This is a genomic window from Chryseobacterium sp. MDT2-18 (assembly GCF_030815285.1).
Classification (GTDB): domain Bacteria; phylum Bacteroidota; class Bacteroidia; order Flavobacteriales; family Weeksellaceae; genus Kaistella; species Kaistella salivictor.
In genome coordinates this window covers 1-45,887 of the sequence record NZ_JAUSWQ010000016.1, presented here as the reverse complement: position 1 = coordinate 45,887, position 45,887 = coordinate 1, and the positions used below count along the sequence as shown (strand labels likewise).

The following is a 45,887-nucleotide window of genomic DNA, read 5'->3' as shown; positions in this document are numbered from 1 at the left end:
GCACTTAAAATTTACCCACATTTTAACAGCCACATTCAACAACGACCATGAAAATAATTATATAAAAACAAGTCAACACTATTCAGGGATTGGCATTTGATGCTAATACTCAATCATTAATTCATAAAAAGTTATTAACGCATTCACTGAATTCACCAATTCACCAAATTCACTCATTGCGTGATGTAGGATGCAAGATGCAGGATGTTTATAATGGGTGCAGGAAGCAAGGGTGCAAGGTGCATGGTGCAAAGGTGCAAGGATGAAGGAGTTTTGATGCTAATACTCAATCATTAATTCATAAAAAGTTATTAACGCATTCACCAATTCACTCATTCACCAAATTCACTCATTGCGTGATGTAGGATGCAAGATGTTTATGATGGGTGCAGGATGCAAGGGTGCAAGGTGCAAGGATGCAGGCTGTAATAGCGAATAGTTAATAGTTAATTTTGCGTCTAGCGTCTAGCGTCTATCGTCTATCGTACAAACATCCATCATCCATCGCCCAACATTTTACCGAAAATATACCACTACGGTGCCCGATTGATGGTGAAGTATTTCTTTGTTCTGAAACTCCAGATGGGTTTGGCTTTCCAGCACGTCGTGGACCATTTGCTGCAAAACGCCGTCGCCGATTCCGTGGATGATCTCCAGTTTTTTCAGGTTGTTTTTCCGGCAGTAATCGATGGTGGTCAGGAGTTTTTCTTTTTGAAGAAAAAGCCGGTCAAAGGAGTTGTAACCGGCGGGATTCTGTACCAGATGTTCGAAATGCAGATCCAGCACAAAAGGTTTCTTATCATGCTTTTTAGAAACGGGTTTTGACAGTTCTTTTTTATGAACGGTTTTTATCTGTTCATAAATTTCCGCCTGCTGCAGAATGAGTTCAGCAGCATTGTATTCATACCGGAATCCGTGCTCATCTTCAATCGTCACTTTTTTTCCTTTGATGCTCATGATTTTCCCTTTCAGGTTGTCATCGATTACCGAAACGGGGTCGCCTGTTTTCATGTTTTTCCTTATTTTGCAAAATTAAGGAAATTGAAATAGAGAATCCCCAGAGAGGTGAAAATTTAATTTTGCTGAGAGCCTGTTTAAATTTCATCAAAATTAATTTCCCAAACCCTTACTTCGGCTTCGCTCAGCATAAAAAAGGGCGTAATTTTGATGAAATTTTCAGAGAATTTTTCCACCTTTTAGGGTTGGGAAAAAGAAAAATTCTTTGAAAATTTGATTTTTGAATAATTTTTAAACAGGCTCTGAAGGTTTTTCAAAAGATCAAAGGGGGTAGTTCAATTTCGGATGCCAATGGTAAATGATTTCTATTCTTAAATCCCGTATCAAAATTTAAAAGATTTGACCATTTTCTTTTCGCCTCCGGCTACGGTAAGTTATCCGGTATTCCAAAAGTTGGGGTTGGTTTTTATCAAAATACAGTTTCCGTGTAAATTTTACTCTATTTAATTAAAACAGGAAACCCTGAGAATGGGTTTGTGCGCTGTGAGTTAAAGAAATTTCGCAGCCTGACTTGACTGTATTTTCTGGTCGGTGAGATAAGGTTTTTGATTGTTTGTTACAGAAGAAAGAAATAATTTATACTTATTCATGTTAAATTAATACATTATTCATAATTAATGTGATAATATTCACTAAGTTTGGCAACTAATTAAAAATTCAATATTTTATGAAAACAAATTTATTTTTGCGGCGACTGCTCTTATTGTGGGTATTCGCTTTTTCTGCCAGCCTTTGGGGGCAGACAGATATTATCACACCGCGCTCAGTGGTCCCAGGCTTTTCTAATTGGATCGATACTGATGTAGCAGGAGGAAGCAGCTACCCACAGCTCCTGAAAAGTACGTCTTCTATGATTACTCCAGCCATGAATTTTGATTCATATAATGGAGAGACACTAACTTTTAGGGCTAGAACTTTTGGTGGGAGTAACGCCGTTGAAAATATAATTACAGTATGGATTTCTGTTGATGATGGAGTAAGCTGGAAGAATTTGGGAACACGAACCCCTTTAACTAGCTCTATGGTCGCACAAACTGGCTTTGATTTAAGTGAATACAATGGAACAAAAGTGAAGGTGAAATTCACAGTTGCAGGCACCTCTAATACTGTAGGTTCGGGATTAGATTTTATTACCATAAAAGGAAATATGATCGTTTCAGGTCCTAATTTAGCCATTAGCGGAACACCGGTAAATCATGGAAATTCCTGTATTGGTGTTCCTACCAGCAAGGTACAGTACACAATTAAGAACAATGGTACAGTAGATGCGGAAAATGTATCTGTACTTTCTTCCGGAGCCAATGCCTCTGATTTTGTAGTCAGTGGTCTGTCTTCCACTACCATTGCAGCTGGTGCCTCTGCAACGTTTAATGTTACATTTACGCCTTCAGCGTCGGGTGCTAGAGCAGCAGTAGTGACTGTAAGCAGTACTACCACGGACAGTAACAGTCCAATGCTTAATCTGACGGGAACTGGGAATGCTACCGTTGCAGGTACTGTGACGACTTCCGCAGAAACTAATGTAGGAAATATTGCCGTTCAGTTGAATGGAAATGTAACCGCTTTAGGGGTTTGTCCCGATACTACCGAAAAAGGATTCGTTTGGGGAGTTAATGCTGATCCAACTGTTTCTGATAATTCAGCTGCAGTTTCTGGTGTAGCAACCGGCACTTTTAACTATCATTTAACTGGACTTGCTGCCAATACGGTTTATCATTACCGGGCTTATATTAAAGATGCTAATAATGTTTACACGTACGGTGCCGACAGACAATTTACCACTTTAGCTGTTGCTGATCATTTGGCTTTTGTCAATGTTCCGGCAACCGGAAGTGTGAACAGTAATTTGGTTGCTTTTAGTGTAGAAGCGCGCAGACCTGATAACAGTGTCGATACTTCTTATATGGGAAGTGTTGTTTTAAGCAAAGCTTCAGGAACTGGCATACTTTCCGGAACAACCACCAAGGCTTTTGTGAACGGAGTTGCTGCTTTTAGTGATATTCAATTTGATGCGGTGGGAACTTATAGTCTGCATGGAAATCATGATAGTTTTGCACAAATTACTTCGGGGGCTATTACCGTTGCAGTTGGACCTTGCTTTAGTGAAGACTTTTCATCAATTACTACTGGAAATAGCACAAGTACTTCGGGTTCTAATACGGCGTGGGTTGGGAATGTTAACTTTCCAACGGTAGAGGTAGTGTACCAAGCAGGTAGCTCAGTTAGATTAGGCTCAGGATCAAATAGTGGATCAATTACTTCTAAAGTTTTAACTCAAATTGGAGGTGATGTTACGGTGTCATTTGATGTGAAAGGATGGACAACTGTTGAGGGGGATATTATTTTAACATTCGGAGGTCAATCGAAAACCATTACATATTTGGCAAAAATTGCTGATGCATTTGAAAGTAAATCCATAACATTTACAAATATCCCTCTTGGTTCAACTTTAAAAATAGCAACTTCTGCAAAACGTGCATTTATTGATAACGTTAATGTTTCGTGTGGTACTGCAACAGTATGGAACGGCACCGCCTGGTCAAATGGAGTTCCAGATGCAACCAAGGATGTAATCATCGCGAATGACTATCACGAAGTTGAAACACCAATTGAAGCGAAGTCTGTAACTGTTAATGAAGGCGCTTCCTTAATTGTAAATAAATATGTAAACACAGGCGATGTAGTCAATAATGGCGAAATCACCGTTGCCAATAATGCAAACTTTGTACAAACCGGTACTTTTACTGCCGGAGCGGATTCTACTTTCAAAGTGGACAGAACGACTAAGAAAGTGAAACGTCTGGATTATAACTCGTGGAGCAGTCCAATGAAAACTTCAACCCAGACTTTGAAACAGTTCTCTCCGGCAACATTAGATGAAAGATTCTTAACCTATAATGACGGAAAATATGGGAAGGTTGACAATCCATCTGTGGAGAAATTTGAGCCGGGACAGGGTTATCTGATCCGTACTCCAAATAATTATACTTCCGAGGATCCGGGGGTAGAATTCCAGGGAGTATTTGAAGGAAAAGTACCAAACTCAGGTGATATTACTTATTCGGCGGCTGCTGTTACAGGATCATATGTTTTCCTGGGTAATCCTTATCCGAGTGCCATCAGTATGGAAGACTTTAAAACGGCGAATTCGCAAATCAGCGGCACTTTCTACATCTGGAACAGTGAAGCGAAAATGATTGATAATGTTTATTCAGGAAATATTTATATCACCCACACCTCAATGGGATCTAATCCGGTAGGTTCGCCATTTTATGTGCCGGTTGGTCAGGGCTTTTTCGTGGATCGTGGCGTAACAAATACCAATTCTTTCATTTTCAATGACGGAATGAGAAGAACTGCTGATACAGGGACTTTTGGCAAAGCAACCGGTTCAGACCGGTTCTGGTTACAGATGGCGGCTCCGTCGGGTACAAAACCGCAGTTGCTTATTGGTTTCACACCGGATGCCTCTGCAGGATATGATGCAGGGTATGATGCAAAAATGTTTGGCGGTAATGCCGATGTGATCTACTCAACTGTTGATGACAAGTCATTGGTTATTAATGCGCTGGGAGCTTTCAGTACTGGTGATGTCGTAAATGTTACGGCCAATTTCCTTGCTGCCGGTAACTACACGATGAGTATCGCTCAGAAAGAGGGAATCTTCGCCAATGGCCAAAAAATTTATCTGAAAGACCACGTGACCGGAACGGAGACCGAATTAACTGCCGGTGATTACACCTTCGCAGCTACCGCAGGACTGCAGGCCGACAGATTTACAGTAACTTTCAGCAAAGGCGTTTTGGCGGCTGCTGATATTGTAAAAGGAAAAGCGAAAATCTTCGCTGACCGGGCGGTGATTTACGCGAAAGCACCTTCTCCAATCGCAACCATAGAAGTATATGATATGAGTGGAAGATTAATGCAGACGGTTTCCGGGAAGCGGGCTACTGATCTTTCATTCTCTGTAAACCATAACGGAATGGTGGTCGTGAAAATGACTTTGGAAAATGGAGAAATTACAACCAATAGATTACTTTTAAAAAAATAAAAAACAATGAAAAAAATAAGCACCATATTATTAATTACAGCACTTTCAGGTTTTGTATTTGCACAGAAAGGAAATGCGTTTTCAAAAAGTTTCGACAGTAATAACCGGCCTGCAGATGAGGCGAATGCTGACCCGGGCAGTGGCGGCGCTGATGGCGCTGATCCTGCTCCCATAGACGACTACCTTCCCCTCCTCGCTATAGCGGGGGCCGGAATGGCCCTTTATTTTGGCAGAAAAAAATACATCCTGACCAAATAAATAATTAATTATTGATTCAGAAGACTTCTCCCCGTGAGAGGTCTTCTTTTTTTTGGTAAAGATGAGAAGTGAGGTCTTACTTAAACATGAGACCGAGGGACGGCCCTCAACAGTTCACTAATTTTCTTCCGCAAATGAATACAGTCTTGTCCCGACCGTTCGGGATTGTTACTTTTGCATCAGGGCAAAATAAAAGAAATAAGAAAAATCAATACTAACCCTCCACTTCATTTTCTAACCCATGAATGAAAAAAAATCATACACCTTTCTGGAAATCAAACAAAAGCTGGTCAACTACTGCGTTTATCAGGACCGCTGTCACCAGGAAGTGGAGCAGAAGATGTGGGATTATCTATTGATTCCGGAAGCCAAAGAGGAGATCCTTCTTTATCTGATGAAGGAAAATTATCTCAATGAAGAGCGCTTTACCCGCAGCTATATCCGCGGAAAATTCTACATGAAATCCTGGGGACGGAACAAAATCCGGAATCATCTTAAATTCAAAGGAGTACCGGAAAAACTCATCAACAGTTGTTTTAACGAAATTGACGAAGATGATTATCACAAAACCTTAGCTAAATTATACCACAGTTACCACTCCAAAATAAAAGGCCTGCAGGTTTACCAGAAAAATTCCAAAACCATTAAGTACTTGATGGGTAAAGGGTTTGAATATGAGGAAATTCTGCAGGTGATGCAGGATGAAGAGAAGGGTTGATTGCTGAGGGGTGCTATTGAGTGTTTGGGTATTTGAGTGTTTGGGTATTTGAGTTTTTGGATGATTGAAAAGCGGCGATATTGCGGGTGGAGGGAAGCAGTGTGTTAATGAGGGTTTCCGTAGCAAGAATATCTTTTTTTATTAAGTTCTTTTGTCTTGAAACAAAAGAACCAAAAGTTCAAGACTGGATCTTTTTGCTAAAAAATGAAGATTTCTTCCAAGAAAATCCCCAAACTCGGGCGGAAACAAGATTTGTTATCGATTAAAGTTATTTGCCGCCCTCGAACAGTGGGGATTTTTGACATTATGTTCGTTTGAAGATTTGGATGGGAAGAAATCTTCATTTTTGCCTCCTGTTCTTATATTTTTATTTGAATCGGCGAATCTCTTCGAGATTTCTTAACGCAAAAATCTCCTAAGTCGACACTCCAGGGAAAAACAGTTTTTCATTGAAAAGGTGGCGTTATTGCGGGTGGAGGGAAGCAGTGTGTTAATGAGGGTTTCCGTAGCAAGAATATCTTTTTTTATTAAGTTCTTTTGTCTTGAAACAAAAGAACCAAAAGTTCAAGACTGGATCTTTTTGCTAAAAAATGAAGATTTCTTCCGAGAAAATCCCCAAACTCGGGCGGAACCAAGATTTGTTATCGATTAAAGTTATTTGCCGCCCTCAAACAGTGGGGATTTTTAGGCGTTATGCTCGTTTAAAAAGTTGGATGGGAAGAAATCTTCATTTTTCTTAACGCAAAAATCTCCTAAGTCAACACTCCAGGTAAAAACAGTTTTTTATTAAAAAGCGGCGTCATTTCGAGGAGGAACGACGAAGCAATCTGTTAATCAGGATTTCCATAGCAAGAGTATCTTTTTTTTAAGTTCTTTTGCTTCCTTTGTTTTTTAATGGAATCAGCGGACCATTTTTTGGATCTTTTTACTAAAAAATGAAGATTTCTTCCGAGAAAATCCCCAAAATTTATCTCGTCCTTAAGACGAGACTCGGGCGGAAACAAGATTTGTTATCGATTAAAGTTATTTGCCGCCCTCAAACAGTGGGGGTTTTTAGGCGTTATGCTCGTTTAAAAAGTTGGATGGGAAGAAATCTTCATTTTTCTTAACGCAAAAATCTCCTAAGTCGACACTCCAGGGAAAAACAGTTTTTCATTGAAAAGGTGGCGTTATTGCGGGTGGAGGGAAGCAGTGTGTTAATGAGGGTTTCCGTAGCAAGAATATCTTTTTTTATTAAGTTCTTTTGTCTTGAAACAAAAGAACCAAAAGTTCAAGACTGGATCTTTTTGCTGAAAAATGAAGATTTCTTCCGAGAAAATCCCCAAAATTTATCTCGTCCCTAAGACGAGACTCGGGCGGAAACAAGATTTGTTATCGATTAAAGTTATTTGCCGCCACTCGAGCAGTGGGTTTATTTTTTACTTTTTGTCTTGACACAAAAAGTAACAAAAAAGTCAAGACTGGATCTTTTTGCTAAAAAATGAAGATTTCTTCCGAGAAAATCCCCAAACTCGGGCGGAACCAAGATTTGTTATCGATTAAAGTTATTTGCCGCCCTCAAACAGTGGGGATTTTTAGGCGTTATGCTCGTTTAAAAAGTTGGATGGGAAGAAATCTTCATTTTTGCCTCCTGTTCTTATATTTTTATTTGAATCGGCGAATCTCTTCGAGATTTCTTAACGCAAAAATCTCCTAAGTCGACACTCCAGGTAAAAACAGTTTTTTATTAAAAAGCGGCGTCATTGCGGGCGCAGGGAAATAATCTGCTAATGAGGATTCCAGTAGCAAAAGAATCTTTTTATTAAGTTCTTTTGTCTTGAAACAAAAGAACCAAAAGTTCAAGACTGGATCTTTTTGCTAAAAAATGAAGATTTCTTCCGAGAAAATCCCCAAAATTTATCTCGTCCCTAAGACGAGACTCGGGCGGAACCAAAGTTCTGCTTCGAAACGAGATTATGGCCGCGCTTCGGACAAAGGGGATTTTTAGGCATTATGTTCGTTTGAGGATTTGGATGGGAAGAAATCTTCATTTTTGCCTCCTGTTTTTATATTTTTATTTGAATCGGCGAATCTCTTTGAGATTTCTTCACGCAAAAATCTCCTAAGTCATTCCAATTTCGTTTTTACATCCCGATTTCGTCGAAAAATCAAATTCACTCCCTTTTTTATGCTGAGCCTGCCGAAGTAAGGGTTGGGGCAATGAATTTGATTTTACTTAACGCAAAAATCTCCTAAGTCGATCCTCCAATTAAAAACAGTTTTTCATTAAAACAGGCAGCTCTATTGATTTGCGGAATCTGTGCGAGATTCCTGATGATCGTTTTCAAATAAATGGTGCGCTGCGGTGATTTCGGCTCCGCTCAATCACCAACAAGGGCAACATAACAGAGAGGTGACACGTGAATATCTACCTTGTAGAAAAAACAAATTCACTGCCTTTATCGCGGCAGAGAATTTGAAATTGGTACTCTTATATTTAAAGTCAATAATCTAATAGTCTATCATCTATCGGCCTGAGGGTGCTGGGCGTATTACCTAAAATGAGGTATTACTCTAGTGATAGGTGAAAATCTGTTGAATCTGTGTGGGATTCCTGATGGCAGTTTTTCCACTACGATGATTTCGGCTTCGCTCAATTACCAAAAAGGGCACCGAAAGAGCGAGGCGACACATAGATCTATCTTGTAGAAAAAACAAATTCACTGCCTTTATCGCGGCAGTGAATTTGAAATTGGTGTTCCTATATTTAAAAGCAATAATCTAATAGTCTATTGTCTATCATCTATTAGTCTATTTTCTATCATCTAATAATTAAACAAAGCCTTCCCCTCCATCATTTGATTGACTTTTTTACGGACTTCAGCTATTTTGTGGTCGTCGTTGATGTTCATGACCACGTCGTTGATCAGGCCGGCAAGGACTTCCATATCGGCTTCTTTTAAACCTCTGGTCGTGATCGCTGCAGTTCCTAAGCGGATCCCCGAGGTGGTAAATGCAGATTTGTCATCGAAAGGAACCATGTTTTTGTTACAGGTAATATCGGCTTTTACCAACGCTTTTTCGGTTTCTTTACCATTGACATTTTTATTCCGGAGATCGACCAACATCAGGTGATTATCAGTTCCCCCACTTACGATATCGAATCCCTGGGTCATCATTGCTTTTGCTAACGCACGGGCATTGGCCACCACCTGTTTTGCATAGACTTTAAATTTCTGATCAATGGCTTCTGCAAACGCCACTGCTTTTCCGGCAATCACATGCTCCAGTGGTCCGCCTTGGATTCCCGGGAATACAGAACCGTTTAAGACCTGACTCATCATTTTGGTTTCTCCTTTTGGCGTTTTGTGACCGTAGGTGTTTTCAAAATCTTTGCCCATCATAATCAGTCCGCCTCTTGGTCCACGAAGGGTTTTATGGGTAGTGGTAGTAACCACATGACAATGTTCGAATGGCGAGCTCAGCAGTCCTTTGGCAATCAATCCCGCTGGATGCGCGATATCTGCCCAAAGGGTCGCTCCTACTTCATCCGCCACTTCGCGGAATTTCTTAAAATCGATATCTCTGGAATAAGCGGAATAGCCTGCGATCAACATTTTCGGTTTCACTTCCAAAGCTTTCTGACGCATGGCCTCGTAGTCGATCAGCCCGCTTTCGCGCTCTACACCGTAGAAATTGGCACTGTACTGAATTCCAGAAAAGTTCACAAAAGAACCATGCGTCAAATGGCCCCCCATCGATAAATCAAGTCCTAAAATCTGATCACCCGGTTTGAGAACAGAGAGATAAATGGCAGCATTGGCTTGCGACCCCGAATGCGGCTGAACATTGGCATAATCGACACCAAACAGTTGTTTTGCTCTTTCGATAGCTAAAGTTTCTATTTCATCTACGACTTCGCAGCCGCCGTAGTATCTTTTTCCGGGATAGCCTTCCGCGTATTTATTGGTCAGAACACTTCCTACTGCTTTCATTACATTTTCTGAAACAAAATTTTCAGAAGCGATGAGTTCGATGCCGTGTGTCTGTCTTTGTCTTTCCTGTTCAATAAGGTCAAAAATTGGATCCATAGGGTATAAATGATGTTTTAAAATTCTCGTTAATAAAGAATTCAAATTTATGGAATTTTTTGGGAAGAATTCTGGTTGTGGGAGAAATTGTGGAAGGAGGGGGTGGGATGCTGGATGCTTGATGCTGGGTGTTGGATTTTGAGTGTTTGTGTATTTGAGTGGATGATTAAAACGCTGAGTCATGGAGTGGAGAAATCTGTTAATACTTTTCTTTTTAACGCAAGGGCGCAAAAAATATTTGACATGCTGTGTTGCGGGTGTTTTTTAAGACGCAAGGGCGTTTGACTTCGTCTAATCTCTTCGGGATTTCTTCACGCAAAAATCTCCTAAGTCGACCCCTCTATGCAAAGACAGTTTTTCATTAAAAAGACGGTGTCATTGCGGGGAGGAACGGTGAAGCAATCTGTCAATGATGGTTCCTTGCTTTTCTTTTTAACGCAAGGGCGCAAAAAATATTTGACATGCATGCTGTCTTGCGGGTGTTTTTTAAGGCGCAAGGCGTTTGACTTCGTCTAGTCTCTTCGGGATTTCTTCACGCAAAAATCTCCTAAGTCGACCCCTCTATGCAAAGACATTTTTTCATTAAAAAGGTGGCGTCATTGCGGGGAGGAACGACGAAGCAATCTGTTAATCAGGATTTCCATAGCAAGAATATCTTTTTTTAAGTTCTTTTGCTTCCTCTTGTTTATTGTTTTTAATGGAATTAGTGAACCATTTTCAATGGTTTGTCTTGAAATCGAAGATTCGACTCAGTCAAACAAAAGAAACAAGATTTGTTATTGATTAAGGTTATTTGCTGCCACTTGAACAGTAGGGTTTATTTTTTACTTTTTGTCTTGACACAAAAAGTAACAAAAAAGTCAAGACTGGATCTTTTTGCTAAAAAATGAAGATTTCTTCCGAGAAAATCCCCAAACTCGGGCGGAAACAAGATTTGTTATCGATTAAAGTTATTTGCCGCCCTCAAACAGTGGGGATTTTTTGACATTATGTTCGTTTGAAGATTTGGATGGGAAGAAATCTTCATTTTTCTTCACGCAAAAATCTCCTAAGTCGATCCTCTATGTAAAAACAGTTTTTCATTAAAAGGCGGCGTCATTGCGGGTGGTGGGAAGCAGTCAGCTAATGAGGGTTTCCGTAGAAAGAGCATCTTTTTTTAAGTTCTTTTGTCTTGAAACAAAAGAACCAAAAGTTCAAGACTGGATCTTTTTGCTTCATTCTTTTTTTTGTTTTTAATGGAATCGGCGAACCTCCTTCGTCGGTTTGCTAAAAAATGAAGATTTCTTCCAAGAAAATCCCCAAAATTTATCTCGTCCCTAAGACGAGACTCGGGCGGAAACAAGATTTGTTATCGATTAAAGTTATTTGCCGCCCTCGAACAGTGGGGATTTTTTGACATTATGTTCGTTTGAAGATTTGGATGGGAAGAAATCTTCATTTTTCTTCACGCAAAAATCTCCTAAGTCGACCCCTCTATGCAAAGACAGTTTTTCATTAAAAAGACGGTGTCATTGCGGGGAGGAACGGTGAAGCAATCGGTCAATGATGGTTCCTTGCTTTTCTTTTTAACGCAAGGGCGTTTGACTTCGTCTAATCTCTTCGGGATTTCTTAACGCAAAAATCTTCTAAATCGACCCTCTTTTCATTAAAAAAAATCGGCGTCATTGCGGGCGTAGGGAAACAATCTGCTGATGATGGTTTCCGTAGAAAGAGCATCTTTTTTTAAGTTCTTTTGTCTTGAAACAAAAGAACCAAAAGTTCAAGACTGGATCTTTTTGCCTCATTCTTTTTTTTGTTTTTAATGGAATCGGCGAACCTCCTTCGTCGGTTTGCTAAAAAATGAAGATTTCTTCCAAGAAAATCCCCAAACTCGGGCGGAAACAAGATTTGTTATCGATTAAAGTTATTTGCCGCCCTCGAACAGTGGGGATTTTTTGACATTATGTTCGTTTGAAGATTTGGATGGGAAGAAATCTTCATTTTTGCCTCCTGTTTTTATATTTTTATTTGAATCGGCGAATCTCTTTGAGATTTCTTCACGCAAAAATCTCCTAAGTCGATCCTCTATGTAAAAACAGTTTTTCATTAAAAGGCGGCGTCATTGCGGGGAGGAACGGTGAAGCAATCGGTCAATGATGGTTCCTTGCTTTTCTTTTTAACGCAAGGGCGTTTGACTTCGTCTAATCTCTTCGGGATTTCTTAACGCAAAAATCTTCTAAATCGACCCTCTTTTCATTAAAAGACGGCGTCATTGCGGGTGGTGGGAAGCAGTCAGCTAATGAGGGTTTCCGTAGAAAGAGCATCTTTTTTTAAGTTCTTTTGTCTTGAAACAAAAGAACCAAAAGTTCAAGACTGGATCTTTTTGCTAAAAAATGAAGATTTCTTCTTAGAAAATCCCCAAACTTGCACGGGAACAAAATATCGCTGTGAAACGAGATTATGGCCGTGCTTCGGACAAAGGGGATTTTTAGGTGGTCTGTTCTTTTAAAAACCTGGATGGGAAGAAATCTTCATTTTTCTTCACGCAAAAATCTCCTAAGTCGATCCTCTATGTAAAAACAGTTTTTCATTAAAAGGCGGCGTCATTGCGGGTGGTGGGAAGCAGTCAGCTAATGAGGGTTTCCGTAGAAAGAGCATCTTTTTTTTAAGTTCTTTTGTCTTGAAACAAAAGAACCAAAAGTTCAAGACTGGATCTTTTTGCCTCATTCTTTTTTTTGTTTTTAATGGAATCGGCGAACCTCCTTCGTCGGTTTGCTAAAAAATGAAGATTTCTTCCAAGAAAATCCCCAAAATTTATCTCGTCCCTAAGACGAGACTCGGGCGGAAACAAGATTTGTTATCGATTAAAGTTATTTGCCGCCCTCGAACAGTGGGGATTTTTAGGCATTATGTTCGTTTGAAGATTTGGATGGGAAAAAATCTTCATTTTTGCCTCCTGTTTTTATATTTTTATTTGAATCGGCGAATCTCTTTGAGATTTCTTCACGCAAAAATCTCCTAAGTCGTTTTAATTTCTATTTTATATCTCGGGAATCAACTTTGCCAAAGTTTGGAACTTTGGCAAAGTGAGGTAGCCCGTTATTGCCGGTTAATACATTATACGGTCACCATCATCCATCATCATCCATCATCATCTAATCCCTCAAATACTCAAATACTCAATCACAACTCCCAACACCCAACATCCAGCACCGAATATCTCACCGTTTATAAAAAAAACAGCATAATTGAAATAATTTTAATTAATTTGCATAAGAATTCTTAAAAAACACAGTTCGTCAATATCGATTCTAATGGTATGAAGAAAATTAATATACTCATTGCGTTGTTCCTTTTGATTATGGGGAACGGGCAAACCTTCAAATACGGTGTTACCGGCAATTTCCACAAAGGGTCTATCGTAGGCGTGCACGACGTTTCCAAAGGGGCGTATGGCGGCAGTCTCGGGTTTTTCGGACAGTGGTCACTCGTAGAAAATGATGTCTTCGATTCGGCCTGGCTTTTTATTACCCCTCAGATCGAATACCATATGGGTGGTGAAATTGCGAAAGCAGAAGAGGATATATTCGGGGTGCAGAAATTCCATCATGATTATGTGGCCATGCAGGTGTATATGAAATGGTTTTTCCATCAGGGAAACATGAAGCGGGATGTCTTTTTATTCGCCGGTCCGCGTATCGAATATTTAGTAAGACAGGAAAGAAAGGTAGATCCGGCATATGATCTGGCCTATTTTAAATTCAATAAGGACGATGAGGTTAAAAAATTCGGGTATGGCGTTTCTTTCGGTGTGGGTTTAAAAGTATCCCAACAGTTTGAAGCGTTTTTGAGGTATGACCGCGGTTTCAGCAAAGTCTATCCCAATAATGACAGCCGTAATACCTATAACCGGATGTTGGGGGTAGGGCTTAATTATTACTGGAAAGAGAACTGGTGGTAATCACCATGATGATCCATCCACCGTCAACGGGGACTGGTCTGCTAAAAATAGTTTTACATTTGTAGTCTTAAAAATAAGAAATGAAGAAATACTTTTCAGTATTTATAATCGTTGCGCTCCTTGTATTTCAGTCGTGTCAACCGAAGAAAAACATCGTTTATCTCTCGAACAATAACTTTGAACAGGAAGTTTCACAAGCCCGGTACGAGGGGCTTCATATTCAGGAAGGCGACCGGTTGCAGATTTTAGTTTCCGCTTTCGAAGAGATCGCGGTGCGTCCTTTCAATCTCTCTACGATGGCAGCGACAGGCGCAGCAGGTACAGGAAGCGCCTCCGGCGGATCCTCCGGCGCAACAGAATATACCGTTACCACCGACGGTACCATAGTATTCCCGGTTCTGGGAAGTGTCTATTGCAAAGGGATGACCAAGCAGCAGCTCAAACAGGATTTAGAAAGCCGCTTAAAAAGATATCTGACTGATCCTATGGTGACGGTCACCTTATCCAATTTTAATTTCTCAGTTTTAGGCGAGGTGAAAGGGCCGGGACAGAAAACAAGTCCGACAGAGAAGCTTAATCTCTTTCAGGCTATTGCCCTGGCTGGAGATCTTACTTACGACGCCAACAAAACCAATGTCAAGCTGATCCGCTATTCCGAAGAAGAAGCCAGAGATAAAGTGATTTCCCTTGACCTTTCAGAAGTTTCCATCGTGAATTCGCCTTATTATTATCTGCAGCAGAATGATATTCTTTATGTGGAACCCGACCGCAACAAGCAGATGTCGGTGAATACCAATTCCAATGTTGATAACTGGATTAAATATGGCGGGATTGGTTTAGGTCTGTTCACTTTAATCCTCAGTTTAACCCGAAAATAAGTATTAATGGAATTGTTGGAAAACTCCGAGCCGTTGAAAAGAACGAAGACGGTTAATATCAAAAAAGAAATCGGGAAGTATCTGAAGAAATGGCCTTGGTTTTTGCTCAGTCTCGCCGTGTTTTATGGGGGTGCTAAAATCTACCTTAAATATACCCAGGCACAGTACAGCAGCAAGACTTCTCTCAAACTCCGTGAATCCAAAGGAAACAGTTCCGCCGCGCTGAGTGACCTGAAAAACCTTGGAATGGGCGTGAGTGGTGACAATGAGCTGCAGGGCGAAACCACGATTATTGTTTCCAAACCGATTTTAGAAACGGTAGCAAAAAACCTCAATTTGGGGGTCAGCTTTTTTAGTTTGGGTAAAATTAAAGAAGTGGAACTTTATAATGACAGCCCTTTATCGGGAAAGATCATCAGCATCGATCAGCCCGATCAGTTTTCCGGAGCAACCTATACCATCAATCCCGTGGGCCGTAATTCCTTTAAGCTCAACGATTCAAAGACCGTTTACCGGTTTGGGTCTCCTGCCCGTTTTCCTTTCGGAACCGTGCAGATCAATGCAAAACCCGGCGTTGTTTTAACCGATCCCATCAAGGTGGTATTTAACAGTCTCAAAAGCGCGGTAGCCAATCTGGAAGGGCGAATCTCGGTAAGTTTACCGGAAAATAAAGGACTGCTCATGGAAGTAGCCATGGTAGGACCTGTTCCGAAAAAATCAGAAGATATTTTAAATGAACTCGCCGATCAGTACATCATTGATGGGGTGAACGATAAAAACCAGGAAGCACAAAATACCCAGAATTTCATCAATGAGCGTTTAGAAGTGATTACCAACGACCTGTCCGGTATTGAAGGGGAGAAAGAACGGTTCAAACAGTCCAATCAGATTACCAATCTGGAGGCACAGGGGAGCATGGCATTAAGCAAAGCGGAGGAGAACACGAAAATCATTCTGACCCAGTCGATGCAGTTGGATCTGGTCAATTCGGTATTGGCAGCCAGCGCGACAGAACAGCTGTTGCCAACGGGAATGGGCTTGCCTGCGAGTGCCGAAAGCAATATCACCGAGTACAACAATCTCCTGCTCACCCGGAACAGGGTTTTAAAACAGGCCACGGGCGAAAATCCATCGGTGATCGAAATGAACAAACAGATCGCCGTTACCAAAAATTTGATCCGGAAAAACTTAATAGAAGCGCGCGAAATCCTGCAGCTTCAGGTTGCTCAGGCCAATGCCCAGCTGAATCTGGCCAAAGGAAACATCAGCAAATTTCCCACCCAGGAAAAAATGTTCCGAAGCATCGACCGGCAGCAAACACTGAAAGAACAGCTCTACCTTTATCTTTTACAGAAGAGAGAAGAAAATGCCATTACCCTGGCAGTGACGGCACCGAAAGCGAAGATCATCAATCCCGCCTTCACCACCGGCATTGTACAGCCCAATTCCAAACGCATTATGAACGGGGCGCTCACGGCCGGCTTTCTGCTGCCGCTGCTCTTTCTGATTGTCTGGAACTCTCTGGATACCAAAGTACACACCAAGGAACATATCATGGCGCTGATGCCCGTATCTGCCGTGGTCATTGCAGAAATCCCGGTCAACAGTGAAGAGAACGCTATCGTTCACCCGAATGACTTTTCTACTTTTGCCGAATCTTTCCGGATCTTAAGTTCCAATCTCAAATACCTGTTAAAGGCCAGAAAGACCGAGCACGGAGATGTCGTCCTGGTCACTTCCTCCATTAAAGGCGAAGGAAAAACCACGGTGTCGATTAATACCGCCTTAACTTTAGCAGGAAAAAATAAAGTAATCATCATCGGAGCCGATATCCGGAATCCGCAGCTGCACCGTTTTGTCCACGGAAAAAATATTGGTTTGACCGACTATCTGGTCTCCGACAAGACTGTGCCCGATTCTTATATCGTCCCTTCCAAAGTGAACGATAATCTCGACGTGCTGTTCAGCGGTCAGATTGCCCCCAATCCCAATGACCTTCTGGATATGGAGAAGTTTGCAGAAATGATCAGCTATCTCAAAACCAAATACGACTATATTGTTTTGGACTCTGCGCCCGTCATGCTGGTCAGTGATACCCTCCAGTTGGTGGAGAAGGCCGATGTTCTGCTCTATGTCGTAAGATCCGAATTCACAGAAAAGGGCATGATCGATTTTGCTGCCGGCTTCCAAATCGAAAACCAGATCAGCAACATGGCTTTTGTGCTGAACAGCGTGAAACCTGAAAATACGCGCTATGGTAAGAAGTATGGCTATGGATATTATTCTTATACGCATGAGATTGAGAAGAAATGGTGGGAGAGGTTTTTGTAGAGGTGGTGTTTTTGAGTGATTGGGTTTTTGGGTGATTGAGTGATTGAGTTTTTGAGTGATTGGGTATTTGAATGGATGATTAAAAGGCTGAGTCATGGAGCGGAGAAATCTGTTAATACATTTCTTTTTAACGCAAGGACGCAAAAAAGTATTTGACATGCATGCTGTGTTGCGGGTGTTTTTTAAGGCGCAAGGGCGTTTGACTTCGTCGAATCTTCGATTTCACTTAACAAAGGCGCAAGAGATTGGGTGATTGAGTTTTTGAGTGATTAGGTGAGGCACTATAGGGTGCCGAATCAATTTTAAAACCAGATCTCATAAAAAAACCGTACTATTCCCCTCCTCCGGAGGGGTGGCACCAGACCCGAAGGGGAGTGCCGGGGTGGTTTTTCTGTATCAGGGTTTTTCTATGTAGATTATTACCGCAAAAATCTCCTGAACCTTGTTGAGACTGAGCCGGGAATGTGGGTTTTTCAGGTTGATAAGTTTGCTACCGCCCCTCTTCACAGCAGGAAAAATTAATTATTAAACATCAATCTCATTAGCAAGTTCACAGCGCTACCAATTCACAGCCCCGGAAGCCCAATAGTTCACATTAAAAAAAAACAATGACCAAAGACAACCAACCTACGTACTACATCCACTCCAAGCAATCCGTATTTTCCCTGAACCTCAAAGAAGTCTGGGACTATCGGGATCTGTTGTTGATGTTGGTGAAAAAAGATTTTATTACCTTCTATAAGCAAACGGTGTTAGGGCCGCTGTGGTTTATTGTGCAGCCTTTGCTGACCACGGTAATCTACATCATCCTGTTTGGAAATATTGCCAAATTATCGACCGACGGCGTGCCGCAGGTGCTCTTTTACCTCTCCGGAATTACGGTGTGGAATTACTTCTCCGAAAGTTTAACCAAGACCTCGTCCGTCTTTACGACCAATGCCGGGATGTTTGGGAAGGTGTATTTCCCGCGGCTGATCATGCCGCTGTCGATTGTAGCTTCATCCCTCATGAAATTTGCGGTGCAGTTTGGCATCTTCGCGGTCGTACTGCTGTACTTCGTTATTTTTACTGATGAGGTACACCCCAATATCTGGATGTTGTTTACGCCGGTTTTAATACTGCTTATGGCGATGTTCGCTTTGGGAATGGGGATGATCTTCTCTTCCCTGACGACCAAATACAAAGATCTTACGTTTCTTTTAACTTTTGGAATTCAACTGTTTATGTACATCACACCGGTGGTGTATCCGATTTCGGCTTTACCCGAGAAATTCCGGTTTCTGGTCTATATGAATCCGCTGTCCTCTATTTTTGAATGTTTCCGGTACGCCTTTCTGGGGTCCGGCAGTTTCGATCTGATGAGCATCCTCTGGAGCAGCATTTTCATCACCTTCATTCTGGTTATCGGCACGGTTATTTTTAATAAGGTGGAGAAGAGTTTTATGGATACGGTGTAGGGGGCAGGGAGACATGAGACTTGGAGACATGAGACGTGAGATTGGGTGATTGAGTTTTTGAGTGATTGAGTTTTTGGGTTATTGAGTATTTGAGTGATTGAGTTTTTAAGTGATTTTAATGAAATGTTTGTTGAGTACTTTAGTGGAATAACAGCATAGTGATTGCCATGTCATACGGAGGCTGAGTGTAGCCGAAGCCGGTATCTGTATAACATCCTGCACTGCATCCTGCACGGTGCAAGATGCACGGTGCAGGATGCAGGGTGCATCCTTTGGATGACTGCCGATTCCCACAATCTGCGAAGAAATAGGCGAAGCCAAAAGGCGAATGCCTCAATTCCCTCCGCCTCCAGAGGGGTTGCCCGAAGGGTCGGGGTGGTATCTACGCAGTGATTGCGATGATTTTGGTGAATGTGTGAATGGTGAATGTGTGAATGGTGAATCCTGTCACCGGTCGCTGAGCGGAGCCGAAAGGATCCAACAACCAACATCCCAATTTATTTTTCCGGCAGCGAAACCACCCCGTCCTTCCGCAAGCGGAATGACACCACTCCAAGGGAGGGAATGGGCACTTCGCAAAGAACATAAACTCCGGTTTCCATAAGAAATCTTCATCAACACCATTGCTTAATTAAAAACTTAATGCTTAATTTGTAAATAATTTCATAAAACACTTAAATCCAACACCCAACACCCAAAATCCATCACCCAACATCTATCATCTATCCGTCTATGCTCTATCCGTCTATCCACTATCATTTCACTTCGGCTCCGCTCAGTGACCTAAAACTTAAGATCAATTGAAACCCAATATTGCGATCCGCGCAGAAAATATTTCCAAACAGTACCGCCTCGGCGAGGTCGGGACCGGCACCCTTACGCATGATTTGAACCGGGTCTGGGCAAAACTCCGCGGCAAGGAAGATCCTTTTTTGAAAATTGGCGAGAGCAATGACCGGAGTTCAAAAGGCGAAAGCGACTATGTGTGGTCTTTGAAAGACATTAATTTTGAGATTGAGAAAGGCGATGCGGTCGGAATTATCGGTAGAAACGGGGCGGGAAAATCTACCCTGCTGAAATTACTCAGCCGTGTGACCAAACCCACCACCGGACATTTTGAAGTACAGGGCAGGATCGCTTCTTTGCTGGAAGTAGGAACCGGTTTTAATCCCGAAATGACGGGCCGTGAAAACATCTTTCTAAATGGGGCGATCTTAGGAATGCGCCGCCAGGAGATCAAAAGAAAGTTTGATGAGATCGTGGACTTTGCAGGCGTAGAACGCTATATCGATACCCCGGTAAAACGGTATTCTTCCGGCATGTATGTAAGACTGGCTTTTGCCGTTGCCGCGCATCTGGAATCCGAGATCCTGATTGTAGATGAAGTTTTGGCGGTAGGCGATGCCGAGTTTCAGAAAAAATGTCTGGGCAAAATGGGCGATGTCTCTAAAGGGGAAGGGAGGACTGTTTTGTTTGTGAGTCATAATATGGCGGCGGTACAAAATCTTTGCACAAAAGGAATTGTCTTGTCTAATGGAATTTCTACTTTTGCAGGCAATGTGGAAAACTCAATTCAACATTATTTAACGAAAAATACAAACTGGGTGAATTTGTTCGAATCGAAAGACAGAAAAGGTTCAGGAGTTATTAAATTTGTGAGAATTAATGTTTTTGGAGCTAATAGAGATGTAAAACCTCAAACAGGGCAGCCCTTTACGATGGAGTTTGTAGTAGTTAATGATAGAAATATTAATTTTTCTGATGTAGAATTTGATGTTAGAATTGACGACCAAATTGGACAACGAATTTTGTGGATGAGTACTACTTTAATGAAAGATAGTATTGTTTTAGTGGGAAATACAATCACTTTTTCGATGGATAGATTGGTCTTAAATGAAGGGATGTACTTCATAACTGTTTATATGACTGTAAATAAAGATCTTTCAGATTGGATTGACAATGCTATTTCATTTGAAGTTACTGAGGGCGATTATTACAATTCTGGAAAAAAAGTACCATCGCTTTATAGCAAAGTATTGGTAGATTATGAAGTAAAATTTTCGTAATTAAATTATTAAGGCGATTAAAAAATAAAATTGTTGCAGACAAAATGACATGTGCTATTATAGGGGAAAGTTGGAAGAGTTTTCTATTTAATACCAAATCAAAAATTGTATCAGAGCAATCTACATAACAAAATTGGCTGGCCGCCACTATTTTTTATAATTGTATTTGTCAAAATTTAGATAAATATGCGGAAGAGAAAAAAAGAAAATTATTCGGTATAATCCTATGGAATGAAAATGCAAAAAATATTAAAATTAAGATACCCAATAAAGGATACGAGTTTTATAAATGCTTTGGTTTTAAGACTGCCTTAAAAACGTTACTTTCAAAATGAAAACATATTTTCAACATATTTACTGGATTCTAAGAACATTGCCTTTACGGTGGCATTTTCCAAAATACAAAGTCATGACTATCGCAGAAACTATTGCAGATATTACTGATAATAAAAAAAGCATTTCACGTTTGGGTGATGGTGAATTTAAGTTGCTTTTGAAAGCAGGTGATATAGGATTTCAAAAACAGGACTTGGAATTATCAAATAAAATTTTGGAAGTTATATATAACAGAAATCCGAAATTTTTAATCGCTCTTCCGGATAGTATAGCTACCACCAAAACTCATAAACGTTTTGCTAAAGTATATTGGATTATGTTTATTAATAATCATGGTAAAGCACTTTCGAAAATACTGGATAAAAATTACAGATACGGTAATGCTAATATGACAAGGTTATATGCTGGTATGCGGAACCAGTCGAAATCAAAAGAATATTTTGATAAAGTGAGAACCATTTGGGAAAATAAAGATATTGTAATTATAGAAGGAAATCTTTCAAGATTGGGGGTAGGAAATGACTTGTTTGATAATGTTAAAACATTACAAAGAATAATATGCCCTCACAAAAACGCCTACGAAAAATATGAACATATTAAAAAGGCGGCAACAAAGTATGGTGCTGATAAACTAATTGTAGTTGCTTTAGGACCAACCGCAACAGTACTTTGTTCCGAACTCTGTAATGACGGTTTTTGGGCCGTAGATATTGGTCATATTGATGTAGAGTATATGTGGATGTTAATGGGGACTACACAAAGAACAGCAATTAAAGGAAGACATGTTAATGAATCAAACAATTCTGAAGGATATGAACTTGATCCAGAACTTATTGGTCCTTATAGAAAATCAATAATTTTAGATTTGTCGAATTAATCAAATGTATTTTATTTATTATGATCCCAGTAACCAAACCCTTTTTACCGCCCCAACAAATTTACCAATCCTATTTGGATGGTATTTGGAAAAGAAATTGGCTCACCAATATGGGGCCTTTGGCCAGTGATTTAGAACTACGCCTGAAAGAATTTTTGAAGGTCGATCATTTGCTGTTTGTGACCAATGGAACGGTTGCTTTGCAAATGGCGATTAAAGCATTGGACTTAAAAGGCGAAATCATTACCACTCCTTTTTCTTTTGTAGCCACTACTTCCAGTATTGTCTGGGAAGGCTGCACGCCTATTTTTGTAGATATTGATCCGAAAAGTTTAAATATTGATGCCGCTAAAATTGAAGCAGCGATTACGGAACATACCTCAGCAATTCTCGCCACCCATGTTTATGGAAATCCCTGTGACGTGGAAAAAATAGAGCAGATTGCAAAAAAGCACAATCTGAAAGTCATTTACGATGCAGCCCACGCTTTCGGTGTTGAAGTGAATGGAAAATCGATTTTTGAATATGGAGATATTTCCACCTGCAGTCTTCACGCAACCAAATTATACCACAGCATTGAAGGAGGTTTATTAATTACTAAAGATCCCGTCCTTTTAAAGAAATTAGCTTCGGTACGGAATTTTGGTATTTCAGGTTTTGAGAGTTTTGATGAATTGGGATTGAATGGTAAAAACTCGGAGTTTCATGCCGCCATGGGATTGGCGAATTTAAAATACATCGAAGAGATTTCTAAAAAGAGAAAAGCTTTAACCGCAAGGTACGACGATAAATTAAAGAACTTAAAAGCCCGGCGTCCGATTTGGCATGTTGATTCTGAAAATAATGCCGCTTATTATCCCATCATTTTCGAGAGCGAAGAATTGATGTTGGAATGCAAAGAACATTTGCAGCTCAATGAGATTGGAACGAGACGGTATTTTTACCCCAGTTTAGCCACTGCACTTCCTTATCTGGAGTCACAGCATTTTCCCATCACCGATGATATTGCAAAACGGGTGTTATGTCTGCCGCTTTTCTATGATTTGACCATTGAAGAAGTGGATATGATTTGTCGGTTGTTATTACGAATTCAAAATAATTAACCATGATCATTATCGGAGCGAAAGGTTTTGCCAAAGAAGTACTGGAAATACTGCATCAGAATAATCAGCTGGGAGGTGTGGCTTTTTATGATGATGTGAATCACGATCTTCCCGATGTATTGTACAATCAGTTTCCTATCTTAAAAAATGAAAAGCAGGTTAAAGAACATTTCCAAAACTATGGAAACGATTTTACGATTGGGATTGGAGGACCATTACTCCGAAAAAAAATGCTGGAAAAGTTTGAAGCATTCGGAGGTAAGTTAAAATCAACGGTAAGTAAATTCTCCGATATAGGCAGTTACGGAGTTCAAATAGGAGAAGGGAGTAATATCCTTTCTGGCGCGATAGTATCGAACAGTGTTTCTATTGGGAATGCAAATTTGATCTATTACAATGCAATCGTTACCCATGATGTGATCACAGGTGATTATGTTGAAATTTCACCCGGAGCAAAACTTTTGGGCAGATGTTCAGTCGGCGATTTTTCCAGCATTGGAAGTAATGCTGTAATATTACCTGATGTTAAAGTGGGAAGAAATGTAATTGTCGGTGCCGGTGCGGTCGTAAGCAAAGATCTTGCTGACAACTGTGTTGCTGTGGGTATTCCGGCAAAAATTATTAGAATGAATCATGACTGATTGTCCAAAAGTAAGTATCGTAACTATCACCTACGGCCACGAAAACTATATTACGCAGACCCTTGATGGGGTTTTGATGCAACAGTACGCTGGGGAAATAGAATTCGTTATTGCGAACGATCATTCACCAGATGCAACAGATTGTGTCATCAAAGATTATTTATCTGTAAAGAAGATTCCGACCAATTTTACCATTAAATATACCCGACACGAAAAAAACAAAGGAATGATGCCCAATTTTATTTGGGCATTAGAACAGGCTTCCGGAAAATATATTGCATTATGTGAAGGCGATGATTACTGGAGCGATCCGTTGAAATTACAGAAACAGGTCGGTTTTTTGGAAGATAATGAGGGTTTTGTGCTATGTTTTACGAGGCAAAATATTTTGGAAGAAGCACATATGAAAATTTCTGAAACGGAGTATAAGAAAAATATATTTAACAAAAGTGAAATTCCGTTTATTCATGTCCCTACGCTCACAACGGTATTTCGCAATGTGACTAATCTGATGCCACGCCAAATGTATCGCAGTATTATTGATGCATCACTATTTTTGTATTTGTCACAGTTTGGTAAATTCTATCGATTTGAGGAGGAAACTGCCGTTTACCGCGTGCATACTGGTGGAATTTACAGTGGAAGTTCAGAGATTCACAATCTCAAACGAAGTGTAGCTGCAAGATTAGCAGCATGGCGTTATCTGAAAAATATAGATAAGGTTGCTACTGCCGAAAACATCGTATTTTTGCTGCGTTTAAAAATGCAGGCAGAGCAAAAAGAAAATATGCGTTTTGCTGTATTAAAAACGAAAATGATTGAAAGATTCTTCATTTTTTATTTGATGCAAGATTACCTGAAAAAGAAGTGGTTTTTAAATGCAAACCCCCAAGACGGATTAACAGCAACTGAGGACCTTAATAATTAATTGAAATGAACCAACCGCTTTTTTCAATATTAATCGCGCAATATAACAATGGAAAATATTTCGAAGATTGTTATAAAAGCATTATCGCACAAACCTATCAAAATTGGGAAGTGATCATTGTCGATGATGATTCTACAGATGATTCGGTTGCCCAAATGAAAAAAATCATTGGTGATGATTCGCGTTTTAAGATCGAGATCAATTCCGAAAACAAAGGATGTGGTTTTACCAAAAGAAAATGTGCCGAACTAGCAATTGGTGATATCTGTGCCTTTCTGGATCCTGATGATGCCATTACTGCTGAAGCGCTTTTAGTGATGGTTGAGGAGCATAAAAAACATCCCGACGCTTCAATGATTTATTCCAATCTGCTTTATTGTGATGAATATTTGAATGTGCAACAAGAAAACAAATCTCGGAAGATTGAAAACTTTGATCCCTACTTTTTTGATTTTGAGGGATGTACCTCTGCATTTCTTTCTTATAAAAAAAAATTCTATGATCAAACCCAAGGAATTAGCTCCTATTTGCTGAGAGCTGTTGACAGAGATCTGTTATTAAAACTTTACGAAGTAGGTGCCGCCGTTTTTCTTGATAAAGGCCTTTATCAATATAGAATACACCCCAATGGTATTTCCACCAACAGCAATCAGGATAAAGCCTATTTTTGGTATTGGGTAACGGTTATCGATGCCGCGAAAAGAAGAAATGTGAATATTGAAAACCTCTTTGTGGATAAAGCATTATTAAGCAGAAGGGAATTTTATCTGCAAAAAGAGATTGATTCCTACAACAAATCATTCATTTTTAAAGCATTACGTAAATTGAGGATTTTTAAATTGATGTAAATCGAAGATTTGCTCCTTTGCAAAATGCTAATTAATCACAGTAATTTAATAGTTTTAACAGAGAAATATTTTATGAGTCAGCAGAGAAATGAAATTAGTAGAGTCCCGGTTATTGGTTTTGTGAGGTATTCCCAAAGCATAATATTTGGAACAGGAAAAAATGCAAGAGATGTATTTGAAGAGGAATATTTTGAATATCGATTTAAAATTTTTAAAAACGTTACACTGAAAAGCTTTCAGCAGCAAACAGATAATAATTTTGCTCTGTTAGTTCTACATTCTATAAATATGCCACCGCATTATAAAATGAGGTTTCTCGAACTTGAAAAAACAAACTTATTTTTGTACAACATATTTGTAGAAGATACTGCCGAGTCATTCAATGATGCAATAAAAAAAAGCATTGATTATGTGTCATTTCAAAGTGAGGCTGCAATAACATTTAGAATCGATAATGATGATGCGGTCCAGCATGATTTTATTCAAAAATTACGGAGTTTTACAAAAAAGGATTTTGTTGGTTATTCGATTAATGTGCCCAATGTAACTATCCTAAAACGTATCGCAAACCATTCATATATGGTTGAAGAACGTTATTATCATTCAAATTCAATTGGGTTGGCTTATGTTACTGGTAAAGACCCCTACAAAACAATTTTACAGGTTGCCGAGCATGATAAAATTAATGATGAAAACCCATTAATTCTTTTACCAAAAAATAAAGTGTCTGTACTTATGACAATTAATGGCGAAAATGCTATTAATTACATAAACCCTGCAAATGCTAAGATATTAAAGAAAGAAGAATTTGATAAATATTTAAAGGAGCGAAAGTTTGAAAGTTTAGATTTGCACTGTCTTCGCGTTTTTGATGAAATAAATAATTCATCTAATTTTTCATTGAAAAAAATAATTGGTTTATTTGTGCCTCCAGTAATTAATTTGGCATTGCTAAAAATAAAGAAGCTATTTTTTTCTTAATACCGAATATATATAATGAATTTGTTGCAAGTCAAGACATTTATCGTTAAAGTTCTTAAACTAAAATTTAGAAATCTTTCTTTTATGCTTTTTGTCGCGGGTGGAAGAGGCAAAGGATCTTTATTGCTCGCCTATGGAAAATTTTATTATGCTTTGAAAAAAGATGCAAGAATTAATATCAAAGACGGATCATTACAGTTAAATTCAGATTTTGGTAAGCTAAATCCTTTAATTGGAGTCCTAAAAATGAATGCCAATTCAGAAATAAATATTGATAGTAATTTTGTAATTTATTCTGGTTGTCATATTGTTGTGAATAACAATGCTAAACTTAATTTAGGTAGTGGGTATATTCATAGGAACGCTAAAATACGGTGCTTTAATGAAATAACTATTGGGCATGAAGTGGCCATTAGTGAAAATTTCACTGTTTGGGATACAGATGCGCACGTTATCATTGGGAAGGAAGATGAAATGACAACCCCCATTGTAATAGGAAATCATGTTTGGATTGGAACTAACGTCACTGTTTTAAAAGGTGTTACAATTGGTGATGGTGCTGTAATTGCAGCTGGAGCAGTAGTTACAAGAGATGTCCCAGCAAGAGCATTAGCAGGAGGGGTACCGGCAAAAGTGATTAAGGAAAACATTGGCTGGAAATAATCAAATTACGTAAGACCATCTAAAACATTGCACAATTGAGATCAGCAAATTGTAAGGAAGTAGTACTTTAGTTAAAATAATTTTTCAAATGACCAAAATCCTCTTTTTAATACCCACTTTAATGCATGGAGGTGCTGAAAAAGTACTCGTGAATCTGGTGAATAATTTAGATTCCAATAAGTATGAGATTACTTTGTATTCTATTTTTGATGGGGGCGTCAACAAAGAATTTTTGAAGTGTCATGTGAAGTACCGGTACAAATTTAAAAAAGTATTCCGAGGTAATTCCCAACTCATGAAACTGTTTTCACCCAAGTTTTTATACCGGTTTTTTATCGATGAAAAGTACGATCTGCTCGTTTCTTTTTTAGAAGGACCTGCTGCAAGGATTATTTCTGGTTGCAATCAGCCGAAATCAAAGAAAATTGCCTGGATTCATTCCGATACCCTTACGAAGAATTTAGGGGCGGTTGGTTTTAGAAATTTTGCAGAAGCACAGCAATTATATCACAAATTTGATCTGATTGCAGGCGTTTCTAAAAATGTAGTGCATTCGTTCGAAAAGACCCTGCAACCTAAGGTACCGCTTCAGATTCTGTATAACGTCAATGAAACTGAAAAAATACAGCAACTCGCGCTTGAAAGGATTGCTTATCCCTTTCCTGAAAACACGGTCAATATCTGTTCCGTTGGTAAAATAACAGGCAACAAAGGATTCGATCGGTTATTGCAAGTGCACAAACAATTATTAGAAGAAGGTTTGTTTCATCAAATCAATGTTTTAGGCATTGGCGAAGACCAACCCCAATTAGAAAAAAGAATAAAAGAATTAGGGGTTGAGCAAAGTTTCAAATTACTGGGCTTTCATAAAAATCCGTACCCATATATGAGGCGATGTGATTTATACGTTTGCACATCGCACCGGGAAGGTTTCAGCACCGCTGTAACCGAAGCCTTAATTGCAGGCATTCCGGTGCTGTCCACTGAAGTTTCCGGTGCGAAAGAATTATTGGGTGAAAATAATGAGTATGGGATCGTGACTGAAAATTCTACCCAAGGTATTTATGAAGGATTGAAAACGCTTTTAATGCATCCGGAACTGTTAGCACATTATAAAAAACAGGCCGTATTGCGCGGGAAAGCGTTTTCCAAAGAAAAAACCGTGAAAGCGGTAGAACAATTATTTGATTCCCTGCTCCATGAATGATTTGATCAGTGTTATTATACCGGTGTATAACAATGCTCAATATCTGGAAAGATGTCTGGAGTCCGTTGTTTCTCAAACGTACCGGAATTTAGAGATCATTATTGTCAATGATGGTTCACAGGATCGTTCCGCAGAAATTATTGAATGTTTTTCTTCCAGAGATCACAGAATTATTGCCATTCATCAGAAAAACCAAGGCGTTTCTGCCGCCAGAAATGCGGGTTTAGCCATTGCAAAAGGAAACTGTATTGGTTTTGTAGATGCAGATGACGAGGTTCATCCCGATATGTATGAATTTCTGTATCATAATTTAGAAAAATATGAAGTCGATATTTCCCACTGCGGCTTTGAATTAGTGAAATCGGACCCAACTGTTAAATTTCATGATACGGGAATTGTTTTGGTGCAGAATAAAGTTGAAGCGCTAAAAGAATTACTTGCAGGCGATAGAGTAGAACCGAGTACCTGCAATAAGTTATTTAAAATGGAAATCCTGAAAAAGATACGTTTCGCAGTAGATATTAAAATTAATGAAGATCTTCTTTTTAATGTTGAAGCGTTCAATAATGCGCAAAGAAGTATTTTTGAAGATGTCGTAAAATACAAATATCACCATAATCCAGTTTCTGCTTCGCGCTCATCTAAAATACTTTTTATTCAAGAAGAAGTTTATAAAGCAGCCCAAAAAATCAGATTGCTTTTGCAAGATGATGAGATGAAAGAAGCCGTAGAGAAATTCTATGTCACCAAATTACTCACCAGTTTAAAATCCCTGAAGAAGCATCATTTATTTGCTTCGGAATTGGCGAAACGGCACCGCACCGAATTAAAACAGAACACCACAAAAAAATTGGGTTTAAGAGTTTCTATTTTAAAAAACTTATTGGTTTATTTCCCTTTTTTCTATCATCCTTTTATCTATTTTTACGATATGCTTTTTGCCAAAAATCAAAAATGGAAATAATCATCTAATATGACGTCAACACTAAAAAGTTTTGAGTATGGCTATTAATCAATGCAAAGTCTATATTGACCCATCCAGTAATATCATTTATTCTTCCTACTACATAAAAGGATTATATGATGTATTTGGTAAAAAAAATGTTGTGTTTTCTACAGCATATTTTGACGTTTTGAATAAAAGAAAAGACGACTATTCATATGATGCCTACATGGCTTTTATAATTGTAAATAAAGGGAAGGCCAACAACGTAATTATTGATTTTGGTGATGACTATCCCATTAGGGAAAATGCTTATCACTGGTGTAATATCTATGCTAAAATTAATTATGATCAAGAACGCACGCCTGCACTATACAAAGATAAAATCCACTCTATACCACCCGGTTTCGGCATAAAAATATGGAATGTATCAGAAGCTGTATATTATTGTATTTCAAACTTAATTAAGCTGAGATTTAATTCGCAGCTCTCTTTAAAAAATCATTTTCGCGCTTACTTAAGCCAGATTAAACAATTGCAACTGGAAAATTTTCTACCAGGCAACAAAGCAAAAGTTGTTCTGGAAAACTATGTTTTTTCTGTTGCAAGTCTATGGCCGCATGTAAATTGTTTAACAGGAACCAACACGTACCGTAAAATGTATATCGACAGCTGTCTAAAAAACGGGGTGAATTTTGAAGGCGGTTTTTGGGTTACGGATGCCAGTCACTCTCAGTTTAGCGAATTTAAACAGTTAACTTTTAACAGAAGATATCCTTTACAGGAATTTATTACGAAAACCAAAAAATCACTGTTCGTCTTTAATACCCCTGCAGTACACAACTGTCATGGCTGGAAGTTGGGGCAGTTTTTAGCGATGAATAAAGCCATTATTTCAACCCCTTTTCAGAATGCGCTGCCCGAAAATCTGGTTCACGGAAAAAACATTCATTTCGTTCACGACGCCATTGAGATGGATGGTGCGGTGTCCCAACTACTGAAAGATGAGGGCTACTGCAAAAAACTGGAAGAGGGAGCAAGGGAGTATTACTTAAAATATGTATCACCGTCTGCGGTCGTTCGACACATTACCCAGAAATTAAAAGTAATGCTTCCTTATGAATAAGATAAGTGTTATCATTCCGGTTTATAATGTTGAAAAATATTTATCAGCCTGTATTGAAAGTATCATCAACCAGACCTATCGAAACCTTGAAATTATTCTGGTTGACGACGGTTCTACTGATTGCTGCCCAAAAATCTGTGATGATTATGCAGCCAAAGATTCCAGAATTAAAGTTCGCCACAAAGAAAATGGTGGTTTGTCTGATGCGAGAAATGTGGGTATAGAAGTAGCAACCGGCGAATATATTGCATTTGTTGATAGCGATGATTTGATTACATTGAATTTTTGTGAAATTTTATTGCAGACTGCTTTACAAAATAGGGGGGGAATCGTAGAATGTAGTTTTGCGAAATTTGAAAATGAATTTGAAATTAATTGGGAGCAATTGGATTCAAAAAGTATAGATTTAGTCTATCAAACCGAAGAAGCACTGGAGCTTTTAATAAAAGATACAATCAAACAAACCGTGTGGAATAAACTTTATAAGAAAGAAATTATTGATGGAGTTTTATTCGAAAAAAACCGAAAACATGAAGATGAATTCTGGACGTATCAAGTCATAGGAAAAGCCAAAAGGATTGTGAAAAATGATAATGTACTCTATTTTTACAGGCAACATCCAGAAAGTATTATGGGGCAAGGATACAGTTTGCAAAGACTGGATGGATTAGATGCATTGGAAGAGAGAATTCTTTTTATGCAAAGAAATTACCCGCAATTATTTCATTTATCTTTCAAATCTTTCTGGTCTGCTTCTTCGGCTCATTACCAAAACTTAACGCAAAATTCCAATTTGGATCAAAATGGTTTACACAGAAAGAGAATTTTGAGGAATTTGAAGAAATATAAAACTGAAATCTCGGATAAAGATTTTAAACTTAAAGACTTATTTTGGCTTCATTTCTTTTTATTGATGCCAAATATTTATTCGAAATTTAGAAATTATATTAAAGTTGGAGTTTAAAAAATAAAAGAAAAAAAGGAAGAAAATTAAAGGCCATAAATGAAAAATATTTTTAAAATTGAGATTAATGAAAACAGAATCTTTGGATTGGATCTGTTAAGAACATTGGCCATTTCTTTTGTGGTTATCGAACATGGCTCTATCTTACTTCCCACTAAATTAGTTCCTATTAATAAATTTTTTGCCTTTGATGGGGTTACTGTTTTTTTTGTTTTGAGCGGTTTTCTGATTGGAGGTATTCTGATAAAATCCATCGCTAGAAACGGCATTTCAATACAGGTGATTAAAAATTTCTGGATCAGAAGATGGTTCAGGACTTTACCCAACTATTTTTTAATCCTTTTGATTCTCTGTATGCTCCACTTTTTAACGAACAAAGACTTTACCATTGGCAGTGTGAGCAGATATTTTTATTTTTCTCAGAATCTTTTCACGGAACATCCAGGTTTTTTTCCTATAGCTTGGAGTCTAAGTGTTGAAGAATGGTTTTATTTACTATTACCTTTTTTATTATCTGTTTTTACCTTCATATGCAGTAAGTCTGTTCAGAAAGCGGTCTTATTTACCTGTATATTCGTAATTCTTGAGGTGCTACTCTTCAGATATTACAGGTATTTAACTGTTCCGCTAAATACTTTTGACGATTGGGATCTGATATTCAGAAAACAGGTGGTCACCAGGATGGACAGTCTAATGTTTGGTGTATTAGGAGCCTATATAAAGTATTTTCATCCTATAACATGGCCTCGATATAAAAAACAGTTATTTGTTTTCGGAATTATTTTATTTGTTATTTCAAAATATCTTACTCCCACCTATACTCATTTTACCGATATCTTTGCCTGTGTCTTTAGTTTTGATTTGAAATCGATATCGATACTTTTTCTTCTGCCGTTCCTCAGTGAGATGAAAACAATTAAAAATATGTTTATTTTTCAATCAATAACCTATATCAGCTTAATATCATATTCCATCTATTTATTGCATTTCTCAATCGTATGTAGATTTCTGATATTACCAGTTTTACCATGGTATCTTATTAGTGATAATATATATATCATCGGCATTCTTAAATATTCCATATATTTAGCAGCAGTAATTTTGCTGTCAATTCTGTTGTATAAATATTATGAAGTTCCAATGACTTCCCTCAGAGATCGAAAAATATTTAGCCGAAAAAAAATATAATCCGTTTTAGACTATAAATTCATGTTTACGCACCGTATCACTGTCTTTACTCCGACCTACAACAGAGCACATACTTTGGAGCGTTTATATCAATCGCTGCAGCAACAAATTTTTATAGATTTTGAATGGCTGGTCATTGACGACGGTTCTACAGACCGTACACCAGTGCTATTTGAAAAATGGACTGCAGAAGAAAATCCCTTCCCTATCCACTATCATTTTAAAGAAAACGGCGGCAAACATACGGCGATTAATTTCGGATTGGATCAGGCACAGGGTGAATTGTTCTTCACAGCAGATTCTGACGATTTTTTAACAAACGATGCCTTGCAAAAAGTAAACAGGTGGGCTGCTTCTTTACCTGCAAACGAAAAATTTTGTGGGGTAGTCGGAAATTTGGGAAATAGTCCTGATGAAACCCCCAATACCATTTTTAAAAGGGAATGGAGAGATGCGACACTCTTAGAGCGTTATCCCGAAGTGTCGGTTACCCCACTAGACGGGGAACGCGCTTTTATCTTTTTTACAGAGATTCATAAAAGATACAGATATCCTGAATTTGAAAATGAAAAATTCATCACTGAAGCGGTAGCGTGGAACAGAATGGCTCATAATGGCTTTAAAATGAGGGTTTTTAATGACATTATCTATATTTACAAATTTCTTCCCAATGGTTTGACTTCGTCCGGCAGCAAAATATTCATTGATAATTCCAAAGGTTACGGACTTTGGCTGAAGGAAAAAGCACAATTCTGTAAGTACAGCACCCGCATGAAATTGAAAATGTATTATTCTTACTTTTCTTCCCAAAAAAGCAGATTGAGTACCACGGAAATCGCTACGAACATAGGTGCTTCTTATTTAGTGATTTCATTGATGTCCATTTTATATTCACTAAAAAATTGCTATAACCGGTTCCGATAGAAATACCTTTAAAAAAAAAGTTTAATTTTACCAACTTAACCTCAACCTTACTCCCTTGTTCGACTGGATCCCTGCAGAATATTATACTGTCATTCAATATCACTTTTTGTTTGTGATTGCATTGCTGATCACTTTTCATGCCATTATTTTTGATGTGAAAGATGAACAGAGTATTAACTTTTTTTATGCTTTTGGATATGTGGTAATGGTAGCCATGTTATTCTACATGGGCTTACGGCCGATCAGCTATGTATTTGACGATACGCTCGCTTACGCGGATGCGTTCCGGCTTTTGCAAGCGGGTAAAGAGTTAAAGATTGAAAAAGATTACCTTTTTAATTATTTTTTGAAATTTTGCAGTAATTTCATTGATATCCATAGTTTTTTTTTCATAGTTGCCTTTTTATATATTCTTCCCTGTTATCTGTTCTCCCGTAAATATTTTAAGAAATATTGGTTTTTTGCCCTCTTTATGTTTTTTTGTTCCTTCTCATTTTGGAGTTATGGAACAAATGGCATTCGAAACGGTCTGGCAACTTCTTTCTTTTTGTTAGGTCTATATTATTATGATAAAAAATACCTGATGTATTCTTGTCTTGCCGTCGGTTATTTTATGCATGCCTCGCTGGTTATTCCAATAGTGGCACTCATTATATCTGGTCTTTATAAAAACCCTAAAATTTATTTCTATATTTGGTTATTGGCAATACCCTTGTCTTTAGTTGGAGGCAGTTTTTGGACCAATTTTTTTGGAGGTTTAGGGTTTGAGGATCGCACAGAAGGATATCTTACCAATGCAGAAAAAAACATCAATGCGATCGTAAAAGTAGGCTTTCGCTGGGATTTTCTTATTTACAGCGGTTCCGCAGTTTTTATGGGTGCCTATTTCATTTTTAAAAAGAAAATTACCGATCCCTTTTATATCCATATTTTCGGGATTTACTGTATTGCCAATGCCTTCTGGATTCTCGTGATTACCGCGGCTTACAGCAATCGATTTGCCTATCTTTCCTGGTTTTTAATGCCTGCAATTTTCGCCTATCCCATGTTCCGCTATAAAATCTGGCAGGAGCAGTATAAAGTTTTTGGTGCAATTTTATTTGCTTATTTTATGTTTACGTATTATATGTTTATCATTAAATATATGCTTAAATAAATAGGATATTTTTCTACTTTTACAATATTATTATAAAAAATGCCACTAATTTCAGTAATCATCCCTTGCTATAACGTTGAAAAGTACGTTATCAAATGTTTGGAATCTGTTTATTTGCAGCAATTTCCTACTGAGGAATTTGAAGTGATCTTAGTAGATGATGAGTCTACCGATGACGTTGTAAAAATTGCCACCGCATATCTTACAGGTAAAACTAATTGGAAAATCATCAGACAAAGTAATAAAGGATTGGGCGGAGCTCGAAATACAGGGATAAGAAATGCTGTAGGTAAATACATTATTTTTCTAGATGCTGATGATCAGCTGGTGTTGCAAAATTATTTTTTTTTGAAAAACTGTAATGCTCAAATTATTCAACTGGCATCTGAAAATGTTTCAAATTCCGGCCGTGTCATTAGCAGCTACCATCCTCCGGATATTACCAATATTAAAGGCAGGGATTTTTGGTTAAATCACGTGATCATGCCATCCGTCTGCAATAAAATGTATCTTAGAACTTTTCTTAATGACCATAGTTTGGAATTTAAGGAACATCTTTATAGTGAAGACATTGAATTTAATTCACGTGCTTTTTTTTATGCAGAAAATGTGAAAGTTAAAAATCAGATATTTCAGCATTTTTTGCAGACGCCAGATTCTATAACCAGAAACAATTGTATCACCAATCGTAAAAAACTTTTCGGAGATCTTTTTGCGATTATTAAATATTTGGTATTATTTAAAGAGGACAAATCTAAGTTAGTAGAAGATAGAAGGTATTTCGATAAAATCATTAGTGATATAGCTTTAGGTGCTATAAATATGGGGTTAAGGAACGCGATCGATAAATCCGAAGTTTATAAACTGAAAGAATTCCTTTTAACTCATAATATTCCTATTTTTACGATTGTATATGATAATAACTATAAAAATCTCTTCAAATATATTTTACGGATTCCATATTCTGTCGTAATATTAAAAATATTATTAAAAAAATGAAAGTTCTACAGATTATTGACAGTCTTCCAGCCACTAGTGGCGGAGCAAGGTTTGTCGTTAATTTAGTTAAAAAATTAGCAGAAAGAAACATTGATTGCCAGCTTCTGCTCATTGATGGTGCTAAATCACATTTTCTTGATGAACTGAATTTGGCTAATATAAAAATTATTAGTTTGGATGATGGTGTAAAAAATAGATACCGTTTTAAATATATTAGAAAAATAGCTTATTTCATGACCGATTTTGATCTTGTTCATGTACATGTCTTTCCTTCTTCATACATGGTAGCTGCCGCAACGTTACTAAAAAAAGATGTCACCGTTGTATTTACAGAACACAATTCCTATAACAGGCGAGCAACAAACTGGGTTTTTAAATTGATTGAAAAGTTCGTCTATTCACGGTTCAATAAAATAATATGTCTATCTGATCAGGTTTTAAAGTTTGTTACTCAAAATCTCTCCATACCTTTAGAAAATCTCTGCATTATTGAAAATGCCATTGATACCCACGCAGTAATTAATGCAGTGCCGTATTCTAAAAAGGAGTTGGGATATGAAAATAGTGACTGGCTCCTTCTTATGAGTGCACGATTTACTTTACAAAAAAATCACAAGGTTCTTATTGAAGCAATGTGCTTATTACCTGAAGACGTTAAACTTTTATTAGCTGGCGATGGAATCTTAAAAGAAGAATTGGAAATGCAAGTCTATAAATTAGGTCTCACGGACAGAATACAATTTCTAGGTTCTCGGAAAGATGTTTTCCGCCTTATGAAATCAGTTGATATTAATGTTTTGTCTTCTAATTTTGAAGGCCTATCTTTAGCAGCTTTGGAAGCTATGACAGTGGGGAAGCCTTTTATTGCCTCCAACGTTGAAGGGTTGGACTTTGTGGTGCAAGACCCTCGTTTGCTTTTTGAAAACAATCCGAAAAGTATAGCCATGCTTGTTTCAGATTTAATTAATAACGAGCAATTACGGAAAACAGCTGTAGAAATTTGTGCTGAGCGCTCTAAAAAATATGATATTGATGTGATGGTAGATAAATATATTGAAGTTTACGAGGAAGTTTTAAAAAAGAATGATGGCAAATAAAAAAAAATTATTCATTATCACCACTATCCCGATGTCTTTTGTTTTTTTTAAAGGCCAACTTTTGGTATTGCGCGAGAAATTTGACATTACTCTTATTTCATCTCCAGAAGCTGGCTTATATGAAACGGCATCTTTTAATAAAGTAAAATGTTATGGTATTAAAATGTCGCGTGAGATCTCTTTGTTTTCTGACGTACTAAGTCTTTTTAGACTACTTTTTTATTTCGTTAAAAATAAGCCCGATATTTTACATGCCAACACGCCCAAAGGGAGTTTTTTATCTTTAGCAGCGGGTTGGTTGTGTCGGGTTTCGACCAGAATCTATTATGTCCACGGTTTAAGGTATCAGGGTGAAAGCGGCTTTAAGAAGAAACTGTTGATTGCCATGGAAAAATTATCTTGTTTTTTTGCTACTGATATTATTGCCGTTAGTAATGGCGTAAAAGACCATCTGCAGCAAGATTTTATTACGACTAAAGAAATAACGGTAATTTGGAATGGCAGTATCAATGGAATCGATTTAGATTATTTTGATCCAGCCCACCCTGATCTTTCTAATATTGAAAGCGCCCACTTGATACAGAAGTACGATTTTGTATTCGGTTTTTTAGGTAGATTGGTAGGTGATAAGGGGATTAATGAACTTGTAGCTGCATTTGAACAATTGAATCTTGAGTATTTAAATATTAAATTGCTGTTAGTAGGTGGATACGAATCTCATTTGGATCCTTTACAGCAAGAGACCCTTTTATCAATAAAGACCAATCCAAATATTGTACATGTCGGTTTTCAGGAAGATGTCAGACCCTACTTAGAAGCAATGGATTTATTTGTCTTTCCGTCATATAGAGAGGGCTTTGGTATTTCTTTGATGGAAGCCGCTGCAATGAACGTTCCCGCAATTTCTTCCAATATTACCGGTTGTAATGAAATTATCGACGATGGGATTAATGGTTTTTTAATTCCGGTAAAAGACAAAGAGGCAATCTACCTAAAAATGAAATATGCGATTGAAAATAGATTGGCAATCAGTAAAATGTCTGCGGTCACAAGAAGTATGATCAAAGATAAATTTGAACAGCATAAATTATGGAATAAAATTATAAGTTTTTATGAAGGAATAAAGCACTAAAGCCAGTGCGTTTACCTTGTATTATAAATAAATGAAAAAACTCACCGTTTTCACTCCTACCTATAACCGCGCCTACTGTCTGGGCGACTTATACCAAAGTCTCTGCAGGCAGACCTCTGCCGACTTCCTCTGGTTGGTGATTGACGACGGCTCTACTGATGGTACAGCCGCTTTGGTGGCGGGATGGATGGAAGAGGGTAAAATAGAAATCCGCTATCATTACAAAGAAAACGGAGGTATGCATACTGCCCACAATCTGGCTTATGAAAACATAAAAACCGAACTGAATGTCTGTATCGATTCTGATGACCAGATGACCGATGATGCAGTGGCAATAATTAATGGCTTTTGGGACAAAAATAAAGGGGATCAATATGCCGGTATTTTAGGGCTGGATGTGTATAAAGACGGGACGATTGTTTCTGCGAAGAAATTTCCAGAGAATATCAAATCGGGGAAGTATTATGAACTGGCTGGAAAATATGGTCTTTCGGGTGATATTAAGTTTGTGTACCGCACAGAAATCATTAAGAAATATATGCCCTACCCGGTATTCGAAGGAGAGATTTTTACCCCTTTGGGCTATAAATACCTGTTGATAGATTACGATTATGAGATGCTTTTCCTCAATGAGCCCCTTTGTATCGTTGATTATCGGGCAGATGGGAACAGCCATAATCTGATCAGGCAGTATTTCCGGAATCCTCAGGGATTTCTGGAAGAAAGGAAAGTCAGAATGAGCTCCTCTTATACCTTTGGTGAGCGCCTTAAGAATACCGTTCATTTCATAACCGCTCAGCTCATTCTGAAAAAATACCTTTTTTGGGCAGACAGTACCAATAAGCTTTTAACGATTGTTGCCATGCCTTTGGGTTTTTTATACTATTTTTATCTTCTCTATAAATTAAATTATGACCGGACGAGAAAGTTTTAAAAAATATCATCCGATAATCGCTGTTCTGGGAATGTTTTTTTCTGTGTTCGGCCGAAAGGGAAATCTTTTTCTCTTAAAGGGTTTTCGCCATACCTCTGGGAAAGTCGGTTTGGTTCTTCGGTATGTTTTTCTTAAAAATGCGGCAGAATTTGTAGGGGAGAATGTTTCAGTACAACCGGGGGTGTATCTGCTTAATGTTCAGAATTTACATCTTGGCAATAATGTGAGTATTCACCCCATGTGCTATATCGATGCGAAAGGAGGGATAAAAATTGGGAATGACGTTTCTGTAGCGCACGGCTCCAGTGTTTTGTCGACTAACCACGACTGGACGGATAGGAGAGTTCCCATTAAATACAATACAGTGCAATTAGAAAAAGTCATTATAGAAGATGATGTTTGGATTGGATGTGGTGTCCGTATTTTGGCGGGGGTTCATATTGGAAGCAGAAGCGTTATTGCCGCCGGATCTGTGGTCAGTAAGAACGTAGCATCGAATACGATCGTTGCAGGAGTTCCTGCCAGAATGGTCAAAACGATTTAGCCCATTTAAGGCGCAAAAGTTTTCATGAGTTTAGAAAATCTATGATTTTCCTACTACTTTGTCTTCTTACTAGAAACTACTTTAAACTCATGTATCTCATGTGTCTAAAATAAATGTAAACAGGCTCTTAAAAGGTTGAGCAGTGATATAGATGAAAAAATTAACACCCTTCAATGGAAGGGGGCATACACAAAAACACAAATTAACAGCCTTGAAAAAACTGATCCGCATTACGACCATTCCTCTTTCCCTGGACAAGCTTCTGGGGGAGCAGCTGACGTATATGAATCAGTTTTATGAAGTCACCGCTGTTTCTGCGGATCAAAAGGAACTCGAAAGGGTGGCCGCTAAGTATGGCGTCCGACACCACCATGTGGAAATGACCCGTACCATTTCTCCGCTGAGAGATATTGCAGCAGTCTGGCGGCTCTATCGTTTTCTGCGTCAGCAAAAGCCCCATATCTTGCACAGTCACACCCCGAAAGCCGGCATTGTCGGCATGATGGCTGCGTGGCTGGCCGGTGTTCCGCACCGCCTGCATACGGTTGCCGGTTTGCCCCTTCTCGAAAGGGGAGGCTCGAAAAGAACCTTACTGAACCACATTGAAAAACTCACGTGCCGGCTGGCGACCCAAGTCTATCCCAATTCTTTTGAACTTCAGAAAATAATCATGCGGGCCCAATTCTGTGCGCCCCATAAAATGAAGGTCATCGGGCAGGGCAGCAGCAACGGCATCGACACCGACCATTTCAGCCCGGCCCAAATTACCGCTGACGAACAGCTAAACCTGCGCACCCAACTGGGGCTTGCTCCGGACGATTTTGTTTTCATCTTCGTAGGCAGGCTGGTTTGCGATAAAGGGATTAATGAATTGGTTGCGGCTTTCAAAAATGTCGCTTCGGCCCGTTTCGGCTTCGCTCAACGACCGGTGCCCGGTGACCAGAGTTTGAGGCCGATTGGCGGAAATGTAAAGCTCTTATTGGTTGGCCCTTTAGAGCAGGAGCTCGATCCTTTGCGTGCAGAAACTTTAAGTGACATAGAATCGAATCCCGATATTATTTCTGTCGGTTTTCAGGAAGAGGTGCGGCCTTATTTTGCAGTCAGCAATGCGTTGGTGTTCCCGAGCTACCGGGAAGGTTTTCCCAATGTGGTTCTTCAGAGTTTAGCCATGGAACTTCCCGCCATCGTTACCGACATCAACGGCTGCAATGAAATGGTCCGCAATGGATTTAATGGCCTTGTGGTTCCACCAAAAAATGAAGCTGCCCTTCAAAATGCGATGGAACAGCTTTTCAGTGATCCGACTTTGTATGATGAGCTGAAAAGTAATGCCCAAAAGAGTGTCCTGCCTTATGAGCAAATCGTAGTCTGGGAAGCGCTTTTGGAGGAGTATAGAATGGTTTCGGAGATGAGTGAGCGCAGAAAATGAGCGGGCAAGTAAAGAAAAGACAAAACGTCTTTTGAGCATTTGAAAAAACTTTGTTATCTATTCCGAAATGATCTTCGCTCCAGGCAAAACTGTTTTTTATCCCATGAAAAGATTTATTGGTGTCCGCAATTTCTTCTATAGCTAAATTTTTCACTAAACAAAAAGCGATATGAAGTGGCAAATAACTCAAGTGATGATCCATGACTGGATTAAAACTATAGGAAAGTGATACGTCAAATTGTAATTTATTACCATTGCTGCGCATATACGCGGGGATATAGATTGGGTATCTGATTATTTGCTCTAATGTAATCTCTCCTTCAATTAGATAAGCAATAGAATTGTTGTCTGTTGACAGTAGCTTTTTTTTGTCTGGTCGGCCAAAGCCGATGAGACTTTTTAATAAATCTTCCGAATCATTGTAAGCAGGTAAGTCGGTTTTTTTATAATAACCAGCACTGTTCATTAGCATTGCTTTTACAGACTGTGTTCTGATGTTTGGATAATGCTTTAGAATTTCAGCAGCATATGATGTTAATAGGGGTGTGGCAAGACTTGTTCCACACGTTCTTCCGTAAAATTTTTCTGCATCGACCGTAGTTGAGCGGAGAATCTGCATACCCGAATTATAATTAAAGAGATCGCCGCCCTCCATCAAAAAATCAGGTTTATTTAAATTTTTATTTTGACTGTTTGTGTTAATTTTTGAACCATTGATTGTCTGATTAAAGTCAAAGTGGAATTTTCGCGTATAATGTGCCGGATAAAGAGGTGAAGGGGTCACGTCTGAATGATCCCCTTCCTCCAGATTATGTGCAATTGCTCCCACTGAGATATTGTTTAATGATTCAGATGGGCAGCAAATATTGGTATCTTCACACAGATGGGAATCTGAATCTGTATTCAGACAGTAAAAGAAGTTAGGATATTCATGATCGCCATGAGGGAAATCTTCTTTTAAAGATTTCAGGCTTTCTTCGGAAAAATTTCCAACTGAGATGAATAGCAGCAAATCTTCTTCATAGGCAAGTTTATCAAGTTCGTATGCAAATCGGCTAAAGGTTGAATTGTATTTTTTAGCGCCTGGAATCACAAGGGACATATTGAAAAGCTTCACCCCGTAGTTCCTTCTGGCATCTCTTATATCCGAGATCAATTTTGGAATATTGAGTTCGTCATTACTGAAATGCAGTGCTTTGATGTTAATGATTTTTGCTTTAGCGGGATAGGTGTCTTTTTCTTCCAAATAGAACTCATCTCCCAGTATTACTAAACCTGCAACCAGTGTACCATGACCTTCCTCATCCCATTCCGCAGGATGATTGGTGTGATTGTAATTTGCTGTCAGCAGCGCTTCGCGAAATGGATCGATGCGGGTAATACCGGTGTCTATAATTCCTATCACAGGCAAGTTGTCTGCAACTGTAATCGTGAAGCCGTATTCTCTAACGGGACCAGCTATTCCAGGGCGAATGTTTCCTGCTCGAGAACTAATTATTGTTTTGACAATGTCAAAATTATTTATTATCAGTGTTAATTGTTCCTGCTCTATTTGATGGATTTCAATTATACCAGGGGTGCTTTCTAAATAAGTATAGGGAATCGATAGCTGATTTAATTTCGCAAATAAAATTTCTTTTTGACTGTTGTACACATCAATTAAATGGGTAGATATTAAAGAAAATACCAGACCGGTAGCCTCAGAGGTGTTAACTCGGTCTTGTGAAGTGTAAAATGAAAATCTTTCGATTAAGACCAATAGATTGTATTGTGCATTTTGATAAGTTGTCTCCACAGCACTGTCTATAATGGTCTGTAAATGTTGCAAAAAAATTTCAAACTTTTCCTCTTCTTCAATCTGGAAGAGGACGGTTCTGTTAAAATCTGTATATTCTACTGGAGTAATACCATATTTGTTTAGAAATAATCTATGGAGGTCGTTATCAAATGATTTATAGAAATGAATTTTGATAAAATCTATAGTATAGGGGAGATTTAATGAGCGGTTGGTTTCTCTTTCTGTCCGTTGTACTGAAAAAGATTCTTTGTAGGTTCTTAAATAATGTTTTTTGGCTTCACTTATGGTTCGATTGGTATTATCCGAGTGTTCCCTATTAACATTTCGCTGTCTATTAAAACCAATCTTTTGTGCTGATCCATTATTTAAATAAATTATTCTATTTTCCATCATTAGTTTTTGTAGAAATAAAAATATTAAAAAATGTTTGATTCAGCACTATGAATCTGATTGTTAGAGCGTATCAAATTCTAAAAGATATTTGATTTTGTTAAATATTAATCTTTGTGCGATGTCACTCTCTGAAGTCTCCCGACTCGGCGCTTTGTTTTCAGGAAACCTAGAGTGGGTTAGGGTTTGCTTCCCAATTGCTTCGTAATACCGATCAGCGCATTGGTGTAAGACTTCTTTTGTTTCGGATAATTCATTTCCGAAAGATGAGTAGGATGATTGTGATTGCTGCGATGATGTTATATATTTTTAGGGTTTTCATGTCCGTAGTTTTTAAAAATATAAAAATATAAGTGAAAGGAACAGATGTTTTCGGGAAGATTACAAAGGGTGAGAAGACCCTTTTTTTTGGTTTTGGGGGAAACCGTAATTGGGGTTGGAAAGTAATTTGTATTTTTAGAGTTTAAGAGAATGCAAATGAGGATCTTCATAAATAGTTACCGGTTTTGGGTGAGTATGTAGTAAGGTTTTATCATACATATCAACAAGTTATCTGCAAGTTTAAAAAACTACTATGGAAAAAATAAAAACAATAGACAAAACAAAATTAAATAAAATTCTTAAAAATCCTGATACGAGTGGATTAGCATATAAAAGATATGGAAAATCGGAAAATATTAAAGATTATTCAGAAAGGGAAATAAGTGAAATGGTTTTAGGGATTTATAGTCACAAAAAATATCTTTTAGTGGACGGAGATTATTTTGTTAATATTAACGAAGTAAAGGGAACTGAATGTATTTTAGAAGATGTTTCCTATCATAAAAAGCCAACACTTGAAACGTTTAAAGACAATACTTGCAATGCAATTAGTAATATTCGGACATTTTATGTAAAAGATTATTTTTTAATTACAGAAGACTCTAATGGAGAAAATACAAAACATAAAATCACTAAATACTTATACAAAATTGGATTTTTAAATTCTGGAAGAGGGAAATTTAATGGACTATATAGTATCGCAAATGATTATGCAACTATAGAACAGGGATTATTCCCAAAAGATCTTTATCATCCAATTAAAAGATATATTAATGGCTTATTTTTCAGTGATGATTATAGAATTTCTGATTTCAAAGTAATAAGTTCATTAAAAATTACAGCGAATTAAAAAAGCAGCAGATAACATATTCCACTACCGGATATGAAGTTTTCTTCGAAGATTTTAGCGATTAATACAGATTTAGTGATTATTCCGAACAAAGTACACCCTGCTGCGCAAAGTCTCCGACTTTGAGCCACAATAATTACATTCCTCACAAATTAATGAGATACGGTTTTTTCTGATTTATACGGTTTGAAGACAGATGTTTTAAGCACAAGCTCCAGATTAAATTTTTTGATGATAAAATGATCGTTCAACTAATAAGGGAATAAGTCTTTGGAATGTTGATATGATTTTTCCTTATTGACTTCTTTGTAGTATCGTTCGGAACATTGATCAAGAAGATCTTGAGTTTTCTGCAAATCATTTAGAAGTTGTTTTACCCAAATAACAAGCAGTAGGATGATTAGTACTGCGATAACATTGTAGATTTTTACAGTTTTCATAGAATTCGTTTTAACAAATATAGAAACACAAATGATAATCAGTGAGTTTTTTGATAGAAAGGGTGAAAATATCTCGCGGAAGTGCAATCCGTGACTATTTTCGATATAGGAATATATAAAATTGATGAATAATCCTAATGGGAGTTGGGATTTTTTGTTTTTAGGGGAAACCGTAATTGGGATTGAAAAGTTGTTTGTATTTTTAGAGTACAATAAAATGCAAATACTTTGCTATATTTGGTTTAATAATAATGTATCACTATAGTCATACAAATGCACCCAGATTTGGGCGGCTTTATATGATTTTGTCATACATATAAACGAGTTAGCCGTCATTTTAAAAACCGACAGTACAGAACAAATGAGCAGAATAAATTGGACAGACGAAAAACTTTTTTCACGACTTTTAAACAACAAATCTGACCGAACTTATTGGGAAAATATTAGTGTTTTAAGAAAACGACCAACAAAAGAAATATTTGAAAAATGTATCGAATTAACAAAAAGTGAAAGTCCAAAACAAAGAGAAATTGGAATTGATATTTTAGCACAATTAGGACTTCCACCAAGACCATTTTACAAGGAAAGCAATAAATTGTTTTTTGAACTTATTGAAAACGAGAGAGACCCAAAAGTAATTATGTCCATTTTATTTGCAGTTGGACATAATCAAGAGAAACTAACAAAAATCCAAATCGACAAATTGTGCGAATTTAAAAACACAGAAAATAGTTTAATAAAAGAGGGTTTAGTTTCGGCATTAAATGGAATTGACAAATCAAAAGCAATAGAGACATTAATTCATTTATCCAATGATAAATTAAACTATATTAGAGATTGGGCAACATTTGGAATTGGAACTCAAATTGACCGAAATAATAAGAAAATCACACAAGCCTTATGGAATAGGATTAACGACAAACACCAAGATACTAAATTAGAAGCAATTGTTGGTTTAGCAAAACGTAAAGATATTCGTATAAAAGAAATTGCACAACGGGAATTACTTGCAGGCGAATATGGAACTTTATTGTTTGAAGCAATATTAGAAATTGGAGATACAGAGTTTTTGAAAATTATGAAAGAACACTACAAAGAGGAAATTAAGAAAGAAAATATAAATCCAGAATGGTTGAAAGACCTACAAAATTGTATAACAGAATTAAGCGAAAAAATAAAAACGAACGGCTAACATTATGCCGAATAGAAAAAAGGCCTAACACGTAAAAATGTTAGGCCTTTTTGCTATTCGGTGTTCAGCGACGCCACTCATTTTTCATAG

32 protein-coding genes and 1 pseudogene are annotated in these 45,887 nt (G+C 38.0%); 30 read left to right on the top strand and 3 right to left on the bottom strand.

Features of this window, described 5'->3' with window-relative positions; genetic code table 11:
• Window positions 1-516: 516 nt before the first annotated feature.
• On the bottom strand, window positions 517-1,011 hold the full coding sequence (locus tag QF004_RS13410) for a Smr/MutS family protein (protein ID WP_307427276.1): 495 nt from the start codon (window positions 1,009-1,011) through the stop codon (window positions 517-519).
• A 673-nt stretch (window positions 1,012-1,684) separates the two neighbouring features.
• Between QF004_RS13410 and QF004_RS13405 the strand changes: the two genes are divergently transcribed.
• The 3 genes from QF004_RS13405 to QF004_RS13395 all read left to right on the top strand — a co-directional run bounded on the left by QF004_RS13405 (window position 1,685) and on the right by QF004_RS13395 (window position 6,044).
• Entirely contained in the window at window positions 1,685-5,068 is a 3,384-nt protein-coding gene (locus QF004_RS13405) for a choice-of-anchor D domain-containing protein (protein ID WP_307427273.1), read from the top strand.
• Between the two features lie 6 nt (window positions 5,069-5,074).
• Window positions 5,075-5,326, top strand: coding sequence for a hypothetical protein (locus QF004_RS13400; protein ID WP_307427271.1), 252 nt, complete (start codon window positions 5,075-5,077; stop codon window positions 5,324-5,326).
• Between the two features lie 241 nt (window positions 5,327-5,567).
• The gene (locus QF004_RS13395) at window positions 5,568-6,044 is read left to right on the top strand and encodes a regulatory protein RecX (protein ID WP_307427268.1); all 477 of its coding nucleotides are present in this window, start codon (window positions 5,568-5,570) and stop codon (window positions 6,042-6,044) included.
• Between the two features lie 2,804 nt (window positions 6,045-8,848).
• On the opposite strand, the gene glyA is transcribed toward QF004_RS13395, so the two are convergent.
• Window positions 8,849-10,114, bottom strand: a complete 1,266-nt coding sequence (glyA, locus tag QF004_RS13390; RefSeq protein WP_307427265.1) for a serine hydroxymethyltransferase — start codon at window positions 10,112-10,114, stop codon at window positions 8,849-8,851.
• Window positions 10,115-13,412: 3,298 nt separating this feature from the next.
• Between glyA and QF004_RS13385 the strand changes: the two genes are divergently transcribed.
• The 25 genes and pseudogenes from QF004_RS13385 to QF004_RS13265 all read left to right on the top strand — a co-directional run.
• On the top strand, window positions 13,413-14,054 hold the full coding sequence (locus tag QF004_RS13385) for an outer membrane beta-barrel protein (protein WP_307427263.1): 642 nt from the start codon (window positions 13,413-13,415) through the stop codon (window positions 14,052-14,054).
• Window positions 14,055-14,134: 80 nt separating this feature from the next.
• Entirely contained in the window at window positions 14,135-14,932 is a 798-nt protein-coding gene (locus tag QF004_RS13380) for a polysaccharide biosynthesis/export family protein (RefSeq protein WP_307427260.1), read from the top strand.
• Between the two features lie 6 nt (window positions 14,933-14,938).
• A complete protein-coding gene (locus tag QF004_RS13375) occupies window positions 14,939-17,263 on the top strand; it encodes a tyrosine-protein kinase (RefSeq protein WP_307427257.1) in 2,325 nt (774 codons plus the stop codon).
• Between the two features lie 608 nt (window positions 17,264-17,871).
• Entirely contained in the window at window positions 17,872-18,720 is an 849-nt protein-coding gene (locus tag QF004_RS13370) for an ABC transporter permease (RefSeq protein ID WP_307427255.1), read from the top strand.
• 800 nt (window positions 18,721-19,520) lie between these two features.
• Entirely contained in the window at window positions 19,521-20,786 is a 1,266-nt protein-coding gene (locus tag QF004_RS13365) for an ABC transporter ATP-binding protein (RefSeq protein WP_307427252.1), read from the top strand.
• Window positions 20,787-21,195: 409 nt separating this feature from the next.
• The gene (locus QF004_RS13360; RefSeq protein WP_307427249.1) at window positions 21,196-21,999 is read left to right on the top strand and encodes a GT-D fold domain-containing glycosyltransferase; all 804 of its coding nucleotides are present in this window, start codon (window positions 21,196-21,198) and stop codon (window positions 21,997-21,999) included.
• Window positions 22,000-22,019: 20 nt separating this feature from the next.
• Window positions 22,020-23,102, top strand: a complete 1,083-nt coding sequence (locus tag QF004_RS13355; RefSeq protein ID WP_307427246.1) for a DegT/DnrJ/EryC1/StrS aminotransferase family protein — start codon at window positions 22,020-22,022, stop codon at window positions 23,100-23,102.
• A 2-nt stretch (window positions 23,103-23,104) separates the two neighbouring features.
• On the top strand, window positions 23,105-23,743 hold the full coding sequence (locus QF004_RS13350) for an acetyltransferase (protein WP_307427243.1): 639 nt from the start codon (window positions 23,105-23,107) through the stop codon (window positions 23,741-23,743).
• Complete coding sequence (locus tag QF004_RS13345) at window positions 23,736-24,671, top strand: glycosyltransferase family 2 protein (RefSeq protein WP_307427240.1); 936 nt, start codon at window positions 23,736-23,738, stop codon at window positions 24,669-24,671. The genes QF004_RS13350 and QF004_RS13345 overlap by 8 nt, the downstream gene beginning before the upstream one ends.
• A 5-nt stretch (window positions 24,672-24,676) precedes the next feature.
• Window positions 24,677-25,519: a glycosyltransferase gene (locus QF004_RS13340; protein ID WP_307427237.1), complete on the top strand. Its 843-nt coding sequence runs from the start codon at window positions 24,677-24,679 to the stop codon at window positions 25,517-25,519.
• A gap of 72 nt (window positions 25,520-25,591) precedes the next feature.
• Window positions 25,592-26,500 carry a glycosyltransferase gene (locus tag QF004_RS13335; protein WP_307427233.1) on the top strand — a complete coding sequence of 303 codons (909 nt, stop codon included), beginning with the start codon at window positions 25,592-25,594 and terminating at the stop codon, window positions 26,498-26,500.
• 15 nt (window positions 26,501-26,515) lie between these two features.
• The gene (locus QF004_RS13330) at window positions 26,516-27,163 is read left to right on the top strand and encodes a DapH/DapD/GlmU-related protein (RefSeq protein WP_307427230.1); all 648 of its coding nucleotides are present in this window, start codon (window positions 26,516-26,518) and stop codon (window positions 27,161-27,163) included.
• An 88-nt stretch (window positions 27,164-27,251) separates the two neighbouring features.
• Complete coding sequence (locus tag QF004_RS13325; RefSeq protein ID WP_307427228.1) at window positions 27,252-28,370, top strand: glycosyltransferase; 1,119 nt, start codon at window positions 27,252-27,254, stop codon at window positions 28,368-28,370.
• Window positions 28,363-29,334, top strand: coding sequence for a glycosyltransferase (locus tag QF004_RS13320; protein ID WP_307427225.1), 972 nt, complete (start codon window positions 28,363-28,365; stop codon window positions 29,332-29,334). Before QF004_RS13325 ends, QF004_RS13320 begins: the two co-directional genes overlap by 8 nt.
• A gap of 37 nt (window positions 29,335-29,371) precedes the next feature.
• Entirely contained in the window at window positions 29,372-30,439 is a 1,068-nt protein-coding gene (locus tag QF004_RS13315) for a glycosyltransferase (protein ID WP_307427223.1), read from the top strand.
• On the top strand, window positions 30,432-31,403 hold the full coding sequence (locus QF004_RS13310; RefSeq protein ID WP_307427220.1) for a glycosyltransferase: 972 nt from the start codon (window positions 30,432-30,434) through the stop codon (window positions 31,401-31,403). Before QF004_RS13315 ends, QF004_RS13310 begins: the two co-directional genes overlap by 8 nt.
• 39 nt (window positions 31,404-31,442) lie before the next feature.
• Entirely contained in the window at window positions 31,443-32,591 is a 1,149-nt protein-coding gene (locus QF004_RS13305) for an acyltransferase (protein ID WP_307427217.1), read from the top strand.
• A gap of 21 nt (window positions 32,592-32,612) precedes the next feature.
• On the top strand, window positions 32,613-33,515 hold the full coding sequence (locus QF004_RS13300; RefSeq protein ID WP_307427214.1) for a glycosyltransferase family 2 protein: 903 nt from the start codon (window positions 32,613-32,615) through the stop codon (window positions 33,513-33,515).
• A 55-nt stretch (window positions 33,516-33,570) separates the two neighbouring features.
• Entirely contained in the window at window positions 33,571-34,671 is a 1,101-nt protein-coding gene (locus QF004_RS13295) for an EpsG family protein (RefSeq protein ID WP_307427211.1), read from the top strand.
• A gap of 39 nt (window positions 34,672-34,710) precedes the next feature.
• Window positions 34,711-35,670, top strand: a complete 960-nt coding sequence (locus QF004_RS13290; protein ID WP_307427209.1) for a glycosyltransferase family 2 protein — start codon at window positions 34,711-34,713, stop codon at window positions 35,668-35,670.
• A complete protein-coding gene (locus QF004_RS13285; RefSeq protein WP_307427206.1) occupies window positions 35,667-36,767 on the top strand; it encodes a glycosyltransferase in 1,101 nt (366 codons plus the stop codon). Before QF004_RS13290 ends, QF004_RS13285 begins: the two co-directional genes overlap by 4 nt.
• A complete protein-coding gene (locus QF004_RS13280; protein ID WP_307427204.1) occupies window positions 36,754-37,899 on the top strand; it encodes a glycosyltransferase family 4 protein in 1,146 nt (381 codons plus the stop codon). Before QF004_RS13285 ends, QF004_RS13280 begins: the two co-directional genes overlap by 14 nt.
• 31 nt (window positions 37,900-37,930) lie before the next feature.
• Window positions 37,931-38,833 carry a glycosyltransferase family A protein gene (locus QF004_RS13275; RefSeq protein ID WP_307427201.1) on the top strand — a complete coding sequence of 301 codons (903 nt, stop codon included), beginning with the start codon at window positions 37,931-37,933 and terminating at the stop codon, window positions 38,831-38,833.
• Window positions 38,811-39,377: a DapH/DapD/GlmU-related protein gene (locus QF004_RS13270; RefSeq protein WP_307427198.1), complete on the top strand. Its 567-nt coding sequence runs from the start codon at window positions 38,811-38,813 to the stop codon at window positions 39,375-39,377. Before QF004_RS13275 ends, QF004_RS13270 begins: the two co-directional genes overlap by 23 nt.
• Before the next feature lie 151 nt (window positions 39,378-39,528).
• A pseudogene (locus tag QF004_RS13265) lies at window positions 39,529-40,656 on the top strand (glycosyltransferase family 4 protein); the annotation flags it as partial.
• A gap of 13 nt (window positions 40,657-40,669) precedes the next feature.
• On the opposite strand, the gene QF004_RS13260 reads toward QF004_RS13265, so the two are convergent.
• Entirely contained in the window at window positions 40,670-42,997 is a 2,328-nt protein-coding gene (locus QF004_RS13260) for a S8 family peptidase (protein WP_307427195.1), read from the bottom strand.
• 571 nt (window positions 42,998-43,568) lie between these two features.
• Here QF004_RS13260 and QF004_RS13255 point away from each other — a divergent pair.
• Together QF004_RS13255 and QF004_RS13250 are read left to right on the top strand one after the other, a co-directional pair.
• Complete coding sequence (locus QF004_RS13255; protein WP_307427193.1) at window positions 43,569-44,165, top strand: hypothetical protein; 597 nt, start codon at window positions 43,569-43,571, stop codon at window positions 44,163-44,165.
• Window positions 44,166-44,966: 801 nt separating this feature from the next.
• The gene (locus QF004_RS13250) at window positions 44,967-45,797 is read left to right on the top strand and encodes a hypothetical protein (protein ID WP_307427190.1); all 831 of its coding nucleotides are present in this window, start codon (window positions 44,967-44,969) and stop codon (window positions 45,795-45,797) included.
• Window positions 45,798-45,887: the final 90 nt, after the last annotated feature.

Bases quoted from the DNA above. Each gene is read 5' to 3' on its own strand.
- QF004_RS13290 (WP_307427209.1), top strand. From the start codon at position 34,711: ATGCCACTAATTTCAGTAATCATCCCTTGCTATAACGTTGAAAAGTAC.
- QF004_RS13345 (WP_307427240.1), top strand. From the start codon at position 23,736: ATGACTGATTGTCCAAAAGTAAGTATCGTAACTATCACCTACGGCCAC.
- QF004_RS13310 (WP_307427220.1), top strand. From the start codon at position 30,432: ATGAATAAGATAAGTGTTATCATTCCGGTTTATAATGTTGAAAAATAT.
- QF004_RS13250 (WP_307427190.1), top strand. From the start codon at position 44,967: ATGAGCAGAATAAATTGGACAGACGAAAAACTTTTTTCACGACTTTTA.
- QF004_RS13300 (WP_307427214.1), top strand. From the start codon at position 32,613: ATGTTTACGCACCGTATCACTGTCTTTACTCCGACCTACAACAGAGCA.
- QF004_RS13280 (WP_307427204.1), top strand. From the start codon at position 36,754: ATGATGGCAAATAAAAAAAAATTATTCATTATCACCACTATCCCGATG.
- QF004_RS13325 (WP_307427228.1), top strand. From the start codon at position 27,252: ATGACCAAAATCCTCTTTTTAATACCCACTTTAATGCATGGAGGTGCT.
- QF004_RS13330 (WP_307427230.1), top strand. From the start codon at position 26,516: ATGAATTTGTTGCAAGTCAAGACATTTATCGTTAAAGTTCTTAAACTA.
- QF004_RS13370 (WP_307427255.1), top strand. From the start codon at position 17,872: ATGACCAAAGACAACCAACCTACGTACTACATCCACTCCAAGCAATCC.
- QF004_RS13400 (WP_307427271.1), top strand. From the start codon at position 5,075: ATGAAAAAAATAAGCACCATATTATTAATTACAGCACTTTCAGGTTTT.
- QF004_RS13395 (WP_307427268.1), top strand. From the start codon at position 5,568: ATGAATGAAAAAAAATCATACACCTTTCTGGAAATCAAACAAAAGCTG.
- QF004_RS13260 (WP_307427195.1), bottom strand. From the start codon at position 42,997: ATGATGGAAAATAGAATAATTTATTTAAATAATGGATCAGCACAAAAG.
- QF004_RS13285 (WP_307427206.1), top strand. From the start codon at position 35,667: ATGAAAGTTCTACAGATTATTGACAGTCTTCCAGCCACTAGTGGCGGA.
- QF004_RS13275 (WP_307427201.1), top strand. From the start codon at position 37,931: ATGAAAAAACTCACCGTTTTCACTCCTACCTATAACCGCGCCTACTGT.
- QF004_RS13305 (WP_307427217.1), top strand. From the start codon at position 31,443: ATGAAAAATATTTTTAAAATTGAGATTAATGAAAACAGAATCTTTGGA.
- QF004_RS13340 (WP_307427237.1), top strand. From the start codon at position 24,677: ATGAACCAACCGCTTTTTTCAATATTAATCGCGCAATATAACAATGGA.
- QF004_RS13270 (WP_307427198.1), top strand. From the start codon at position 38,811: ATGACCGGACGAGAAAGTTTTAAAAAATATCATCCGATAATCGCTGTT.
- QF004_RS13350 (WP_307427243.1), top strand. From the start codon at position 23,105: ATGATCATTATCGGAGCGAAAGGTTTTGCCAAAGAAGTACTGGAAATA.
- QF004_RS13335 (WP_307427233.1), top strand. From the start codon at position 25,592: ATGAGTCAGCAGAGAAATGAAATTAGTAGAGTCCCGGTTATTGGTTTT.
- glyA (WP_307427265.1), bottom strand. From the start codon at position 10,114: ATGGATCCAATTTTTGACCTTATTGAACAGGAAAGACAAAGACAGACA.
- QF004_RS13405 (WP_307427273.1), top strand. From the start codon at position 1,685: ATGAAAACAAATTTATTTTTGCGGCGACTGCTCTTATTGTGGGTATTC.
- QF004_RS13320 (WP_307427225.1), top strand. From the start codon at position 28,363: ATGAATGATTTGATCAGTGTTATTATACCGGTGTATAACAATGCTCAA.
- QF004_RS13360 (WP_307427249.1), top strand. From the start codon at position 21,196: ATGACTATCGCAGAAACTATTGCAGATATTACTGATAATAAAAAAAGC.
- QF004_RS13410 (WP_307427276.1), bottom strand. From the start codon at position 1,011: ATGAAAACAGGCGACCCCGTTTCGGTAATCGATGACAACCTGAAAGGG.
- QF004_RS13255 (WP_307427193.1), top strand. From the start codon at position 43,569: ATGGAAAAAATAAAAACAATAGACAAAACAAAATTAAATAAAATTCTT.
- QF004_RS13385 (WP_307427263.1), top strand. From the start codon at position 13,413: ATGAAGAAAATTAATATACTCATTGCGTTGTTCCTTTTGATTATGGGG.
- QF004_RS13355 (WP_307427246.1), top strand. From the start codon at position 22,020: ATGATCCCAGTAACCAAACCCTTTTTACCGCCCCAACAAATTTACCAA.
- QF004_RS13380 (WP_307427260.1), top strand. From the start codon at position 14,135: ATGAAGAAATACTTTTCAGTATTTATAATCGTTGCGCTCCTTGTATTT.
- QF004_RS13375 (WP_307427257.1), top strand. From the start codon at position 14,939: ATGGAATTGTTGGAAAACTCCGAGCCGTTGAAAAGAACGAAGACGGTT.
- QF004_RS13315 (WP_307427223.1), top strand. From the start codon at position 29,372: ATGGCTATTAATCAATGCAAAGTCTATATTGACCCATCCAGTAATATC.